Source organism: Micromonospora sp. NPDC049359 (genome assembly GCF_044466585.1).
GTDB lineage: Bacteria > Actinomycetota > Actinomycetes > Mycobacteriales > Micromonosporaceae > Micromonospora.
In genome coordinates this window covers 55,885-111,262 of record NZ_JBITMW010000007.1, presented here as the reverse complement: position 1 = coordinate 111,262, position 55,378 = coordinate 55,885, and the positions used below count along the sequence as shown (strand labels likewise).

General features: G+C 71.9%; 55 protein-coding genes (2 of these 55 running past the window's edge). 31 read left to right on the top strand and 24 right to left on the bottom strand.

Features of this window, described 5'->3' with window-relative positions:
- Nucleotides 1-81 carry the 3' portion of a phosphotransferase gene (locus ACIBTX_RS17800; protein WP_363661236.1) on the top strand. The gene continues 858 nt to the left of window position 1, outside the view, so 81 of the gene's 939 nt are visible here — the last part of the coding sequence; the start codon falls outside the window, past its left edge; it ends in the stop codon at nt 79-81.
- Between the two features lie 142 nt (nt 82-223).
- Complete coding sequence (gene rox / locus ACIBTX_RS17795) at nt 224-1,651, top strand: rifampin monooxygenase (RefSeq protein WP_357121455.1); 1,428 nt, start codon at nt 224-226, stop codon at nt 1,649-1,651.
- Between the two features lie 4 nt (nt 1,652-1,655).
- Here rox and ACIBTX_RS17790 read toward each other — a convergent pair whose 3' ends face one another.
- On the bottom strand, nt 1,656-2,303 hold the full coding sequence (locus ACIBTX_RS17790; protein WP_357122169.1) for a GGDEF domain-containing protein: 648 nt from the start codon (nt 2,301-2,303) through the stop codon (nt 1,656-1,658).
- Nucleotides 2,304-2,572: 269 nt separating this feature from the next.
- Between ACIBTX_RS17790 and ACIBTX_RS17785 the strand changes: the two genes are divergently transcribed.
- The 7 genes from ACIBTX_RS17785 to ACIBTX_RS17755 all read left to right on the top strand — a co-directional run bounded on the left by ACIBTX_RS17785 (nt 2,573) and on the right by ACIBTX_RS17755 (nt 8,346).
- Nucleotides 2,573-2,812: a DUF397 domain-containing protein gene (locus ACIBTX_RS17785; RefSeq protein WP_355050003.1), complete on the top strand. Its 240-nt coding sequence runs from the start codon at nt 2,573-2,575 to the stop codon at nt 2,810-2,812.
- Nucleotides 2,813-2,950: 138 nt separating this feature from the next.
- On the top strand, nt 2,951-3,838 hold the full coding sequence (locus ACIBTX_RS17780) for a helix-turn-helix transcriptional regulator (protein ID WP_357121459.1): 888 nt from the start codon (nt 2,951-2,953) through the stop codon (nt 3,836-3,838).
- Between the two features lie 105 nt (nt 3,839-3,943).
- Nucleotides 3,944-5,008, top strand: a complete 1,065-nt coding sequence (locus tag ACIBTX_RS17775) for a LacI family DNA-binding transcriptional regulator (protein WP_363661237.1) — start codon at nt 3,944-3,946, stop codon at nt 5,006-5,008.
- 2 nt (nt 5,009-5,010) lie between these two features.
- The gene (locus ACIBTX_RS17770) at nt 5,011-5,205 is read left to right on the top strand and encodes a hypothetical protein (RefSeq protein WP_357392765.1); all 195 of its coding nucleotides are present in this window, start codon (nt 5,011-5,013) and stop codon (nt 5,203-5,205) included.
- 93 nt (nt 5,206-5,298) lie between these two features.
- Nucleotides 5,299-6,753: a serine/threonine-protein kinase gene (locus ACIBTX_RS17765; RefSeq protein WP_357392766.1), complete on the top strand. Its 1,455-nt coding sequence runs from the start codon at nt 5,299-5,301 to the stop codon at nt 6,751-6,753.
- 14 nt (nt 6,754-6,767) lie between these two features.
- Complete coding sequence (locus ACIBTX_RS17760; protein ID WP_357121471.1) at nt 6,768-7,643, top strand: alpha/beta hydrolase; 876 nt, start codon at nt 6,768-6,770, stop codon at nt 7,641-7,643.
- 58 nt (nt 7,644-7,701) lie between these two features.
- Nucleotides 7,702-8,346 (top strand): histidine phosphatase family protein, encoded by a 645-nt coding sequence (locus ACIBTX_RS17755; protein ID WP_357121474.1) that lies wholly within the window; start codon nt 7,702-7,704, stop codon nt 8,344-8,346.
- A 26-nt stretch (nt 8,347-8,372) separates the two neighbouring features.
- Here ACIBTX_RS17755 and ACIBTX_RS17750 read toward each other — a convergent pair whose 3' ends face one another.
- From ACIBTX_RS17750 to ACIBTX_RS17740, 3 genes are read right to left on the bottom strand one after another with little or no spacing between them, the layout of a single operon-like run.
- Nucleotides 8,373-8,870 (bottom strand): DinB family protein, encoded by a 498-nt coding sequence (locus tag ACIBTX_RS17750; protein ID WP_357121477.1) that lies wholly within the window; start codon nt 8,868-8,870, stop codon nt 8,373-8,375.
- Between the two features lie 48 nt (nt 8,871-8,918).
- Complete coding sequence (locus tag ACIBTX_RS17745; protein WP_357172165.1) at nt 8,919-9,362, bottom strand: VOC family protein; 444 nt, start codon at nt 9,360-9,362, stop codon at nt 8,919-8,921.
- A 44-nt stretch (nt 9,363-9,406) separates the two neighbouring features.
- Nucleotides 9,407-10,087, bottom strand: coding sequence for a carbon-nitrogen hydrolase family protein (locus tag ACIBTX_RS17740; protein WP_357172264.1), 681 nt, complete (start codon nt 10,085-10,087; stop codon nt 9,407-9,409).
- 85 nt (nt 10,088-10,172) lie between these two features.
- Between ACIBTX_RS17740 and ACIBTX_RS17735 the strand changes: the two genes are divergently transcribed.
- The 3 genes from ACIBTX_RS17735 to ACIBTX_RS17725 all read left to right on the top strand — a co-directional run bounded on the left by ACIBTX_RS17735 (nt 10,173) and on the right by ACIBTX_RS17725 (nt 13,059).
- Nucleotides 10,173-10,964 (top strand): DedA family protein, encoded by a 792-nt coding sequence (locus ACIBTX_RS17735; protein WP_357172166.1) that lies wholly within the window; start codon nt 10,173-10,175, stop codon nt 10,962-10,964.
- Nucleotides 10,965-11,726: 762 nt separating this feature from the next.
- On the top strand, nt 11,727-12,311 hold the full coding sequence (locus ACIBTX_RS17730; protein ID WP_396832740.1) for a hypothetical protein: 585 nt from the start codon (nt 11,727-11,729) through the stop codon (nt 12,309-12,311).
- Nucleotides 12,312-12,639: 328 nt separating this feature from the next.
- Complete coding sequence (locus ACIBTX_RS17725) at nt 12,640-13,059, top strand: protein-tyrosine phosphatase family protein (protein ID WP_357121489.1); 420 nt, start codon at nt 12,640-12,642, stop codon at nt 13,057-13,059.
- A gap of 139 nt (nt 13,060-13,198) precedes the next feature.
- On the opposite strand, the gene ACIBTX_RS17720 is transcribed toward ACIBTX_RS17725, so the two are convergent.
- Entirely contained in the window at nt 13,199-15,484 is a 2,286-nt protein-coding gene (locus tag ACIBTX_RS17720; protein WP_357172168.1) for an excinuclease ABC subunit UvrA, read from the bottom strand.
- Between the two features lie 173 nt (nt 15,485-15,657).
- Here ACIBTX_RS17720 and ACIBTX_RS17715 point away from each other — a divergent pair, with 173 nt between their 5' ends.
- From ACIBTX_RS17715 to ACIBTX_RS17705, 3 genes are all read left to right on the top strand, one after another.
- On the top strand, nt 15,658-16,419 hold the full coding sequence (locus tag ACIBTX_RS17715) for a MerR family transcriptional regulator (protein WP_357122175.1): 762 nt from the start codon (nt 15,658-15,660) through the stop codon (nt 16,417-16,419).
- Nucleotides 16,420-16,429: 10 nt separating this feature from the next.
- On the top strand, nt 16,430-17,662 hold the full coding sequence (locus tag ACIBTX_RS17710) for a D-alanyl-D-alanine carboxypeptidase (protein ID WP_363661292.1): 1,233 nt from the start codon (nt 16,430-16,432) through the stop codon (nt 17,660-17,662).
- Nucleotides 17,663-17,753: 91 nt separating this feature from the next.
- The gene (locus ACIBTX_RS17705; protein ID WP_363661291.1) at nt 17,754-18,602 is read left to right on the top strand and encodes a peptidylprolyl isomerase; all 849 of its coding nucleotides are present in this window, start codon (nt 17,754-17,756) and stop codon (nt 18,600-18,602) included.
- A gap of 126 nt (nt 18,603-18,728) precedes the next feature.
- On the opposite strand, the gene ACIBTX_RS17700 is transcribed toward ACIBTX_RS17705, so the two are convergent.
- Nucleotides 18,729-19,751 carry a LacI family DNA-binding transcriptional regulator gene (locus ACIBTX_RS17700; RefSeq protein ID WP_363661290.1) on the bottom strand — a complete coding sequence of 341 codons (1,023 nt, stop codon included), beginning with the start codon at nt 19,749-19,751 and terminating at the stop codon, nt 18,729-18,731.
- A gap of 213 nt (nt 19,752-19,964) precedes the next feature.
- On the opposite strand from ACIBTX_RS17700, the gene ACIBTX_RS17695 reads away from it, so the two are divergent.
- Both ACIBTX_RS17695 and ACIBTX_RS17690 read left to right on the top strand, forming a co-directional pair.
- On the top strand, nt 19,965-20,984 hold the full coding sequence (locus ACIBTX_RS17695) for an acetylxylan esterase (RefSeq protein ID WP_363661293.1): 1,020 nt from the start codon (nt 19,965-19,967) through the stop codon (nt 20,982-20,984).
- A gap of 78 nt (nt 20,985-21,062) precedes the next feature.
- The gene (locus ACIBTX_RS17690; protein WP_363661289.1) at nt 21,063-21,935 is read left to right on the top strand and encodes a M15 family metallopeptidase; all 873 of its coding nucleotides are present in this window, start codon (nt 21,063-21,065) and stop codon (nt 21,933-21,935) included.
- Nucleotides 21,936-21,943: 8 nt separating this feature from the next.
- Here ACIBTX_RS17690 and ACIBTX_RS17685 read toward each other — a convergent pair whose 3' ends face one another.
- Entirely contained in the window at nt 21,944-23,131 is a 1,188-nt protein-coding gene (locus ACIBTX_RS17685) for a spore photoproduct lyase family protein (protein ID WP_357392775.1), read from the bottom strand.
- A gap of 202 nt (nt 23,132-23,333) precedes the next feature.
- Here ACIBTX_RS17685 and ACIBTX_RS17680 point away from each other — a divergent pair, with 202 nt between their 5' ends.
- From ACIBTX_RS17680 to ACIBTX_RS17670, 3 genes are all read left to right on the top strand, one after another.
- On the top strand, nt 23,334-24,614 hold the full coding sequence (locus ACIBTX_RS17680; RefSeq protein ID WP_396832739.1) for an RICIN domain-containing protein: 1,281 nt from the start codon (nt 23,334-23,336) through the stop codon (nt 24,612-24,614).
- A gap of 176 nt (nt 24,615-24,790) precedes the next feature.
- Nucleotides 24,791-24,955 carry a hypothetical protein gene (locus ACIBTX_RS17675; protein ID WP_396832738.1) on the top strand — a complete coding sequence of 55 codons (165 nt, stop codon included), beginning with the start codon at nt 24,791-24,793 and terminating at the stop codon, nt 24,953-24,955.
- A gap of 740 nt (nt 24,956-25,695) precedes the next feature.
- Nucleotides 25,696-26,895, top strand: a complete 1,200-nt coding sequence (locus ACIBTX_RS17670) for an RtcB family protein (protein WP_357392777.1) — start codon at nt 25,696-25,698, stop codon at nt 26,893-26,895.
- A 42-nt stretch (nt 26,896-26,937) separates the two neighbouring features.
- On the opposite strand, the gene ACIBTX_RS17665 is transcribed toward ACIBTX_RS17670, so the two are convergent.
- The 6 genes from ACIBTX_RS17665 to ACIBTX_RS17640 form a co-directional block, all read right to left on the bottom strand.
- Entirely contained in the window at nt 26,938-27,729 is a 792-nt protein-coding gene (locus tag ACIBTX_RS17665; RefSeq protein WP_357392778.1) for a maleylpyruvate isomerase family mycothiol-dependent enzyme, read from the bottom strand.
- A gap of 128 nt (nt 27,730-27,857) precedes the next feature.
- Nucleotides 27,858-29,351: a DHA2 family efflux MFS transporter permease subunit gene (locus tag ACIBTX_RS17660; RefSeq protein WP_357121518.1), complete on the bottom strand. Its 1,494-nt coding sequence runs from the start codon at nt 29,349-29,351 to the stop codon at nt 27,858-27,860.
- A 33-nt stretch (nt 29,352-29,384) separates the two neighbouring features.
- On the bottom strand, nt 29,385-30,020 hold the full coding sequence (locus ACIBTX_RS17655; RefSeq protein WP_357392779.1) for a TetR/AcrR family transcriptional regulator: 636 nt from the start codon (nt 30,018-30,020) through the stop codon (nt 29,385-29,387).
- A gap of 105 nt (nt 30,021-30,125) precedes the next feature.
- Complete coding sequence (locus ACIBTX_RS17650) at nt 30,126-31,031, bottom strand: Gmad2 immunoglobulin-like domain-containing protein (protein WP_396832737.1); 906 nt, start codon at nt 31,029-31,031, stop codon at nt 30,126-30,128.
- Complete coding sequence (locus ACIBTX_RS17645; protein ID WP_396832736.1) at nt 31,018-32,436, bottom strand: sensor histidine kinase; 1,419 nt, start codon at nt 32,434-32,436, stop codon at nt 31,018-31,020. The genes ACIBTX_RS17650 and ACIBTX_RS17645 overlap by 14 nt, the downstream gene beginning before the upstream one ends.
- A gap of 13 nt (nt 32,437-32,449) precedes the next feature.
- Nucleotides 32,450-33,130, bottom strand: coding sequence for a response regulator transcription factor (locus ACIBTX_RS17640; RefSeq protein WP_357121530.1), 681 nt, complete (start codon nt 33,128-33,130; stop codon nt 32,450-32,452).
- A gap of 159 nt (nt 33,131-33,289) precedes the next feature.
- Between ACIBTX_RS17640 and ACIBTX_RS17635 the strand changes: the two genes are divergently transcribed.
- Complete coding sequence (locus tag ACIBTX_RS17635) at nt 33,290-33,622, top strand: L-rhamnose mutarotase (RefSeq protein ID WP_357121533.1); 333 nt, start codon at nt 33,290-33,292, stop codon at nt 33,620-33,622.
- A 65-nt stretch (nt 33,623-33,687) separates the two neighbouring features.
- On the opposite strand, the gene ACIBTX_RS17630 is transcribed toward ACIBTX_RS17635, so the two are convergent.
- Nucleotides 33,688-34,605, bottom strand: a complete 918-nt coding sequence (locus ACIBTX_RS17630) for an NADP-dependent oxidoreductase (RefSeq protein WP_357121535.1) — start codon at nt 34,603-34,605, stop codon at nt 33,688-33,690.
- Between the two features lie 12 nt (nt 34,606-34,617).
- A complete protein-coding gene (locus tag ACIBTX_RS17625; RefSeq protein ID WP_357121539.1) occupies nt 34,618-35,256 on the bottom strand; it encodes an HD domain-containing protein in 639 nt (212 codons plus the stop codon).
- 256 nt (nt 35,257-35,512) lie between these two features.
- On the opposite strand from ACIBTX_RS17625, the gene ACIBTX_RS17620 reads away from it, so the two are divergent.
- Nucleotides 35,513-36,508: a GlxA family transcriptional regulator gene (locus ACIBTX_RS17620; RefSeq protein ID WP_363661287.1), complete on the top strand. Its 996-nt coding sequence runs from the start codon at nt 35,513-35,515 to the stop codon at nt 36,506-36,508.
- A gap of 48 nt (nt 36,509-36,556) precedes the next feature.
- On the opposite strand, the gene ACIBTX_RS17615 is transcribed toward ACIBTX_RS17620, so the two are convergent.
- Nucleotides 36,557-37,150 carry a hypothetical protein gene (locus ACIBTX_RS17615; RefSeq protein WP_363661286.1) on the bottom strand — a complete coding sequence of 198 codons (594 nt, stop codon included), beginning with the start codon at nt 37,148-37,150 and terminating at the stop codon, nt 36,557-36,559.
- A 256-nt stretch (nt 37,151-37,406) separates the two neighbouring features.
- Here ACIBTX_RS17615 and ACIBTX_RS17610 point away from each other — a divergent pair, with 256 nt between their 5' ends.
- Nucleotides 37,407-38,060, top strand: a complete 654-nt coding sequence (locus ACIBTX_RS17610) for a hypothetical protein (protein WP_363661285.1) — start codon at nt 37,407-37,409, stop codon at nt 38,058-38,060.
- A gap of 9 nt (nt 38,061-38,069) precedes the next feature.
- On the opposite strand, the gene ACIBTX_RS17605 is transcribed toward ACIBTX_RS17610, so the two are convergent.
- A complete protein-coding gene (locus tag ACIBTX_RS17605; protein WP_363661284.1) occupies nt 38,070-38,897 on the bottom strand; it encodes a DUF3152 domain-containing protein in 828 nt (275 codons plus the stop codon).
- A 140-nt stretch (nt 38,898-39,037) separates the two neighbouring features.
- Here ACIBTX_RS17605 and ACIBTX_RS17600 point away from each other — a divergent pair, with 140 nt between their 5' ends.
- Nucleotides 39,038-39,538, top strand: coding sequence for a SigE family RNA polymerase sigma factor (locus tag ACIBTX_RS17600; protein ID WP_357121554.1), 501 nt, complete (start codon nt 39,038-39,040; stop codon nt 39,536-39,538).
- A complete protein-coding gene (locus ACIBTX_RS17595; RefSeq protein ID WP_396832735.1) occupies nt 39,535-40,284 on the top strand; it encodes a hypothetical protein in 750 nt (249 codons plus the stop codon). The genes ACIBTX_RS17600 and ACIBTX_RS17595 overlap by 4 nt, the downstream gene beginning before the upstream one ends.
- 46 nt (nt 40,285-40,330) lie before the next feature.
- Here ACIBTX_RS17595 and ACIBTX_RS17590 read toward each other — a convergent pair whose 3' ends face one another.
- Nucleotides 40,331-40,732 (bottom strand): hypothetical protein, encoded by a 402-nt coding sequence (locus tag ACIBTX_RS17590; RefSeq protein ID WP_396832734.1) that lies wholly within the window; start codon nt 40,730-40,732, stop codon nt 40,331-40,333.
- Between the two features lie 196 nt (nt 40,733-40,928).
- Between ACIBTX_RS17590 and ACIBTX_RS17585 the strand changes: the two genes are divergently transcribed.
- A complete protein-coding gene (locus ACIBTX_RS17585; protein ID WP_396832733.1) occupies nt 40,929-41,138 on the top strand; it encodes a helix-turn-helix transcriptional regulator in 210 nt (69 codons plus the stop codon).
- A 45-nt stretch (nt 41,139-41,183) separates the two neighbouring features.
- Here ACIBTX_RS17585 and ACIBTX_RS17580 read toward each other — a convergent pair whose 3' ends face one another.
- Together ACIBTX_RS17580 and ACIBTX_RS17575 are read right to left on the bottom strand one after the other, a co-directional pair.
- On the bottom strand, nt 41,184-41,441 hold the full coding sequence (locus ACIBTX_RS17580) for a hypothetical protein (RefSeq protein ID WP_396832732.1): 258 nt from the start codon (nt 41,439-41,441) through the stop codon (nt 41,184-41,186).
- A 403-nt stretch (nt 41,442-41,844) separates the two neighbouring features.
- The gene (locus ACIBTX_RS17575; RefSeq protein ID WP_396832731.1) at nt 41,845-42,414 is read right to left on the bottom strand and encodes a hypothetical protein; all 570 of its coding nucleotides are present in this window, start codon (nt 42,412-42,414) and stop codon (nt 41,845-41,847) included.
- A gap of 1,095 nt (nt 42,415-43,509) precedes the next feature.
- Between ACIBTX_RS17575 and ACIBTX_RS17570 the strand changes: the two genes are divergently transcribed.
- Both ACIBTX_RS17570 and ACIBTX_RS17565 read left to right on the top strand, forming a co-directional pair.
- Nucleotides 43,510-43,764, top strand: a complete 255-nt coding sequence (locus tag ACIBTX_RS17570; protein WP_396832730.1) for a hypothetical protein — start codon at nt 43,510-43,512, stop codon at nt 43,762-43,764.
- Nucleotides 43,765-44,859: 1,095 nt separating this feature from the next.
- Nucleotides 44,860-45,051: a hypothetical protein gene (locus ACIBTX_RS17565; protein ID WP_396832729.1), complete on the top strand. Its 192-nt coding sequence runs from the start codon at nt 44,860-44,862 to the stop codon at nt 45,049-45,051.
- A 500-nt stretch (nt 45,052-45,551) separates the two neighbouring features.
- Here the strand turns inward: ACIBTX_RS17565 and ACIBTX_RS17560 are convergent, their stop codons facing one another.
- Nucleotides 45,552-48,395, bottom strand: coding sequence for an ATP-binding protein (locus tag ACIBTX_RS17560; protein ID WP_396832728.1), 2,844 nt, complete (start codon nt 48,393-48,395; stop codon nt 45,552-45,554).
- 204 nt (nt 48,396-48,599) lie between these two features.
- On the opposite strand from ACIBTX_RS17560, the gene ACIBTX_RS17555 reads away from it, so the two are divergent.
- Together ACIBTX_RS17555 and ACIBTX_RS17550 are read left to right on the top strand one after the other, a co-directional pair.
- Complete coding sequence (locus ACIBTX_RS17555) at nt 48,600-50,357, top strand: M28 family peptidase (protein WP_357392786.1); 1,758 nt, start codon at nt 48,600-48,602, stop codon at nt 50,355-50,357.
- A gap of 130 nt (nt 50,358-50,487) precedes the next feature.
- On the top strand, nt 50,488-50,994 hold the full coding sequence (locus ACIBTX_RS17550) for a hypothetical protein (RefSeq protein WP_355049970.1): 507 nt from the start codon (nt 50,488-50,490) through the stop codon (nt 50,992-50,994).
- Nucleotides 50,995-51,100: 106 nt separating this feature from the next.
- On the opposite strand, the gene ACIBTX_RS17545 is transcribed toward ACIBTX_RS17550, so the two are convergent.
- On the bottom strand, nt 51,101-51,799 hold the full coding sequence (locus ACIBTX_RS17545) for an SDR family oxidoreductase (RefSeq protein ID WP_357121569.1): 699 nt from the start codon (nt 51,797-51,799) through the stop codon (nt 51,101-51,103).
- A 191-nt stretch (nt 51,800-51,990) separates the two neighbouring features.
- Between ACIBTX_RS17545 and htpG the strand changes: the two genes are divergently transcribed.
- Nucleotides 51,991-53,907, top strand: coding sequence for a molecular chaperone HtpG (htpG, locus tag ACIBTX_RS17540; protein ID WP_357121572.1), 1,917 nt, complete (start codon nt 51,991-51,993; stop codon nt 53,905-53,907).
- Nucleotides 53,908-54,037: 130 nt separating this feature from the next.
- Here the strand turns inward: htpG and ACIBTX_RS17535 are convergent, their stop codons facing one another.
- Nucleotides 54,038-54,691: a response regulator transcription factor gene (locus ACIBTX_RS17535; protein WP_357172185.1), complete on the bottom strand. Its 654-nt coding sequence runs from the start codon at nt 54,689-54,691 to the stop codon at nt 54,038-54,040.
- On the bottom strand, nt 54,691-55,378 hold the 3' portion of the coding sequence (locus tag ACIBTX_RS17530; protein WP_357121578.1) for a histidine kinase. It continues 461 nt past the right edge of the window; only the last 688 of its 1,149 coding nucleotides appear in the window; its start codon lies beyond the right edge, outside the window; it ends in the stop codon at nt 54,691-54,693. The genes ACIBTX_RS17535 and ACIBTX_RS17530 overlap by 1 nt, the downstream gene beginning before the upstream one ends.

The following is a 55,378-nucleotide window of genomic DNA, read 5'->3' as shown; positions in this document are numbered from 1 at the left end:
ATCGTCCGTGGGCTCGTGTCGCCGGTCGGCCTGGTCACCCTCGCCGACGCCGCGCTGCGTGACCTCGACGAACGGCGCTGAGCGGCCCGGAAACGCGAAACGGCAGGGAGATCCAGCTCCCTGCCACCTCTAACGTATATCGCACCCGGGGTCTTGCGGCAAGACCCCCGTCGTGCCGCAGAATCGTCACCCGAAGCCCAAACCTGGGAAAATCGGGGGAATCGTGATCGATGTCATCATTGCCGGCGGCGGACCGACCGGTCTGATGCTCGCCGGTGAGTTGCGACTGCACGACGTACGCGTTGTCGTGCTGGAAAGGGATGCCGAGCCGACCCGCTTCGTCCGTTCCCTCGGCCTGCACGCGCGCAGCATCGAGATCATGGACCAGCGCGGACTGCTGGAGCGCTTCCTCGCCCTGGGTACGCGGCATCCGCTCGGGGGCTACTTCGCGGCGATCCCCAAGCCACCGCCGGGCGGCCTCGACAGTGCCCACGCGTACGTCCTCGGCATCCCGCAGACCACCACGGACCGCCTGCTGGCGGAGCACGCCGTGGAGGTCGGCGTCGAGGTCCGGCGCGGCAGCGAGGTGGTCGGGTTGCGCCAGGACGACGACGGGGTGACGGTGGAGCTGGCCGACGGGACGCGGTTGCGGTCGCGCTTCGTGGTCGGCTGCGACGGCGGCCGGAGCACGGTCCGTCGGCTGCTCGGCGTCGACTTCCCCGGTGAACCCAGCCGGGTCGACTCGCTGCTGGGCGAGATGGAGGTGGGGGTATCCCCGCAGACGGTGGCGGACGTGGTCGCCGAGGTGCGCAGGACCCACCTCCGCTTCGGTCTCGGGCCACTCGGAGACGGCGTGTACCGGGTCCTCGTGCCCGCCGAGGGAGTGGCCGAGGACCGCGATGTCCCGCCGACCATCGAGGAGTTCCAACAGCAACTGCGGGCGTACGCGGGCACCGACTTCGGCGTGCACTCGCCGCGCTGGCTGTCCCGCTTCGGTGACGCGACCCGGTTGGCCGAGCGTTACCGGGTCGGCCGGGTGCTGCTGGCCGGCGACGCCGCGCACATCCACCCACCGACCGGCGGGCAGGGCCTCAACCTCGGCATCCAGGACGCGGTCAACCTCGGTTGGAAACTGGCCGCCGAGGTCGCCGGCTGGGCGCCCGACGGGCTGCTGGACAGCTACCACGCCGAGCGGCACCCGGTGGCCGCCGACGTCCTCGTCAACACCCGTGCGCAGATGTTCCTGCTGTCACCGGATCCGGGGCCGCAGGCGGTACGCCACCTGTTGGCGGAGCTGATGGACTTCGAGGACGTGAACCGGTACCTGATCGAGAAGGTCACCGCGATCGGGGTCCGCTACGACTTCGGCGCGGGTCACGAGCTGCTGGGGCGGCACCTGCGGGACGTCCGGCTGACCCGGGGACGTCTCTACGAACTGATGCGCGCCGGCCGCGGGCTGCTGCTCGACGCGACCGGTCGCCTCTCGGCCGCCGGTTGGGCGGACCGGGTCGACCACGTCGTCGACGTCGGTGACGGGTTCGACGTACCCGGTGTGCTGCTGCGTCCGGACGGCCACGTGGCGTGGGTCGGTGACGATCAGACCGACCTGGTGGGTCAGCTGCGCCGGTGGTTCGGCGCGAGCGCCACCTGAGCCGCTACTCCACGAAGCGGGCGCTGTCGACGAGCTGTCGCGGCGCCCGCGGGCCGGAGAGGCTCTTCGCCTGGTACATGGCCGCGTCGGCGCGGCTGAGCGCGTCGGTGAGCTGGGCCGGACAGGTCACCGGGGCGAGCCCCACCGACGCGGTGACCCGGACACTGCACCCGGTCAGCCGGATCGGCGCGGCGACGGTCTCGCTGAGGCGTCGGGTGGCGTGCTCGATCCAGCGTCGGTCGACGGTCGGGCTGGCGAGCAGCCCCGCGAACTCGTCGCCGCCGAGGCGGGCGACGAGGTTGTCGCCCGCGAACCCGGCCAGTCGTTCCGCGACGCTGATCAGCACCTGGTCGCCGGCGGCGTGCCCGTACCGGTCGTTGATCTGCTTGAAGTCGTCGAGGTCGAGCACGATGGCGATCAGCGGCTCACCGTCGGCGTTGGTGAGCAGGGCGGCCGCGAGACGGTAGAAGGCGCGGCGGTTGGGCAGCCCGGTGAGCGGGTCGTGGCTGGCGGCGTGGCGTTCGGCGGCCAGCTCGGCCTGGAGGTGCTCGATCTCGGCCTCGGCGCGTACGGCGCGGCGACGCAGTTGCCAGGAGGAGAGCAGGGCACCCGCCGCACAGACGCCGGAGGCAACGCTCATCGGATCCGGCAGGAGACCTCCCATCGCCGCGACCGCCTCCCGCCTCCGGTCTGCGCGGCGCGCCTGCCGCGTCGGTGTCAGTTTTCCCTGGTCATCACCCCGCTCGGGGTAACGCAAAGTGAACGGATAAGCACCGATCACGTGCGTTATCATGCTCGCCATCCGGTGCAGATGCAATAGCAGATGCACGTGCATACGGCCCGACCCCGATACCGCACCCTCGCCGCGTCACCGCTCCTCCCACGGGCACCGGCGGGCTCGTGAGCAGAAAGACGCCTCTCATGCAGCAGCCACCCAATGGCGTTCCGATCCCTCAGTTGCCCCATCTGACCTGGCAGAAGAGCCGCCGTAGCAACCCGAGCGGCAACTGCGTCGAACTCGCCGAACTGCCGGGAGGGGCCGGCATCGCCGTCCGCAACTCGCGTCATCCGGAAGGGCCGGCGCTGATCTACACAGTGGACGAGATCGCCGCCTTCGTGCTCGGCGCCCGCGACGGGGACTTCGACCATCTGATCAACTGAAGGGCCGCGCCGGGCGGTCCCAGCGATGGGACTGAATCGCCGGTCCGGAGGAGTTCACCTCACTGTCGGTCCATGGCATGCTTACACGTCGGTCGGGCTCGGTGCCCGGCCACGTGGTCGGTATCCGGAGGTCCGCACGTGACGATGGTTCCCGCCGAGGGCGGCCCGACAACCGGGCCAACCGTGCTGCGCATGCTGCTCGGCGCCCAGCTTCGTCGGCTGCGGGAGTCCAGCGGGGTGACCCGGGAGGGCGCCGGGTGGGAGATCCGCTCCTCTGAGTCGAAGATCAGCCGGATGGAGCTGGGCCGGGTCGGCTTCAAGGAACGGGACGTCTCCGACCTGCTCACCCTCTACGGCGTCAGCGACGAGGGGGAGCGCGACGCGCTGCTCAAGCTCGCGCGGGACGCCAACAGTCCCGGTTGGTGGCACCGTTACGGCGACGTGCTGCCCAGTTGGTTCCAGTCCTACCTGGGCCTGGAGGCGGCGGCGGCGCTGATCCGCAGCTACGAGGTGCAGTTCGTCCCCGGCCTGTTGCAGACCCGGGAGTACGCCCGGGCGGTCGTGCTGCTCGGGCACGGCGGCGCCGGCGTCGCCGAGATCGACCGCCGGGTGGATCTGCGGATGCAGCGTCAGCAACTGCTGCTCCGGGACAAGCCGCCGCTGCTCTGGGCCGTGGTGGACGAGGCGGCGCTGCGCCGGCCGATCGGCGGTCCAGAGGTGATGCGGGGCCAGCTCACCGCGCTCATCGAGGCGACCAAGTCGCCCACCGTCCGACTTCAGGTCATCCCCTTCGCCGCAGGTGGTCACGCGGCGGCCGGTGGCGCCTTCACCATCCTGCGCTTCGGTGACCAGGAGCTGCCCGACATCGTCTACATCGAACAGTTGACCAGCGCCCTCTACCTGGACAAGCGCGACGACCTCGACTACTACGCCGTGGCCATGGAGCGGCTCTGCGTCGAGGCGGAGCCGCCGGAGCGTACGCCGGAGATCCTGGGCCGGCTGCTGGAGGAGACCTACCCGCGGTGACGGTGCCCTGAGGGGCGCGCGCGGGTTCATTCGCATTGACCGTTGCCGACGTGGCGGGCTAGTCTCTGTATCGATCCAGTCTGAATCGATACAGAGGGGCGTCGAGTGAAGCCGACACTGCAAGCCGTGGCGGACGCCGTCGGTGTCTCCCGCAGCACCGTGTCCAATGCCTACAGTCGCCCCGACCAGCTCTCGTCGGCCCTGCGCGAGCGCATCCTCGCCGCCGCGCGCCAGCTCGGCTACCCGGGACCCAACCCGACCGCCCGCTCCCTGCGCCGTGGCTTCGTCGGCTCGATCGGGGTGCTGTTCACGTCGCAGCTGTCGTACGCCTTCACCGACCCCTTCGCCGTCCGCTTCCTCGCCGGCGTGGGCGTCGCGGCCGAGCGACACGGCACCAGCATGCTGCTCGTGCCCCTGCCGCAGGCGCAGGCCGACGCCCGGCGGGCCGTGGAGAATGCCGCCGTCGACGGCTTCTGCGTGTACTGCGTGGCCGACGAGGAGTGGGCGCTGGACGTCATCCGGGCGCGCGGCCTGCCGTACGTCAGCACGGCCGTACGCGACGACGCCGCCGCCGACGAGCGGTTCGTCGGCATCGACGAGCGGGCCGCCGCGCGCGGCGTCGCCGCGCACGTGGCCGGTCTCGGCCACCGGCGGGTCGCCCTGCTCGTGGACTCCGTCCTGCCCGACGCGCCCGCCGGTCCGGTGACCCTGGCCGGGTTCGAGCACGCCCGGCACCCGACGACCCGTGGCCGGCTCGCCGGCTTCGCCGACGCGTTCGCCGAGGTCGGCGTCGCCTGGTCGGAGCTGATACTGCTCAACGCCCCCGGCAACAGCGGCCACGCCGCGTCGGCCGCCGTCGCCGGGCTGTTCGACCGGCCCGAGCCGCCCACGGCCGTGCTGGCCGGCGCCGACGTGCTCGCCCTCGGCGTGCTCGACGCCCTGGCCCGGCGACCGGGCGGCACCCACCCGCCGGTCTCGGTGACCGGGTTCGACGACGTCCCCGAGGCGGCGGCGGCCGGCCTCACCACCGTCCGGCAGCCGGCGCAGGAGAAGGGCCGGATCGCCGCCGAACTGCTGCTCGACCCACCCACGGACGCTGCCGCGGGTCACGTGCTGCTACCCACCGAACTCGTCGTCCGGGCCTCCACCGGACCTCATGTCAGGAGTTGACCATGGAATTCCCGACCGGATACGTCACCGCCCTGGACGCGATGAACCGCCACGTCACCTCGGCCCGACCGGACGCCCCGGTCGTCGTCGAGCGCGCCCGCCGGCCGCTGCTGGCCCCGACCCGGCAGTTGACCGCCGTCGCCCTGCGCCGGCTCGCCGACCGGATCCAGCCCCGGCCGGTGCCCCGCTGCTCCTGATCACCGCCCATTCCGGCACTCCGGGGACGAACGGTGCCGGTCCGGACACGTAGGGTGGTCGATCGCGCACTCGCCGGGCAGACTGGTCTGGCCATGTCACCCTTCACCCCCACCCTCCGCCTCCACGACCGCTACGTGCTGCACGAGCGGATCGGTCTCGGCGGCATGTCCGAGGTGTGGCGGGCCGATGACGACGTGCTCGGCCGGCCGGTGGCGATCAAGGTACTCGCCGGCCAGCTCGCCGCCGACCCGCACCTGCGGGCCACCATCCGGCGCGAGGCCCGCGCGGCCGCCCGGCTGACCCACCCGCACGTCACCCAGGTGTACGACTACGCCGAGGCGACCCTGGCCAGCGGCGTCGTCGTCCCGTACCTGGTGATGGAGCTGGTCGAGGGCCACAACCTCGCCGACCGGCTGCGCTCCGGCCCGCTGCCCTGGCCGGAGGCGGTCCGGGTGGCCGGGCACATCGCCGCCGCGCTGGCCGCCGCGCACCGCATCGGGGTGGTACACCGCGACGTGAAGCCGGCCAACGTCATGCTCACCGACACCGGGGCCAAGGTGCTCGACTTTGGCATCGCCGCGCTCGGTGGGCTCGACAGCCAGTCCGGCGAGCCGGTGATGGGCACACCCGCGTACTTCGCCCCGGAGCGCCTCGCCGCCGGTCCGCCCGACCCGGCCAGCGACGTGTACGCCCTCGGCGCGGTGCTCTACCGCATGCTCACCGGCGCGGCGCCGCTGCCCGTACAGAGCTGGGAGGACGCCATCGAGGTGCACCAGCGGGGCACGCCGGTGCCTCCGCTGCGAGTGCCCGGCCTACCCGCCGACATCGCCGAGCTGACCCTCGCCTGCCTCGCCGCCGACCCGGCCCGGCGGCCCAGCGCCGCACAGCTCGCCCGACGGTTCGGCGCCGGCCAGCCGGTCGAGCCCCCCACCGAGCTGCTCCGGATCGTCCCGGCCGCCCACCCGCCGACCCTGATCGACCGCTCGGCCGCCCGGCCAGCGCCGGTCGTGTCCGCGCCGGTCCGACGCCGTCCGCGCCGGCCCGTGGCGCTCGCCGTCGCGGCCGGCCTCGCCGTGCTGGTCGGCCTCGGCGCGCTGCTCACCCAGGGCATCGGCGCACCCGACACGTCCGGCCCCGGGCCGGTGGCCGGCCCGTCGTCGCCCTCCACCACGGCGCCCCCGCCCCGGACGCAGTCGCCGAAGCCGGCGACGTCGGCCTCCCCGTCGCCCCGCCCCAGCAGCGCCGTGCCGTCGTCCGTCGGGCAGGGGTTGCCGGTCAGCTTCCGGCAGGTCAGCGACGAGTTCGACCAGGTGCTCGCCGCGGCGGTGGCCCGTGGCGACGTCGACCGCAGAACCGCCGAGGACCTGCGCGACGACCTCGCCGACGTGAACCGACGGACCCGGGACCGCGAGCGGCGCATCGCCGACCTGCGGGACACCATCGCCGAACTGGTGGACCGTGACCGGTTGCCCCGGCAGACCGCCGTCCAGCTCGACGCGCTGCTGGCCCAGACCCGTGAGCTACCCGCCGATCGCGCCAACGACTAAGTAGTCTCACCGGCATGACGACGACGCAGACGCACCGCCTCGCCGTACCCGGCGCTGACCTGGTCTACGACGTCCGAGGTCCACTGCCTCCGACCGGCGGGCGTCGCGCGTTGCTTCTCATCGGCCAGCCGATGACGGCGGAGGGCTTCGGCGCGCTCGCCCCGCACCTGACGGACCGGACCGTCATCACGTACGACCCGCGCGGTCTCGGTCGCAGCACCCGTAGCGACGGCCGGTCCGACCAGACGCCACAGCAGCAGTCGGCCGATCTGCACCTGCTCATCGAGACCCTCGCCGCCGGTCCGGTGGACGTGTTCGCCAGTAGCGGTGGCGCGGTGACCGCGCTCGAACTCGTCGCGACCCACCCCGACGACGTCGTCACGCTGGTGGCGCACGAGCCGCCGATCAACGCGGTGCTCCCGGACGCCGCCGCAGCCGAGCGCGCTCGGAACGCCTTCTACGAGGCGTACCAGGCCAACGGATTCGGCGCCGGCATGGCCGCCTTCATCGCGATGACGTCGTGGCAGGGCGAGTTCACCGACGCCTACTTCGCCCAGCCCGCCCCCGACCCCGCGATGGTCGGCCTGCCGACCGAGGACGACGGCAGCCGCGACGATCCGCTGCTGTCCAACAGCTCATGGGCGATCACCGACTACCGCCCCGACGCGGCCGTCCTCACCGCCGCGTCGAGCCGCATCGTGATCGCGGTCGGCGCGGAGTCGTCGGGCACCTACACCGCGCGTACGGCCCTCGGCACGGCGGCGCTCCTCGGCCAGGAGGCCGTGGTGTTCCCGAGTCACCACGGCGGCTTCCTCGGCGACGAGCACGGATACGCGGGCAAGCCGGCGGAGTTCGCCGCGCGGCTGCGCGAGGTCCTGGACGCCGACTGACGCCATCGTCCGTCCGGACGGCTGATCTATCCGCGGACGTCGCTGGCATGATGGGCCGATGCGAACACGGCTGATCTTCGTGCGTCACGGTGAGTCGGTCCATCAGGTCGACGGGATCGTGGGCGGCCCGCACGGGTGCCGGGGGCTGACGTCGCTCGGCTACGACCAGGCCGACCGGCTGGCCAAGCGACTCGTGGACGACTACGCCGTCGAGGGGCCGGTGGCGGTGTACTCGTCGGTGCTGCGCCGCGCCGTCGAGACCGCGCAGCCCATCGCCGCGGCGTTCGGCGTCCGGCCGTTGGCCGACTGCGGCCTCTGCACCTGGCACACCCCGCCGTACGCCGACGGGCTGCCGGTCGCCCGCTTCCGGACCGAGCACGCGGTGCCCGGTGGGGGAGTTTTCCGCCCGTTCGAGGACGGCAACGAGAGCTGGGCCGAGTTGGTCGTCCGCGTCAGCCGCGCCGTCATGGAGATCGCGCACCGGCACCGGGGCGGCACCGTGGTCCTGGTCGGCCACAGCGAGACCGTGGAGGGCGCCTTCCACGCGCTCGCCGCGCAGCCGATCTTCCGGGCGTTCGATCTGGAGGTGCCCCCGGCGTCGATCAGCGAGTGGGTCACCGACCACGACACCGGCGGCTGGCCGCCGGCCCGCTGGACCCTGCGGCGCTTCGGGGACACCGTCCCGGGTCGGCTGGCGCTCTGACCCGTCCACGTCGGACGGTCGGCGCGTCAGTCGCGCAGGATCTGCTCGCGCAGGATCTCCGCGTGCCCGCAGTGCTGCGCCAACTCGCGCAGGACGTGCAGGTACATCCAGCGCAGTGGCAGCGGGCCGCGCCGGTTGCCGTGCAGCACGTCGTCCAGACCCAGCGAGGCCGTCGCGCGGCGCGACGCCTCGCACGCTTCGCGGTGGGCCTGCTGGATGCTGGCGATGGTGTCGCCGTCGTCGAGGATGAACGACTCGTCCGGCGTCGCCGGGATGCCGATCTCGGCACGCGACCGGCATGTGATCGCCTCGTCGAACCAGACCTTCTCCACGAAGGCCGCGTGCTTCACCAGACCCAGCAGTGTCGTTCGCGACGGCACCAGCGAGCGTCGTGCCTGCTCCTCGGTCAGCCCGTCCAGGGCCTCGTTGAGCGCGCGGCGATGCTCGTCGATGAACGCCTCGATCTGCGTCTGGGCTGGCTGGTCGACGACGTCGTCGGCGAAGGTGGGCGGGAAAACGGTCATGGACCGAAGCATGTCAAGGGCGTCGCCCGGGATCAACCACGGCACGGCTCACCCGCCGAACGAGACGAGCGCGCCGCGTTCGTCGAAGACCGCCGTACCCGCCCAGGCGATCTCCCACCGGTTGCCCTCCGGGTCGGCGATGTAGGCCGAGCGGCCACCCCACGAACGGTCGGTCGGCGCTGCCACGACCGACGCCCCCACCGCGACAGCCGCCTCGAAGGCCGCGTCGACCCCCGCGCGGTCGTCGACGTTGCAGGCCAGCGTCACGCCGGACCAGCCACCGGCCGGATCGGCGACACCCGGTGCCGCCTCGGCCGCCAGCTCGGGCAGCGGGTAGAGGGCGAGCAGAACGCCTCCGAGCAGGAACGCCGACCAGCCGTCGTCGCTGGCGGGCAGCTCCGGCCAGCCCAGGGATCGGTAGAAGGATCGCAGCCGGCCCAGGTCGCGGGCGCCCAGGGTGATCACGGACAGTCGAGGGGGAATCGCGCTCATCGCCCGATCCTGTCGTACCGGTACGACAGGAAACGCCGGTGTGCTCAGTGGATTGAGGTCGCGGCCCACTCGCCCGGTGTCGTGCCCACCCGCGCGGCCTCATCACCGTGCGGTGTCCAGATGGCCGAGCGGCCGGCCGCCTCGCGGTAACCGCCGCCGGTCGACCCGGCGAAGCTCGCCATCGCCACCCAGACCCGGTGCGTCGTGACGATCCGCTGCGCCCGCACGTCCGGCACAGCGGCGTCCCGGGCCGACTCCAGCACGCCCGCCGCGTACACGTCGATCCCCAGGGCCGCCGTCGCCTGCGCGTGCCCGGCGACACCGGTGTCCTTGCAGACCGCCAGCCCGATCCGCCATCCGTCCACGTCGAGCACGCCCGGTGCGTCGCCCGGCCGGAACCGCCGCGCCTCCACGCCGCCCAGCCACATCTTCCGGTACGCCACCGTCACCCCGTCACCGGTCACCGCCAGCACTCCGATGTGGTCTCCGGGCACCGGCGCGCCGGCCAACGCCACCGTGCCAACCTCGGCGCACGCGTCGACAAGTGGCGTCAACCGCCGGTCGTCCATCGGCACGACCGGCCCCTGCAACTCGTACCCCGTCAGGGACAGCTCCGGGAAGACCACCACCCGGGCGCGCGCCGCGCGGACCGCGTCGGCGTGCGCCCGCGCGTTCTCCCCGACATCCAGGGGTACGCACGGCGGCTGCGCCACCGCGAGCCGCAACGGAGCGCGGGCCGGCCCGTCCGTGGCTGCCTGCGAGGTCTCCGCCTCACGGTTGGCTCTCAGGATCGCTTCGTAACGTGTGGGCATGCTTCGAACGTCGCACGCCGTCCTCGCCACCGGAACCCCCGCCGCCGCGGCCGAACCGCCGCAGGGCGGGATCGTCGGGTACGTCAGCGATCTGGTGGAACGGCTCGGCGGGCCCGGCGCGGGTCTGGCGGTGGCGTTGGAGAACCTGTTTCCGCCGATCCCCAGCGAGGTCATCCTGCCGCTGGCCGGCTTCGTGGCCGCGCAGGGTCGGATCAGCCTGGTCGGCGCGATCTTCTGGACCACGCTGGGTTCGGTGCTGGGCGCGCTGGCGCTCTATCTGATCGGCGCGTCCCTGGGCCGCGACCGGATGCGTGCCATCGTGGCCCGACTACCGTTGGTGAAGCTCAGCGACGTCGACCGGACCGAGGCGTGGTTCCTGCGGCACGGCGTGAAGGCGGTGTTCTTCGGCCGGATGATCCCGATCTTCCGGAGCCTGATCTCCATCCCGGCCGGGGTGGAGCGGATGCCGGTGCGGACCTTCCTGCTCTACACGACGCTGGGCAGCCTGATCTGGAACACCACCTTCGTGCTCGCCGGCTATCTGCTCGGTGACAACTGGCACCTCGTCGAGGGCTACGTCGGCACCCTCCAGAACGTCGTGATCGTCGTCTGCGTCGCGGCCGTCGCCTGGTTCGTCGGCTCGCGGGTGCTCAAGGCCCGCCGCGCCGCCCGAAACCCCGAATCGGACCCGGCTCTGTCTCGCCGCGGTGCGCCCCCGGCGGGAACGCCGGATCCCGACGGTCGGGGCACCCTCTACCGGGGCGCCTCCTGGGCCTCGGACGAGCGCTAGCCCATCGCCGCCCGCACGATGTCTCCGGTCCGGTCCGGTCCGGTCCGGTCCGGTCCGGTGCGGTCCGGTGCGGTGCGGTGCGGACCCGGCAGCTTTCCGATTCCAGGGGGCGGCGACCACTCCTGCGGCGTTGATGCCGGTGAGTCATCTTGATGACTCACCGGCATCACAGCCCACAACCGCCATGCCCCGCCGCAGCCGCCCCGACGGACAGCGGAACAGCGGAAGGGGACGCCAGGTGGACAGGGTGGCGGCGGACCGGCCCATGGCCACGCTCACCTGCGGCTGCCGGTGGGCGTCGCCGTGGGCGGCCCGACGGCGAGCGCCGGGTGGTGCGCCTTGGGCGTGATGTCCGATTCCGGGTGGCGATGGGGTGTGACCGGGTGCATCCCCGGGCCGGAATCGTGGCCGACCCGGGGTCGTTACACACCCTGACGATCGCAGGACCACGGCCACCCCGCCCGGGGAATGGTCGGCCGGACCGGGTCGTTGCAGACCCCCGAACGACCGCAGGACGGCCCCGGGTCCGCTTCCGGATCCACGGCTGAGGGCCCGGGAATGACCCCGGACCGGCGGTCGTTACACACGGTCCCGGCGCCCACGAGCGACTTCCCTCGCCCGTCGGACGCCGCCCCGGCACCGCTCCGCTTGGTGCCGCACCCGAGACCCCCCGTTTGTGCAGCGCCGGACGAGGTGCGCACATCCGCGTCGCCGTTCCCTGTGGTGAGGCGGGTGTTTCCTACCCCCGAAGGAGCTACCCCCATGAACACGATCTTCCGTAAGAGCATGCTGTCCGTTGCCGGTCTCGCGTTCGCCGGTGGTGTCTTCGCCGGCCCGATCGCCCATGTCGCCGCCCCGAGCACCGACCCCCGGCCGGTCGCCGTGGTGCAGGCCGACAAGCCCGACGCGAGCAAGCTGATCCCGCACGGCACCCAGGGCGCGCAGTCGCACATCGACCTGAACGACGAGCAGACCGGCAACGCCAAGGCCATCATCGCGGCCACCAAGAAGGCGGGCCTGCCCGAGCGAGCCGCGGTCATCTCGATCGCGACGAGCCTGCAGGAGTCGAAGCTGGAGAACCTGGGTCACCTCGGCGACATGAACGACCACGACTCGCTGGGTCTGTTCCAGCAGCGCCCGTCGAGCGGTTGGGGCACGCCGGAGCAGATCACCGACCCGGAGTACTCGACGACGGCGTTCCTCAAGGGCCTGCGTCAGGTTGACGGCTGGCAGGACATGCCGCTGACCGAGGCCGCGCAGACCGTGCAGGTGTCGGCGTTCCCGGACGCGTACGCGCAGTGGGAGCAGCAGGCCGCCGACCTGGTCGGCCAGTACTGGAACAGCTGACGCACGACCGCATCGATGGCCGGCGCCCCCGGGGTGCCGGCCATCGGCATCCCCACCGCCGGCCCGACTAGTCGCCCGAACGACCTCGCCGGAGGGGGAACATCGGGCGGCGTCGGCTGGTTGTAGACCAGTGTCGGTGTGACTCAGTGTCCCCGGGCCTCACCTACATAGCCTTCGCGGAATACCGTTCGGCTGGAGCCGCGTCGCGCCACTCGCCGAGAGGCGACCTGCACACCGACACCGGCGCCGCCCCCGACCACGGTCGGGGGCGGCGCTTTCGTGTCCACCGGGCACGATGACCGGCCCGCGCTCGCGGCACAATGTGCCGATGGATGCCGCGCAGACCTGGTCCGAGCAGCCCGGGTTGCTCGTACTGCCCAGCGGGGCGGTGGTGCGGGGACGCCGCATCGCCGCGACCGCCCCGCCGGCCGACTTCGCGCTGCTGCTGGCGCCTGGACCGGAACCGGTCTGGCCATCCCGGCGGATCAGGTGGCCCGACTTCTGGGTGCCGCTCGATCGGGAGGACGCACTCGACGCGTTGCGCGAGGCGCTGCGGAGGGCCCGCGACGGCGAGCGCGTCGAGGTGGCCTGCCGGGGCGGGATCGGCCGCACCGGCACGGCGCTGGCCGCGCTGGCGATCCTCGACGACCTGCCGGCCGAGCGGGCGGTGTCCTGGGTCCGGGCGGGCTACCACCCGAAGGCGGTCGAGACACCCTGGCAGCGGCGGTGGCTGCGCCGCGTCGCCTGACCATCGGCGTCGCCGGCCACCCGACAGCGCCGGCCGCGCACCGGCCGCCGCTGGCCCGCTCACATCGCCGCCCGGGGCGCCCGGACCGCCCTCCGTGCGGCGTCAGGTCAAGTCGCCCGGCCCGGGTACCGCCGACCCGTCACCGCATCGTGGGCTTGTGGACGTACTCGCGCAGGTGGGTGGCGGTGAGAGTGTCGCCGTGGGCGACCAGGTCGGCCGGCGTGCCGGTGAAGACGATGCGACCGCCGTCGTGCCCGGCGCCCGGCCCGAGGTCGATGAGCCAGTCCGCGTGGGCCATCACGGCTTGGTGGTGCTCGATGACGATGACCGTGTTGCCCGCGTCGACCATGCGGTCCAACAGGGCCAACAGTTGGTCCACGTCGGCCAGGTGCAGGCCGGTGGTGGGCTCGTCGAGGACGTACGTGCTGGTCTTCTCCGCCAGGTGGATGGCGAGCTTGAGTCGTTGCCGCTCCCCGCCGGACAGGGTGGTCAGCGGCTGACCGAGGCTGAGGTAGCCCAACCCGACGTCGACCAGCCGGTCGAGGATCAGGTGGGCCGGCCCGCTGGGGAAGAACCCGTGTGCCTCGGTGACCGACATGGCCAGCACCTCGCTGATGTTCTTGCCGCGCAGTGTGTACGTGAGCACCTCGTCGGTGAACCGCCGCCCCGCGCAGCGCTCGCAGACGCTCGCCACGCCGGCCATCATCGCCAGGTCGGTGTAGATCAGCCCGATGCCCTTGCAGGCCGGGCAGGCGCCCTCGGAGTTCGCGCTGAACAACCCGGCCTTGACGCCGTTGGCCTTGGCGAAGGCGGTACGGATCGGGTCGAGCAGCCCGCTGTAGGTGGCCGGGTTGCTGCGTCGTGACCCGCGAATCGGGGACTGGTCGACGATCACCACACCGGACCGGCCGCGCAGCGAGCCGTGGATCAGCGAACTCTTGCCCGAGCCAGCCACGCCAGTGACCACGGTGAGGACGCCGAGCGGGATGTCCACGTCCACGTCGCGCAGGTTGTGCAGGTCGGCGCGGCGGATCCCGAGCTGGCCGGTCGGTCGGCGTACCTCGTCGCGCAGGGTCACGCGGTGGTCCAGGTGCCGGCCGGTGAGCGTGTCTGCGCGGCGCAGGCCGGGGACGTCGCCGGTGAAGCAGATCTGCCCGCCGGCCGTGCCCGCGCCGGGTCCCAGGTCGACGACGTGGTCGGCGATGGCGATCGTCTCCGGCTTGTGCTCCACCACCAGCACGGTGTTGCCCTTGTCACGCAGCCGCAGCAGCAGGTCGTTCATCCGGGCGATGTCGTGCGGGTGCAGGCCGACGGTGGGTTCGTCGAAGACGTACGTGACGTCGGAGAGGCTGGAGCCGAGGTGTCGGACCATCTTCACCCGCTGCGCCTCGCCGCCGGAGAGGGTCGCGGACTCCCGGTCCAGGCTGAGGTAGCCCAACCCGATCTCGACCAGTGAGTCGAGCAGGTCACGCAGGTTGCCGATCAGCGGGGCGACCCCCGGGTCGTCGATGGTCCGGACGAACGCGGCCAGGTCGCTGATCTGCATGGCGGAGCACTCGGCGATGCTGCGGCCGGCGATCCGTGACGACAGGGCGGCGGCGTTGAGCCGGGTGCCGGCGCAGGACGGGCAGGTGGTGAAGGTGACCGCACGGTCGACGAAGGCGCGGATGTGCGGCTGCATCGACTCGCGGTCCTTGGCCAGGAGGAGCCGCTTGACCTTGACCGCGAGCCCTTCGTACGTCCAGTTGTTGCTGCCTACCTTGATCTTCGTGGCTGGCTTGTGCAGGAAGTCCTCCCACTGCTGCGGGGTGAAGTCCTGGAGTTTGGCGTCGGGGTCGAACAGGCCGGAGCCGACGATGGTCTGCCAGTACCAGGAGCCGACGGCGAAGTTGGGCGCGGTGATCGCGCCGTCGTTGAGCGAGCGTTCGACGTCGACCAGCTCGTTGACGTCGAGGTCGGAGACCCGGCCGAGTCCTTCACAGGTGAGGCACATGCCCTCGGGCAGGTTGAAGCTGAACGCGCCCGCGCCACCGACTGACGGCTCGCCGAGCCGGCTGAAGAGGATCCGCAGCATGGCGTACGCGTCGGTGGCGGTGCCGACGGTGGAGCGGGAGTTGACGCCCATCCGTTCCTGGTCGACGACGATGGCGGCGCTGAGGTTGCGCAGCGAGTCGACGTCCGGCCGGTTGAGGTTCGGCATGAACGACTGGAGGAACGCGCTGTAGGTCTCGTTGATCATGCGCTGGGACTCGGCGGCAATGGTGCCGAAGACCAGCGACGACTTACCTGACCCGGAGACACCGGTGAAGACGGTCAACCGGCGCTTGGGGATGTCGACCGAGACGCTCGCGAGATTGTTCTCCCGCGCTCCGCGTACCTCGATCATGTCGTGGCTGTCGGCGGCGGACCTTGCTGGCTGCGACATGCGAACCCTTCACGAAGTGATGGCAGAACGACCCCGCCCTGCACGGGACGCATTAAATTGTCTCATTAATCCTCACATAGAGGGTTTGACGAACAATCGAGCGTGCGGCTGTTACTTAAGGACGGGAAAGTCTCAAATCACATGACAAGCGGTACGGTTGCCCGGTGGAGGCCATGCCGAAGGATCGCCTGCGAGCCGTGGACCTCGCCGCCACCGTCGGGATCTCGGTGCAGCAGGTGCGCAATTACGTCGAGGAGGGCGTCCTGCCGCCGGTGCGGCGAACCGCGAGCGGCTACCGGATCTTCACGACCGCGCACGCCCGCGCGCTGACCGTGGCCCGCCGGCTGGCCGAGGGGCACGGCTGGGGCCGTACCCGGGAGATCATGGCGGCGGTACACCGGGGCGACGTGCCGGCGGCCCTGGCGGCGCTCGACGGCGGCCATGCCGAACTGGACCGCGAACGCGCCGACATCCGCCGCGTGCTCGGTGCCTTCGAAACCGTGCTGGCCAACCCGCCGGCGACCCGGCCGGCCCAGCGCCGTGGTGTCCGCATCGGCGAGGTGGCGGCGCTGGTCGGCGTGCGGACCTCGCAACTGCGCCTGTGGGAGGCGCGCGACCTGGTGCGGCCGGGCCGCGCGCCCGGCACCAACTACCGGGTGTACGACGAGACCGAGCTGCGCGCCGCGCAGGTCGTCGCGCTCCTGCGTCGGGGCGCGTACCCGTTCGAGATCATCGAGGCGGTGCTGGGCGAGCTGCGCACCACCGGCAGCGCGCAGCGGGTACGCGCCGAGCTGGCCCGTCGTGAGCAGGACCTGCACGCCCGCAGCCTGCGGCGGTTGCGGGGCAGTGCCGCGTTGCACGACTACCTGGTGGAGCGGTCCGCCGCCGGATGGTCGAGCGGCCAACCGCTCCCGCCGAGCGATCTTGTTGGCTAGGGTCGGGCACATGAGAGCTGCTGCGCTGCTGGCGGTCACGGCGGCTGCCGTCCTGCCCGCTTCCGCGCCGGCTGTCGGCACGGCGGCGGCGGCCACGCGTACCGCTGCCGCCCCGCCGGCCGTGCGGTGTCCGCGGGCGTCGGCCCCGACGGTGTCCCGGCCGCCGCGCCCGTCGCCCCCGCCCACCGTGCCCGAGGCTCGGGTGGTCGGCGGCGTCGGACTGGCGACCAGCGGCCTGGTCGTGCCGGCCGGCGTGGACGCGCCACCGGCGATCACTGCCACGTCGTGGCTGGTCGCGGACCTCGACTCCGGCCAGGTGCTCGGCGGCTGCGGCCCGCACGAGTACGGCACCCCGGCCAGCGTCCAGAAGCTGTTGCTGACGGCCACGATGATGCCCCGACTCGACCCCGCCCAGACGGTGACCGTCACCGCGGCGGACATGAACATCGAGCCCGGCTCGTCCGCCGTCGGCCTGGTCGAGGGTGGCCGCTACACGATCGAGACGATCTGGCTGGGACTGCTGCTGAACTCCGGCAACGAGGCGGCGAACGCGCTGGCACGTCTCGGCGGTGGCCCGGACGGCGCGGCCGGGGGAGTGCGCGCCATGAACGAGCAGGCGCACCACCTCGGCGCGCTCCAGACACATGCCGTCACCCCGTCCGGGCTGGACGGCAAGGGCCAGTTCACCAGCGCGTACGACCTGGCGCTGATCGCCCGGTCCTGCTTCGCGCAGCCGACGTTCCGCCGGTACGCGCTCACCGACCTGGCGACGATCCCCGCGCAGCCGGCACAGCGGACGAAGGGGTTCCAGATCCAGAACGAGAACCAGCTCATCTACCGGTACCCGGGCGCGTTGGGCGGCAAGACGGGCTTCACCGACCTGGCGCGGCACACGTACGTCGGAGCGGCGCAACGCAACGGTCGCCGGCTGGTGGTGACGTTGCTGGGTGCCGAGCCGACGCCGAAGCGGGGCTGGGAGCAGGGCGCGGCCCTGTTGGACTGGGGTTTCTCGCTGCCCCGCGACGTCGGCGTCGGTCGCCTGGTCGAGCCGGGAGAGCTGACCGCCACGCCGTCGGCGACCCCGTCCGTGCTGGCCGCGCCCGGTCCGCCCCGCCCGGCGGCGGCCAGCGGTCCGGCGCACACCGGTTCCGGCTGGCTCTGGTCGGTTTCCGCGATCAGTGGCGCGGGAGTGCTGGTGCTGCTGGGCGGGCTGCTGTGGCACCGCCGCCGCCGGCTGCCCTGAGGGGTCGGCAACCGGCCGCAGCGATCGACAACCGGCTCCGGCATCCATAGACTCCGGTCTTTCTGGCAGCGCGAGTCCCAGGAGGATCCCTGTGTCGAGTGAACGCGAAACGCCCTCCGGCGCGGCGGCACCCCGCCCGTCGGTGCGTGCGCTGACCCGCCTCGCGGGCGTGACGGCGATCGCCGCGGCGCTGGTCGTCGGCGCTTCGGCCAGCGCGGTGGCCGCGCCGGGGGCGACCGTCGACGCGTCCGGCGTCGCCACCGTGGCACACGCCCCGGCGCCGCCCGCCGATGACCGCCCGCCGCGCACCACGCACGGCCCGTGCGCGTACACCGAGACGCCCGACGAGCCGGCCGCCCGACCCGTGCCGCTGCCACCCGACCCGCGCCGCACCCCGGACCGGGGCACCGTCCGCGTGACGCTCTCCACCAACCAGGGGCCGATCGGGTTGACCCTGGACCGGGCTGCCGCGCCGTGCACGGTGCAGAGCTTCCTGCACCTGGTCGGCAAGCGGTTCTACGACCGCACCCCGTGTCACCGGCTCACCGCGTACCCCACGCTCAGCGTGTTGCAGTGCGGCGACCCGTCCGGCACCGGCGAGGGCGGACCGGGCTACCGGTACCGCGACGAGCTGCCCACCGACCTGCCGCCCGCGCCCACCGACCCGACCGGCGTACGGCGGCTCTACGCGCGGGGCGTGCTCGCGATGGCCAACGCCGGTCCGGACACCAACGGCAGCCAGTTCTTCCTGGTGTACGCCGACTCGGCGCTGCGGCCCAACTACACGATCTTCGGGACGGTCGACGCGGCCGGGCTGGACACGCTGGACCGGGTCGCCGCCGGCGGCGTCGCGCCGACGGCCGAGGATCCCGCGCCGGTCGACGGCGCGCCCGCCCTGCCGGTGACCATCTGTCGGGCCGTACGCGCACACCACCACTGATCCGCTGGGCGCGGTGGGCGGCGAGGGCCGCTCACCGCGCCACCGGTTGCCGGAACTTCCGGGAGCCCGACCGGTAGCGGTGGAACCAGGTATCCGACCCGGTTCAGGCCGTTGGAACGACGTGGGTCACCCGGTCGACGGCGCGGTGGCGCTGTCCCGGACGACCAGTTCGGTGGCGAGCTCCACCCGGGGGGAGTCGATGCCCTCACCCTGGGCCAGCCGCAGCACCGTCCGCGCCGCGAGGCGGCCCATCTCCACCAGGGGCTGCCGGACGGTGGTCAGCGGCGGGGACGCCCAGCGGGCCTCCGGCAGGTCGTCGAATCCCACCACGCTGACGTCGTCGGGGACCCGCAGCCCTCGGCGGCGGATGGCCTCGTAGACGCCGAACGCCATCTGGTCGCTGGCCGCGAAGATGCCGGTCGGCGGATCGGCCAGGTCGAGCAGCGCCGTGCCGCCCGCGAAGCCGGAGGCGTGGTAGAAGTCGCCCGGGTAGATCAGCGCGTCGTCCACCGGCACTCCGGCGGCCTCCAGCCCGGCCCGGTAGCCGTCGAGGCGGGCCCGGCTGCACAGCAGATGTGTCGGTCCGGCCACGAATCCGATCCGGCGGTGGCCGACCGCCAGCAGGTGCTCGGTCGCGGCGAGCCCGCCCGCCCAGTTGGTCGCGCCGATGGTCGGCACGTCCATGGCCGGCACGCCGGCCGGGTCGACGACCACCACCGGCACGTTGAGGCGGCGCAGCTGTGCGTGCAGCGGCGGGCTCAGGTGCGACGTCACGAAGATGACCCCGTCGGTGGCCCGGGTGCGCAGGTTCTGCAACCACTGCCGGGCCGCGGTGGGCTGCCGGTGGATCGCGGAGACGACGGTGCCGACACCCGCGCCGTGCCCGACGTCCTCGACGCCCCGGATGATCTCCACGGCCCAGGGGCTGTCCAGGTCGTTGAAGACCAGGTCGACGAGGCCGGCGCGGCGGACGCTGCGGCTGCTGCGGCGCCGGTAGCCGTGGTGGCGCAACAGCTCCTCGACGCGTTCCCGGGTGTCGGGGGCCACATCGGACCGGCCGTTGAGCACCCGTGACACGGTCGGCACCGAGACGCCGGCCTCCCGTGCGATCGCGGTGATGGTCACCCTGCGTCCGTCGTCCGCGTCCACCCGTGTCTCCTTCACCGCTCCGGGAGGGGCCACCGCCCGCGTCGCCCGTCCCGTGTCCCGGAACGGCACGCCCGCTCCTCGGGTCATCTTGCCTCACCGAGGGGGTTGACGACACGCCAGGTCGGTCATAGCGTTCGGCAGAGTTGCGGAAATGTTCCGGTAATTTGTCGGATGCGTCTCGGCGTACCGTCCCACGTGACAGACAAGGACGCCATGTACACGGACCTGCCCGAGGAGCAGCTACGCGAGTACCGCGGCGTGGTGCGCGAGCCCGCCGACTTCGACGACTTCTGGGCGCGCACGCTCGCCCAGGCGCGCGACGCGGCGTGGCCGGTCCGGCTCGAACCCGTGGTGACCGGTCTGACCGCCATCGACGTGTACGACGTGACGTTCCCCGGCTTCGCCGGACAGCCCGTACGGGCCTGGCTCCGGGTTCCCCACGGCACCGGCACCGCCCTGCCGACCGTCGTGCAGTACGTGGGCTACGGCGGCGGGCGTGGGCACCCGCTGGAGAACCTGCTCTGGGCGACCGCCGGGTTCACCCATCTACAGATGGACACCCGGGGGCAGGGCTCCGGCTGGAGCCGGGGCGACACGACGGACCTGGGCGCGACCGGCGCGCAGGCGCCCGGCGTGGCGACGCGGGGCATCGCCGACCCACGCACGTACTACTACCGACGGTTGATCACCGACGCGGTACGGGCCGTGGACGCCGCCCGTACCCTGCCCATGGTCGACCCGACCCGACTGGCGGTGCTCGGGCACAGCCAGGGCGGGGCCATGGCGCTCGCGGCCGGCGCGTTGGCCCCCGGTGTGCGGGCGGTGGTGGCCCTCGTGCCGTTCCTGTGCGACATTCCCCGCGCCGTGGTGGTCACCGACGCCCACCCGTACCGGGAGATCCGTGACTACCTGGCGATCCACCGCGACGCCGAGGAGCGGACGCTGACGACCCTGTCGTACGTCGACGGCGTCAACTTCGCGCGGCGCTGCCGCCGGCCCACCCGCTACTCGGTGGCGTTGATGGACGACATCGTGCCGCCCTCGGGTGTCTACGCCGCCCACAACTCCCACGCGGGACCGACAGAGCTGTCGGTGTGGCGCTACAACGGCCACGAGGCCGGGGGTATCGACGACGACGAGGCGGCCCTGCGCTTCCTCGCCGCGCAGTTGGCCGAGACGCCCGAGGCGACGAGGGTCGGCGTCCACCCGGTTCCGCTGACGTCCGGCGACTGAGCGGGCCCGCTGGACCGGGCGCGGGACGCCCCGACCGATCCGCCGCGCGCCACCGACCGCCTTTGGTAAACAGGACCTGTGCGCAGGTCAGGACGGTTGGGTGGCGTCGCCGTACTCGCGCTCGCCGCGGCGCTCGGCGGCTGCTCCTCGCCGCCGCGCCCCACGCCGACGGTCGCCACCCCGGTCTCGGCGAGCCCTCGACCGACGCCTGACGGCCCTACCGCCCGCCCGAGCGCGACCCCGCCGGGCGCGGGCGAGTTGCCGAATTTTGTGGTGCTGACCGACGTCGACCCGCGCATCCACGCCGACATCCGGTACGCCACGGCGCACAACTTCGTGGGCCGGCCGATCACCGGCTACCGCGAACCGCTGTGCCTGCTCACCCGGCCGGCGGCCGAGGCGCTGCGTCGGGTCCAGGACGCCGCGCTCGCCGGGGGCCACAGCCTCAAGGTGTACGACTGCTACCGCCCGCAGCCGGCGGTGGACGACTTCGTCGCCTGGTCGAAGCGTCCCGGCGAGCAGCAGACCAAGGCCGAGTTCTACCCGGACCTGGCGAAGGACAGGCTCTTCGCCGACGGCTACATCGGTGCGCCGACCGCGCACAGCCGGGGCAGCACGATGGACCTCACCCTCGTCGACGAGCCCGCCGCCAGCCAACCTCCGTACCGGCCCGGCCAGTCGCTGGTGGCCTGCACCGCGCCCCGGGCGCAGCGCTTCGCGGACAACACCATCGACATGGGTACGGGCTTCGACTGCTTCGACGCCCGAGCGCACACCGACGACCCCCGGATCACCGGGACCGCCCGGGACAACCGGCGGTTGCTGCGACGGCTGATGACCGACGCCGGATTCGTGAACTACGACCGGGAGTGGTGGCACTACCGCCTGCGCGACGAGCCGTACCCGGACACGTTCTTCGCCGCGCCGGTCGCCCGTTCGTCGGTCGGCTGAGACCCGGCTCAGGTCCAGTAGAGGACGCGGCAGGCGGGTATCCGCGCGGTCAGCTCGTCGGTGAACCACCGTCGCAGCTCGGCCATCGTGTCCCGAGGGTAGACGTACTTCACCGCGCCGAACCTGCCGTGTTTGCGGCTGCGCGCCGCTACGTCCATCTCCAGCCGGGTACGCGGGTACCAGCCGAGCAGCACCTCCCGGCTGCCGGGCGTGAACCGGTGGGTGATCAGCTCGGCGGTCAGGTCCAGCTCCGGTACCCCGTCGACCGCCGCGCGGACCTGGTCCAGCAGGTCGCCGTACGCCTCGCGCCAGTCGGGCAGCGCGATGATGGGCGCGATGGTCAGCCCGACGGGATAACCGTCGAGCGCGAGCCGGCGCAGGGCGGCGAGCCGGTCCGGCACCCGGGCGGTGCCGCCCTCGAACCGCTGGCTGACCGGGGCGCAGTTGACGCTGAACCGGACCCGGGTACGGCCGCGGTGGGGCAGGCCGACGAAGCTGTCCACGTCGGCGTACTTGGTGGTCCAGCGCAACTGCACGGGGGCGTCCCAGTCGGCGAAGTGCCGCACCGCCCGTTGCCAACTGCCGGTCAGGTGCTCCAGCGCCAGGGGGTCGGTGTAGCAGGACGCCTCGAACGTGGTGCCCTCGTCGGCGCGACGCGCGTCGCGGCTGGTCACCGTGCCACGCCCGGCGTACGGCGTCAGTCCGGCGAGGATGTCGTCGAGGTCCGCGTACACCCGGGTCACCGGCGGGCCGGAGAGCGAGCCGGCCAGGTAGCAGTACTGGCAGTGCGCGGGGCAGCCCTCGGCGAGGTCGACGCGCCAGTCGGCGCTGGGCGCGATGGGTTGCAGGTCGCGCCGGGACGGCGGGCTCACCACGATCGCCATGGTCGCCTTGGCCCGCGCGTAGGTCTCGCGGTCGGTCTGCCCGCGTACTCCGCTGAGTCGATTGGATCGGAGCCGTTCCACCTCGATGCCGAGCGCCTGCACCCGGTCGACGATCCGCTGTCCGTGCGGGTGGTCCAGGGCGGCGGGGGTGGCCACCACCCGGCCCGGCGTCCACCGGCGCGCGGGTCGCGCCTCCGGGGCGAGGGCGGCCAGGTCGCGGATCGGCACCCGCTCGCCGCTGGCGTCGTGCGTCGCGGCGGGCACGTCCACAGCCAGCGGCCTGTCGACGTCGACGGCATCCGGGCTGGTCATCGGGCCGGAGTACCCGCTACCGCAGGAATCCCACCCGATCGACGCGGCCGGGCGATTGACGCCGCACGTCGGAAAAGCATAACCTTTCGTCTATCTGTAAACCTTGTGAACAGATTTACGACGACGCGGCGGCGCGCGTCCCCACCGAAGGGACGATCAGGTGATCGCAGAACTTTCCTCCCGTACCAGAAGGATCCTGTCGGTGTTCGTCGCGCTCGTCGTCGCCGTGACCGCCGGCGTCGGTCTCGGCGTCGCGCGCAGCGCGCAGGCTGCGCCGACGTTCAAGGTCCTGGCCTTCTACAACGGCACCTGGGACGACGCGCACATCGACTTCATCAAGGACGCGCGCGCCTGGTTCCCGCAGGCCGCCGCGCAGTACGGCTTCTCCTGGGAGGCCACCAACAACTGGAGCCTGCTGAACACGTCCAACCTGGCCCAGTACAAGGTCGTCATGTTCCTGGACGACGCGCCGCCCGCCGCCCAGCGCCCCGCCTTCCAGCAGTACATGCAGAACGGCGGGGCGTGGATGGGCTTCCACGTCAGCGCGTGGACCGACAACCCGTCGAGCTGGAGCTGGTACTACAACACGTTCCTCGGCTCCGGCTCGTTCCGGACCAACACCTGGCTGCCCACCCGGGTCACCATGCGCGTCGACAACCGCACCCACGCGGCCACCCGGAACCTGCCGGCGACGTTCTCGTCGTCGTTCAGCGAGTGGTACTCGTGGAGCAACGACCTGCGGCAGAACTCGAACATCGACATCCTGGCCTCGGTCGACCCGTCGAGCTTCCCGGTCGGGACCGACCCCAACCAGTCCTGGTACAGCGGCTACTACCCGCTGGTCTGGAGCAACCGGCAGTACAAGATGATCTACGCCAACTTCGGGCACAACAGGATGGACTACGGCACCAAGACCGGCCTGTCGTCCACCTTCGACAGCGCCCAGCAGAACAAGCTGCTGATCGACGGGCTGCACTGGCTCGCCGGCGTCGGCACGTCGCCGACCCCGACCCCGACGCCCACCCCGACCGGCAGCGCCGGCCCGATCTCCCCGACCGCCTGGCACACCGTCGTCAACCGGGGCAGCGGCAAGTGCGTGGACGCGCGGGCCGCCGGCACCGCGAACGGCACCGCGATCCAGCAGTACGCCTGCAACAACAGCACCGCCCAGCAGTACCAGTTCGTCCCGACCAGCGACGGCTACCTGCGGGTCAACAACCGCAACAACAGCGCGCAGGTGCTCGACGTGACCGACCGGTCGACCGCCGACTCGGCCCCCATCCAGCTCTGGTCCTACAGCGGCGGCGTCAACCAGCAGTGGCGCGCGGAGTCCGAGGGTGGCGGCTACTACCGCCTGGTCAACCGCAGCAGCGGCAAGTGCCTGGACGTGCCGGGCGCATCCACGGCGGACAGCGTCCAGCTCATCCAGTACACGTGCAACGGCACCGCGGCGCAGTCGTTCCGGCTGGTGTCCGCGTCGTAGGTCGGCCATAGCCTCGCGGCCATGGCGATTCCCGACAGTTCTTCGGCTCCGTCACCGCCACCCTCACCGGCGGTGCCGGAGCCGAAGACGACTGGTACCGCCGCAGGGGCGCGAGCGAGCACGAGGACGCCTCCATCGACCGGGCGGAGGCCCGCCTCACCGGGTGCCTGGACGCGTTGCCCGGTCGGGTCTTCGCCATCCGCCTGTTCCGGGTCGAGGTCGACGGGCACGCGTTCGGGCTGGTCGACTGGTCCGAGGAGTACGACGGCGACGACCACGCCGAGTTCCTCCCCGACGAGCTGGGGTTCGACCCGCCGTGGGACGGCTGCTACGACACCTGAACGGGCCTAGCGACGAGGGCCGGCCCGGTGGGCCGCTCGCTGTGTCGTGCCCCTGTCGAGCTGCCCCATAAATGGGGCGCGCTCCGCGCAGCCGGGCGCGCTCCGCGCAGCCGGGCGCGCTCCGCGCAGCCGGGCGCGGCGTCGCCGTGGCGGGCGCCCATCTGCTCGCCGGCCGCCGGCCGCCGGCCGCCGGCCGCCGGCCGCCGGTCGCCGGTCCGGGTGGCGGGCACCGGTCCGCTTGGCAGACGGTGGTCCGCTTGGCAGACGGTGGTTTGGGTGGCGGGGCCGGTCGCTCGGTGCCGCCCCACATCTGGGGCAGCTCGACAGGACCTGCGGGTGACAGGCCCGCCAGGCCCGCCAGGCCCGCCGGTGCCGCGCCCACGGAGATATCCATTGCGGACGTGCCGCCATCCTCCTACTGTCACCGGTGCAAGGTCGAGAGCAACCACGAGAGCAACCACGAGGGGAGTACGCCGTGTCGCGACGCGTCCGCACCGACGCCGCCCGGCGTCTGCTTCCTGCCGGCGGTTATCTCCTCACCACAGCCACGACCACTGCCTGCAACCCCTTGCGGGGCACCGGGCCGGGGTGGCGCGACTGACGCCGACGCGTAGCGCGTCCGCCGGCCGCCCATCCCCACCGGGATCGGGCGGCCTTCTCGTATCCCCGTACCGCCGCCGGACCACAGCCGCCCGGCGCATGATCGATATCGGTCACCCGCACGACAGAAGGAGACCATCATGGGATTCACCCCGCTCGCCGGGACCCGGGCGCCGGTCCGGGTCTGGACCGACCCGTACGCCATCGAGCCGCAGGCCGCGAAGCAGCTGCGCAACATCGGCGCGCTGCCCTGGGTGCAGGGTGTCGCCGTGATGCCGGACGTGCACTTCGGTAAGGGCGCGACGGTCGGTTCGGTGATCGCCATGCGACAGGCCGTCTCGCCGGCTGCGGTCGGCGTCGACATCGGCTGCGGCATGTCGGCGGTGCGCACCTCGCTGACCGCCGCCGACCTGCCGGACGACCTGGGCGGCCTGCGGTCCGCGATCGAGGCCACCATCCCGGTCGGCTTCGCGCAGCGGCCCGAGGCGGTCAACCCGCGTCGGGTCCGCGGGCTGGAGCAGGCCGGCTGGGACGACTTCTGGGGTCGCTTCGCCGGTCTGGACCCTCGGGTGGCGCAGCTCGAGACGCGGGCGCAGCGGCAGATCGGGACGCTCGGCGGCGGTAACCACTTCATCGAGGTCTGCCTGGAGCAGGGCGGCGACGACGAGGGCCGGGTCTGGCTGATGCTGCACTCCGGGTCGCGCAACATCGGCAAGGAACTGGCCGAGCGGCACATCGGGGTGGCCCGGCGGCTGCCGCACAACGCCGACCTGCCCGACCGGGACCTCGCCGTGTTCCTTGCCGGCACGCCGGAGATGGAGGCGTACCGGCGGGACCTGTGGTGGGCGCAGGAGTACGCCCGGCGCAACCGGGCCGTCATGCTGGCGCTGCTCTGCAATGTGGTGCGCGAGCAGTTCCCGCAGGTCGGCTACGACGAGCCCATCTCGTGCCACCACAACTACGTCTCCGAGGAGAGCTACGACGGCGTCGACGTGCTGGTCACCCGCAAGGGCGCGATCCGGGCCGGCCGGGGTGACCTGGGCATCATTCCCGGGTCGATGGGGACCGGGTCGTACATCGTGCGGGGCCGGGGTAACCCGGACGCGTACTGCTCCGCGTCGCACGGTGCCGGGCGGCGGATGTCGCGGGCGCAGGCGAAGCGGACGTTCAGCACCGCCGACCTGGCCGCGCAGACCGCGGGCGTGGAGTGCCGCAAGGATGCCGGGGTGGTCGACGAGATCCCCGGCGCGTACAAGGACATCACCGAGGTGATGGCCCAGCAGCACGACCTGGTGGAGGTGGTCGCGCACCTCAAGCAGGTCGTCTGCGTGAAGGGCTGAGGGGTACGCGCGGGCCGGGAGCACCGGCCCGCGCGGACCTCCTCAGAAGCCGACGAAGACCCGGCGCAGGTCGTCCAGGGTCACCGGCCCGCTCACCCGCACGCCATCCGGGGTGTAACGCTGCCCGAGCCGGCCGACCACCAGCCGCAGCCACGCCTCGGCCGGCAGGGACAGCTCACCGTCGGGCTGCTCCGGCGCGTCGGTGAGCGTGATCTGCTCGCCCAGCCGCAGCCCGAACGTCCGTTCCGGGTCCCGCAGCCGTACCAGCAGGGTCGCCTCCCGGCCGGCCAGCTCCTTGGGCCGGCTGGTCCAGCTCAGCATGCCGCCGATCTGATCGAGGAGCAGCGGCACCGCCTCCGGCGTCACCGCCGCGAACGAATTGAACGCCACCTCGGCGTCCCACTGGTGCAGGGCGAACTCGCTGAGCCGGAACCGGGCGGCGGTGGCGACGTCGACCGGGTCGGGCAGGAAGCCGAGGTTGATCCTCAGCGTCTCGCGGGTCTCGGCGTCCAGCGCCTCGTACGCCTCGACCAGACGCTCGTTGGACGCCAGGAAACCGGCGGCGTGCTCCTCGGGGGACATGGCGTCCCAGCGCTGCCACACGCCGCGGTTGAAGTCGCCGTCCGGGGCGGGCGTGCCCTCGATGGAGGCGTTCAGCCCCGCGAGGCCGATCTCGGCGCCGCTGCCCAGGTGGCTGAGCACCTGGGAGACCTGCCATTCGCTGGCCCCGGAGGGCTGGCGCAGGTCGTCGTCCTTCAGGTCGCGCACGAGCGCGGCAAGCTCCTCGTGGCCCGCCCGTAGCGCGTGGATGATCTGGTCGGCAGCCGTGGACATGTGTCTCCTCAACGGATCTTCGACGATGGTCGGGACGCTACCGGACGATTCGCCCCGGTCGGACGCACCCGGTGTGCGCCGCCCGGCCCGTACCCCATCGGGCGCGGGCCGGGCGGCGTCGTTCGGGCTCAGCCCATGTGCACGGCGTTGCCGGCCGGGATGTCCTCCTTGCGCACCTTCACCAGGACCAGCGTGACCAGCCCGGCGAGCACGATCAGGACCGCGCCCCAGGCGAACGCGACGCGGTACCCGTGCACCAGCGCCTCCACCTGCGTCGCCGGGTTCGGCGCCCGGCCGACCAGGTACGCGGTGACCGCGCTGGTGTAGAAGGTGTTCAGCAGCGCGGTGCCGAGTGAGCCACCGACCTGCTGGGTGGCGTTGAGCGTCGCGCTGGCCGCGCCGGCGTCGTGCTCCGGCACCCCGACCAGCGCGAGGCTGGACAGCGGGACGAAGGTGAAGCCGAGTCCCAGACCCAGGACGACCTGGGCGGGCAGCAGGTGGGTGAGGAACGACGTGTCGACGTCGATCTGGGTCAGCACCAGCATGCCCGCGGCGGCGAGCACCGCACCGGCGACCATCAGCGGCTTGGCGCCCAGTCGCGGCATGAGCTGGCTGGCGCCGCCCGCGGCGATCAGCACACCGGCGGTGACCGGCAGCGACGCGAGGCCGGCCTCCAGGGGCTTGTACTGCAGGACCACCTGGAAGTAGAAGGTCAGGAAGAGGAACGCCCCGAACAGGCCCGCGCCGATCAGCGTCGAGGTGAGGTACGCCCCGCCCCGGTTGCGGTCCAGGATGATCCGCAGCGGCAGCAGCGGGTGGTTGGTGCGCAGCTCGATCACCACGAAGGCGGCCAGCAGCACCACACCGGCGGCGATGAAGCCGAGCGTGGCGGTCGCGTCCCAACCGTCCTCGGCCGCCTTGGTGAAGCCGTAGACGAGGGAGACCAGACCGGCGGTGACGACGACCGCGCCGGGCACGTCGTAGCGGGTGTTGCCGTGCGCCCGGCTCTCCGGCACGAGCGGGAGGGCGAAGGCGATCGCGATGGCGGCGACCGGGATGTTGACCAGCAGGCACCAGCGCCAGTCGGCGTACTCGGTCAGCACCCCGCCGAGCAGCAGCCCGACCGCGGAGCCGCCACCGGCGATCGCGCCGTACACGGCGAACGCCTTGGCGCGCTCGGTGGCCTCGGTGAACAGCACTGTGAGCAGCGCCAGGGCGGCCGGCGCGAGCAGCGCGCCGAACGCGCCCTGCAACGCGCGGGCGGCGAAGAGCATCCCACCGGTGGTGGCGAGGCCGCCCAGCGCGGAGGCCAGCGCGAAGCCGGTCATGCCGACCAGGAAGGTGCGCTTACGCCCCCAGTAGTCGGCGATCCGGCCACCGAGCAGGAGCAGACCGCCGAAGGCCAGCGTGTAGGCGGTGATCACCCACTGCCGGTTCGCGTCGGTGATGCCCAGGTCGGCCTGGGCCTGGGGGAGCGCGATGTTCACGATGGTGGCGTCGAGGACGACCATCAGCTGCGAGACCGCGATGACCCCCAGGGCGATCCAGCGCCGCGGGTGCGGGGCGCCTGTCGACGTCCCGGCGCCGGGGGCGCCGGGGGCGGTCGAGGTGGTTCCGGGCATGGTGAAGCCTTCCGTGGTGCGGATGTTGATGGATCAGGCCTGGGACGGGCGGTCGTGCCGGTAGGTCAGGACCGGGATCAGCACCTGGTCGACGACCTGGGTGAGGAACGCGTCGTCGGCGGGCAGACCGTGCGCGACCAGTCGGGACATGAGGAGCGCGGGCGCAAGATCGTGGAACAGGTCCCGTTCGCCGGCCTCCGGGGGGATCTCCCCACGGGCGGCGGCGCGGACGAGGACGGCGGTGCTGGCCACCCGACCGGCGGGCAGCACCTGGTGGCGTACCAGACGCTCCAGCTCCGGACTCGTCCGCATGGCGAAGGTCAGCGCCTGCATCAGGTCGCAGTCGGCGACACAGATGGCGGCGGTGGCGCGGAGCAGCTCGAGCAGGTCACCCCGCAGTGAGCCGGTGTCGGGTGGGTTGAGCACGCCGACCTGGCGGTCGCTCAGGGCGGCGACGACCAGCTCGGCCTTGCCGTCCCACCGTCGGTAGATGGTGGCCTTGCTCACGTGGGCGCGGGCGGCCACGGCGTCGATGGTCATCCGGTCGTAGCCGACCTCGCGCAGCAGGTCGATCACCACGCTGAACAGGTCGGTGCTCGTGCACCGGGCGGACCGGGCGGCCGGCACGCCGACGCCCGCGCTCACCTGCTGACCCTCCAGCACTGGCACCCCCCGTGAAACGATGTCGTACTGACCCTAGTTCGCTCGGAGCCCTTCCTGCAGGCTTTTATGAGGTGCGTCGCATCGGGCGAGCGAAACGGTCACGTTTCGCGCTCAGCTGTCGGGCGGCGCGAGGAGCACCGGCACGGCCACGGTGTTGATCCGGGTGCCGTCCCGGGCCGACACCTCGTACACCTCGATCGTGCCGTGCTGCTCCCTGTTCGTACGCCAGTTCACCACCACCCGGTAGTCGCCCCGGCAGCCACTGCCGCAGCTCGCCGTGCCGAAGGCGGCGGCCACCTGGCGGCCGGCGTCGTCCAGCACTCGGACGCTCACCGTGGCCTCGAACACGTCCGCCGTGCCGCTGACGGTGAGCGGGGCGGTGACCCGCTCGCCGACGCTCGGCCCGGCGACCACGATCGGCGCGAGCAGGCCCGGATAGTCGGCCCGACCGACCGGTGCGCCCCCGGGAAAGCGGACCCGCCGGACGGTGGGGAACTGGGTGAGCGTCCACACCACCTGCGCCTCGCGCAGCCGCCGACGGTCCGCCGGGTCGTCGGCGGACGGGACGGGGCCGAGTGTCGCCACCCCGTCGACGATCCGGGTGACCTCGACGCCGGCCGGCAGCAGGGTCACCATCCCCGTGGCGGCCTCGGCCGGAGTCGGCCCGGCGGACAGCTCACTCAGGGCGAGCCGGGACGTCGCGACGGTGGCCGGTCGGGTGCGCCGGGTGGGCACGAGCCGCCCGGAGCGGACGTACCACAGCTCGATCGTCACCGGGTCCGGCCGGCGGGTCCCGGTGACCGCCGGCGTCGACGGACGCGGCGGGGTGCCGGTGGTCGGCGGCGCCGAAGCGGCCGGCGCGGTCGTGGCGGGCGCGACGGTCGGTGGGAAGGTGGTGGGCGGCGGCCCCGGCGGCGCCGTGCCCAGGACGCCGGAGCGGGGGGTGCCGCACCCGCTCAGGACGAGCGCGGCGACCAGCGCCAATCCTGCCGCACGGGACCCGTCACGGCCGCTCATCCCGCACCCCCTCCCGCGCGGCACCGTCGGGATCCCGCGCGGGCAGTTCCAGGCGGAACCGCGTGCCGACGCCCGGCGCGCTGCGCACACTCAGCACCCCGCCCAGCACCGCCGCGTGTTCCCGGGCGATCGCCAGACCGAGGCCGCTGCCCGGGGCCGAGCGCGCGGCGTCGACCTTGTGGAACCGGTCGAACACCAACGGCAGGTGCGCGACCGGGATGCCGGGCCCCTGGTCGGCCACCTCGAACACGACGCCTCGGCCCGCCGCGCGCACGCTCGCGGAGATCTCACCGCCGCCATGCTCGACCGCGTTGGCGACCAGGTTGGCCAGGACCCGCTCCAGGTGGCGAGGGTCGGTGCGCAGCGCCACGGGATCGCCGGTGACCAGCACCCGGTCCGACCAGCCGCGCGCCGCGACGATCGCGCGAAACAGCGCCAGCGCGTCCACCGGCTCGACGCTCGGGCGGTCCCGCCCGGCGTCCAGCCGCGAGATCTCCATCAGGTCCTCGATCAGGCGGCGCAGCCGGACCACGTCCCCGACCAGCAGCCGCGCGGCCGGCCGGGCGTCGTCCGGCAGCCGGTCCAGCTGCTCGCGCAGCAGCGAGGCCGCCGCCACCAGGGCGGTCACCGGGGTACGCAGCTCGTGCGCGACGTCGGCGGTGAACCGCCGCTCCCGGGCCTGCGCGGCGGACAGGGCGGCGATCTTCGCCTCCAGCGCCTCGGCCATCTCGTTGAACGACGCCGCCCACGCGCTGAACTCGTCCCGACCGCGTACCGGCAGACGGGTGGCGAGCAGCCCCTCGGTGAGCGCCCGGGCGGCGCGGCTGGCCCGGCCCACCGGCTCCAGGGTGCGGCGGGCCAGGAGGTTGCCCACCGCGGCGGCGACCAGGACGACGACCATCCAGCCGGCCAGCAGCGCGGCGTACACCTGGTTCAGGTCGGCCGCGACGTCGTCCTCCACGGTGATCACGTACAGCTCAGCGGTCGAACCGGGGACACGCCCGCCCACCACCAGCAGGCGGGGGCGCTGCGCCGACGTCGACCGCTGGTACGCGAGCTGCCCGTCCGCGACCGACGCCCGCAAGCGCGTGCCCAGGGCGGGGGCGTACCCGGGATGGGAGGGACGAATGACGCCGTCGACGAGGACCACATGCCGACCGCTGCCCTCGAAGCTGGTGAGCAGCTCGGCGTCGCGCTGTTCGGTCAACGGCGGGAACTGTCCGGCGAGCACGAGCTGGTAACGGGCGTCGGCGGCGGCCTGACGCAGCGACGCGTCCCACCAGGACTGCCGCAGCAGCAGCCCGGTCCCGCCGGCGAGCAGTCCGGCGGACACTCCGGCGACCAGCACGAACGCGATCGTCAGTCGGCGCCGCAGCCGGCCGGGCGGCACCGGGCGTACGGCCATCGCCGACCTCCCGTCAACCGGCGGACAGTTTGTAGCCCGCGCCGCGTACCGTGCGGATGCGCCGCGGGTGCGCCGGATCGTCCTCGACCTTCGCGCGCAGCCTCTGCACCGCCACGTCGACGAGCCGTGAGTCGCCCAGGAAGCGGTGGTTCCAGACCAGGTCCAGCAACAGTTCCCGGGTGAAGACCTGGCCGGGACGTCGGGCCAGCTCCAGCAGGAGCCGGAACTCGGTCGCGGTCAGCTCCACCTCCCGGCCGTCGCGGCGTACCACGAATGCGCCCGGGTCGATCTCCAGGTCGCCCACGGCGATGGTGCGCGACGGCGTCGGCGCGCTCACCCGCCGCAGCACCGAGCGGACCCGGGCCACCAGCTCCGGCAGGTCGAAGGGCTTGCGCAGGTAGTCGTCCGCGCCGCACTCCAGACCGACCACCACGTCGAGCGTGTCGGTGCGCGCGGTCAGCATGAGGATCGGCACCTGGCTCGTCCGCCGGATCTCCCGGCACACCTCCAGACCGTCCAGTTCGGGCAGCATGACGTCGAGCACGATCAGGTCGACCGGGTGCGCTCGCCAGGTCACGAGCGCCTGTCGTCCGTCGGTGGCGGTGTCGACCCGGAAGCCGGCGCGGCGCAGACCGAGGGCGGTGACCTCCCGAATGGAGACGTCGTCCTCGACCACCAGTACGCGGCCCTCCATCAGTCGAGGGTAGACCCGTGACCACTGTGCGTAACCCTGGCGGAACGGTCGTCATCGGCGGCCGGTCGGGTCCTCATCCCGGCGTCGTCACCGCTACGGTCAGGTGCCTCCGGGCATCCCCCTCACACGAAAGGGCACGACGTGCAACGTCATGGCTGCGTGATCCGACTCCGCCCCGAGCAGCGGGAGACCTACCTGCGGTTACACGCCGCCGTCTGGCCGAGCGTCGAGCAGACGCTGCGCGCGGCGAACTTCCGCAACTACACGATCTTCCTCCACGACGACCTGCTCTTCGGTTACTACGAGTACGTCGGCGACGACTACGAGGCCGACCTGCGGCTGATCGCCGCGGACCCGCAGACGCAGGAGTGGTGGAAGCTGACCGACCCGTGCCAGGAGTCGCTGGCCGAGCCCGGCTCGGGGGACTGGTGGGCCCCGATGCGCGAGGTCTGGCACCTGGCCGACGAGGCCCCGCAGGGCTCCGCAGGCTAGCCGTCTCACGGTCGGCGCCGGCCGGCTCCCGCCTCGACCTCGGCGGGCGCCGGCCCGGATCCCGGTCAGTCCGCGATCTTGATGATTGTCTTCCCCGCTGTGCGCTGGCGTCGGGCGAACGCCGAGGCCGTCTCGTCGAGCGGCCGTACCGCGCCCACGATGGGCCTGAGCCGTCCGGTGCGGACGCGTTCGGCGAGGTCGACCAGCCGGGCACGGTCCGGTTCGACGACGAAGAAGACGGCTCGCCCGTCCCTGGGCTGGACCTCGGGCGGCGCGGCGATGGTCACGACGGTGCCGCCGGGGCGGACCAGCTCGGTCGACCGTCGCAGGATGTCGCCACCGATGACGTCGAGCACCACGTCCACCTCGCCGACCTGTCGCAGGTCGTCGGCGTCCAGGTCGACGAACGCCTGCGCGCCGAGAGAGAGCACGACGGTCCGGTCGGCGGCGCGACCGGTGCCGATCACGCGGGCGCCCACCTCCCGCCCGAGTTGGACGGCGATCGAGCCGACACCTCCGGCGGCGCCGTGCACGAGGACGGTCTGGCCGGCCGTGAGGTGGGCGTGGTCGAACAGCCCCTGCCAGGCGGTCAGTCCGGAGATCGGTAGCGTCGCAGCCACCGGGTGGTCGACGTCGGCCGCCAGCGGGGCGAGGTTCCGCGCCTCCACCGCCGTGTACTCGGCGAGGGATCCGTCGCGGGCCCAGTCGGTCAGGCCGAACACCCGCTGACCCACGGTGAGGCCGGTGGTGCCGTAGCCGAGGTCGGCCACGACACCCGAGAGCTCGTGCCCGGGGATGGTGGGCGTCCGGTCACGGCCCGCGCGGTCGGTCCACGTCGTCGGCCAGTCGAGCTCGCCGGGTGTGAAGCCGGCGGCGTGGACGCGCACGATGACGTCGTTCTCCGCGGCGTGGGGGTACGGCATGTCGGTCAGGGTGAGTCCCTGCACCCCGGCGTCACGGTCGCGTACGGTGATGGCTTTCATGCTCGTTGCCTTTCAGCTCGGCCAGGGTGCGCCGACGATGCGCTCGACCGTCGTCACGCGCCGGAAGCCGGGAACGAAGTGTTCGAGATAATCGGAGTTGACGGTGCCGATCGTGGTTTCGGGTCGATTCTTCAGCCCGTCGACCGTGGTGCGCAGGAATTCGTTCTTGAAATCCCCGCGCGGATGGACGGCGAGGATTTCCGCCAACTGGTCGGTGTCCAGCCCGTCCAGGCCGAGGCCGAGAACGTCGGTCAGCACACCGAGGTAGGTGGTCGCGATCTCGGGACCCAACCGGTCGGGAATACCCGGCGTGGTGTGCAGGGCGATCGCCGTCCAGACGGTCTCGGCGGCGGTCGTGGGGAACCCCCGGTCCAACAGGAACCGGCGCGCATGGTCGGCGCCGTCGACCTCGAAGCGCTGCTGGAGGTCCGAGAACGGCGTCCCGAGCCCGGCGTCGTGGAACATGGCCGCCAGGTAGAGCAGTTCCGGGTCCGGTTCGACGCCCAGCCGTCGGGCGTGGATCAGGCCGAAGAGGAAGACCCGACGTGAATGGTGGTAGATGAGCGGCCCGGTCGTCTCCTGAATGTGCCGGGTCGCCTCGGCGACCGCCGTTGACCGCGGAATCTCGAATCCCGCGATGACCTCTGCCATTTACCTTTCACCTTCCCGACGAGGTGAGCCGAGTGCTGATGACCCCATGGTGCCCACCGGTCGTCGTGGCCCGCCGCCCTCGTCGAGCCAGGAACCCCTCATATCTGGACAGCGGCTGGTCGCCGAGACCTCGTTCGTTTCCGCTGGCGGCGTGCTACCAATGCATCGTGTCCACGCCGCCCGTCCGCCACCCCGGTAACCGTCGACACCCACCGCGCCGGGTGCGGCAAGGCGCGACGGCGCAGGGCCGGAGACCGTGAACGGCGGCCCGCATCGCGTCGCGATCTTCGTGTACGACGGGGTGACGCTGCTGGACGTCGCGGGTCCGGCCGAGGTGTTCAAGGAGGCGAACCGGTTCGGCGCCGCCTACCGGATCGTTCTGCTCTCGCCGACCGGTGCGGACGTCACGTCGAGCCTCGGCGTTCGGATGGCGGTCGACGGCGCGGTCTCCGCCGCGACGCCGGGCATCGACACGCTGCTGGTGGCCGGCTCCGACCGGTATCCCCGCGCCCGCGTCCCCGTCGACCTGGCGGACGCGGCCCGCCGGCCGGCCGTCGCGGCCGGACGGGTCGCGTCGATCTGCACCGGAGCGTTCGTCCTCGCCGCCGCCGGCCTCCTCGACGGTAAGCGCGCCACCACGCACTGGCAGGTCGCGCACGAGCTGGCCGCCTGGTGTCCCACCTGCCGCGTCGAACCCGACGCGATCTACGTGCGCGACGGCGCGACCTACACCTCGGCGGGCGTGACCGCCGGCATCGACCTGGCGCTCGCTCTCGTCGAGGAGGACCACGGGCCCGACCTGGCGCGCGACGTGGCCCGCGCTCTGGTGGTGTACATGCAGCGTGCCGGCGGTCAGTCCCAGTTCTCCGCGCCGTTGCAGGGGCCCGCGCCCCGGTCGCCGGCCCTGCGCAGGATCGCCGACGTGGTGACGGCGAACCCCCGCGCCGACCATTCGCTCACCGAACTCGCGAAACACCTCAACGTGAGCACTCGGCAGCTCACCCGGCTGTTCCATGACGAGTTGTCCACGACACCGGCCCGCTACGTCGAGAACATTCGATTCGACCTGGCGCGGGCGCTGCTGGACCAGAACCACACCGCGACGCAGGCCGCGACGCTCGCCGGGTTCCCCAGCTACGAGAGCATGCGGCGGGTCTTCGCCCGGAAGCTGTCGATCAGCCCCGCCGCGTACCAACGGCGGTTCCGTACGACCCGCCGCGTCGAGCCGGACGAAGTTCCGCCACCGCCCTGAGGCACGGCCGCCCGGGTCCGACCGTGCCGGGCCGGTGTACGGCGGCGGTCACCACTGGTGGGCGACGTCGAGCACGATCCGGCTGTGGGCGCCCGGACCGGCCAGCACGACGGCGCGGAACGGCAGCCGGGCCCGTACGCCGACGGCGAAGGTGGTGTAGCCCTCGAAGCTGCCGCCGAACACCACGTCGCGCAGCGTCGGGTAGCGCAGCAGGTTCGTGACGTGCGTGCCGACCGGGTACGGCACCGTGCCTAGGTGGTCGGCGTCGTACGCCGGGGCCCGCAGCGAAACCCGCAGCAGCGCGCCTCCGGCGGTGTACGGCGACAGCGCGAGCCCCTCGCCCTCGGTCCAGGTCTCGCCGTAGCCGATCGTGTACCCGTCGACCGGGCCGGCGAACTCGAACACCACCCGGTCGTAGCAGTCGTGCCGGCCCGTCCGGACGTCGACCAGGGGAGCGTCGCTCAGCGCGCCGGCCGACTTCTCCCCGCTGCCCCAGGTGATCCCGCAGTACGCCGCCTCGGTGGCGGCGCGCGCCGAGCCGGTGCCCGTCGCGCTGCTGGTGCCGGCCGCGCTGCTGCCCGCCGTGGCGAGCACTCCGGCGAGGACGACCGCTGTCGCGGTCAACGCGCTCCTGATCCTCATCGTGGTTCTCCATTCGGTGTCCCGGGGTCACGTCGCGGCGGCTCTGCCGGTGACCCTCAGTCGTCACCGTCGTCCCGCCCCGACACGGGCACCTCGCCGTCGGGTAACCGCCGCGTAACAGCCGACGCCCCGACCGCGATCGACGTCAGCCGCGTCGCGTTGCGTCCTGACGTGGCTCGGCGTGGCGTGGCGTGGCACCCCACGGCATCCCACCTTGCGATACGGTGCCTCGCATCGGCACATCGGAGGTGGATGGATGCCTGCCGTCGTCGTCCTCGCGTTGACCCTCGCCCTCGCGCCCGCGCCCACGCCGTCGGTCTCCGCCACACCCGGTCCGCTCGGCGAACTGGTCGGCGGTGTCGGCCGGATCGTCGGCGACCTGCTGGGCCGCGGCGGTACGCCCACACCGATCCCGACGCCGAGCGCCACCCGCGGCCCGACCTCCGGGCCGAGCCGACCACCGGCGACCGCGCCGTCCGGCCCGTCGAAGCCCGGCGCGACCCCCGGGCCCGCCGAGTCGTCGGCCGGTGCGCGGGCGACGGTCCCGCCCGATCGCCCCGACAAGCGGGCGGGCGCCGACGGACGCGACCCGGTCGTGCCCGTGCGGGGCGGCGACACCCCGGCGCCGATCGTCGCGCCGGCCATCGCCGACCCCGTCCGCGATGGCTGGCCGCCCGTGTCCTATCTGCTGGTGGCGGCGGTCCTGGTCGGGCTGGCGGTGCTGCTGCTGCGCCGCCGTGGCAGTGCCGGTCCCTCGGCCGTTCCGGCACCGACTTCCGACCCGACGTCACCTCCCGATCCCGACCCCGGGCCGGACAACGTCCGCCGCCTGCCGACCAGCCTCAACGCCATCTATGAGCTGGGTCGGCTGGACGAGCGACTTGAGCAGGAGCGCCGCCGCCGACCCTGAGCGGCGGTCTCAGTGCTTCGGGTACGCGCCCTCGCGCCGGGGGATCGCGTCGTCGTACGCCCCGGACGGGCCGTGGTAGCGGGTCGTGCCGTTCGGGTACGGCCACGCGTTGGCACGGCAACCGTGCAGGCCCAACGTCTGCTGCTGCATCACCGGCGCCGGCCGGCCCGATCCCGGGCAGCGTTCGTGGCCGAACCCGAGCCGGTGCCCCACCTCGTGGTTGACCATGTACTGCCGGTAGGTGGTCAGGCTCGCGCCGTAGTCCGGCACGCTCGACACCCAGCGCGCCACGTTCAGCACCACCTTGTCGCCGCTGCGGCAGGACGTGTAGCCGTCCGGCACGTCCTGGCAGAGAGTGTCGCGGGTGCCGGGGGTCGCCAGGTAGATGGTGAAGTCCGCCGGATCGCCGGCACCCACCCGCCGCAGCCGCCAGTCCCCGCCCGCCGTCCATCCGCGCGGGTCGTTCAACGTCGCGGTGATCGCGGTGGCGATGTCACCCGCCGCGAGACCATGGATGTCGCGTTCCACGGCGACCCGGTAGCGCAGCAGAGTGCCGCTCTCCGCGCCGCCACGCGTCGTCTCGGCCGCGGCCATCGTCCAGCGGTTCCCGCCGGTGGCGGGATAGCTGACCGGGTGGTTGGGCGTGCTACGGGTGCCGAGGATGCCGACGCCGGTTGGCCGGTGCGACGCCGCCGCGTGGTCATCGGGTCGCGGTCCGGTACCGGGGTCTCCGGCGGGCTGCCCGGCCGCTGGCCCTGTGCATCCGGTGAGCAGCGCCACCGCCAGCAGTGACGCCGCCGAGGCCAGATGCCACCGGCGGGTACCCTTCGTCGACATGTCTCTCCCCTCGCGCGTCGCCTGAAGGCGCGCACACAGGAGAAGACGGGTCATGGCGACAAAAAGTTGAAGTGATCCGGATCTCAACCTTCCGGCGGCCGCACCCGTCTGAGGTGATGTGGCACGGGGGAGGGTTCGCGGTGGCGCGGGGTGACGCGGAGTTCGTCGAGTTCGCGCGGGCGGCGTCCGCGCGGCTGGTGCACGCCGCGTTCCTGATGACCGGCGATCACCACCAGGCCGAGGACGCCGCACAGACCGCGCTGGTCCGCACGTACGCGTCGTGGTCGCGGATCCACGACGACGACGCCTACGGGTACGCGCGTCGCACGTTGGTCAATCACCTGGTGGACCGGTGGCGACGGCCGATGCGGGAGTACCCGACCGACGAGGTGCCGGAGCAGCGACGCGGTGACGTGGCCGACGACGTGGCGACCCGGCGCTGGTTGGTCGCCATCCTCGGCGTGCTGAGCCCTCGGGAACGGGCCATCGTCGTGCTGCGGTACTACTTCGACCTGCCGGAGGCGCAGGTGGCCCGAGAACTCGCCGTGTCCGTGGGCACCGTCAAGAGCACCAGCTCACGGGCCCTGGAGAAGTTGCGCACCGCCGCACCGCGCACCACCGACGAGGGGGCGCGCCGATGAGCGAGCTGGATCGGCTCCGGGACGCCATGCGGGCGACCGAACGCCCCGACGCCGTGATCGACCTGGCCCGGGTGATGCGTGACGGGCGACGGTTGCGGACCCGTCGGCGGGTCACCGGGGCGGCTGCGGCGACGCTCGCGGCCGGGCTGGTCGCCGTGACCGCGGTGACGGTCGACCCGAGCGGTTCGCGCGATCCCGCGCCGGCCGGGCCCGCGTCTCCGGCCGCCGTCGCCTCGCCCTCGGTCGGTGTCGCGCCGACGTCGGACGGGCCGACGCCACCGCCCACGCAGGCTCGTGGCGTGCCGAATCCCAAGCCCTTGGGTCAGGTGATCGACACCGGTATACGGCACGGCGTCGATCTCCGGGTGTACTACATCGTCGGGGTGACGATCCCCGGGGTGCCCAAGGTGACCATCGGCCTGGCCGCCGGTCGCCGCGCGCCGGACGGCACGGTGCGCACGGACATCCTGGTCAACGACGTCGAGGGCGCCGACCGCAGCCTGGGGTTCCACCAGATCGGGTACGACGAGAGCGCGTCGACCCCGGCGGTGCCCACCTTCGGCTACTTCGTCGGTCCGGCGGCCCGGATCACCGGCACCGTCGACGGTCGGCAGGTCGACGCCACGCTGGCGCGCTGGAGTCTCGACAAGCAGGTCGTGATCTTCTGGTTCGATCCGAGCACGCTCACCCCCGGCAGGCGGCTGGACGGCATCGTCGCCCACGACGGTGCCGGTCGACGGCTCTGATCCCCGGGACAGCGGTGACACGTGCCATTGCGCGACGGGAAACCGCTCAGTACCGCTGCGACCGGTTCCCGGCCACTCGGTACGCCTCGATCCGGTCGCGCGCCCACCGCAGCGCCGGGCACCCGTCCGGCCGGCAGCGCCCGCACGATCCGTGCAACCCGTGCTGTCTGATGACCTGCCGGGCCGCCAGCAGCACCCACACCGACCGGGGTAGCTCTCGCTCGATCATCGAGGCGTACCGGTCATGCCGTACCGGGCATCGCGATTGCCCGGCCATCCGCTGGCGCTTGACCTCCCCGATGGCCCACGCGAGCATTCCGCACCCGCCGTCACCGCACTGCGCACACCGCCCGGTCTCCCGGTGCGGGCTGGCCGGTTCCGCGTGTTGGTTGATCACGCGCATGGCTGTCCACAGCAGCAGCGCGGGCGTTACGGGTCCGTCGTCCATCGGCACGGCTCCACCTCCGAGAAATGGGCAGGTCCGGGCACCGATCTCCGATCAGGCACCCCGACCGCTCACCGAAAGGGACCAACCGGTTGCTGTCCGCACGATCCCTATAGTGACCGTGCCCTGTCATACACGACAGTGTCAAGTCTGACAGCTGTCATATATGACACTGACGGGTCCGCATAGCGTCCGGTCCATGGTCCGCAGGCTGTACGGCAGTTCCGAACTACAGGAACGCCTCCAGGTGTCCCGCGCTCGCGTCGTGCAGATCACCGGCCGGCCAGACTTCCCGGAGCCGTTCGACCGCCTGGCCGGGGGAGCGGTGTGGTTGGTGGAAGACGTGGAAGCGTGGATCACCGAGCACCGGCCCCACCAAGCGCGAGACGCGGACCCGGACGCACGCTGAAACGGCCCGGACCTGGCAGGTTCGGGCCGTTCTGTTGGTGCCCGCTCAGCGCTTGGCGATCTTCTCCAAGGCATCCGAAATGTACCGCGCGTGCGCGCCGATCCCGATGTGGTCCTGATCCGTTAAGGCTCCGCCGACACCATTGACCGCCTCGCGCAAGTCCCGGATCTCGTCACCCAGGGCGAGAAGCGCGTAGACCAGCGCCGCATGGCGGTGGGCCACTTTGTCGTCGGGTGTCGCGTCGTCGGAGTCGGCGACCGTGAGCATGTCGTAGGCGATCTGGCGGGCGGTTGGCTTTGCCACGTCGCGTCTCCTCGATTGATCGAACCGTCACGCGATCCTGACCGGCCGGACCGTTGCCGGCGGCGGCTCTGTCCGCTGGACGACAGAACGGGCGCGGCCAATCGACCGCGCCCGTTCCCTGTGACCGCTCCGGCAGGCTGAGACACGCTCTCGCGCCACCTTGGCGGCGTGCCGCTCCAGCCCGGCCAGCGCCTCTGCGGCGCTCTGGTGGGTCTGCCGGGCCGCCTCCACGACGCTCGTGGCCGGGATGGACGTCCCAGCGGTGAACAGCCGGCCAGCGCTCGGGGACTCCACGTCTGGCGCACCCGGTCGATCTCGGCGAGGTCGGTAACCGCCGACTCCAGCTCGGCCAGGACGAGATCCAGCCGCGTCAGCCCGGCGGCAGCCTGGCCGTGCAGGTAGCTCAACCACTCCGCCAGCGCTGCTCGATCTCAGCGGCTACCTGACGGCGGACCTGGCCGACCGCGTCCCGTGGGCCGTCCGCCGTGATCTGCGCGGCCTGCGCCTGTTCCTGTCGCTCCTTGATCGTCCGGGTCACCGCGGCGGCGTCGAGCGGGGTGCCGGCGGCGGCAGCGTCAGCGGCGAGCTCGGCCGGCTGGAGCGCACCCGGCGCGGACGGGAAAGCCACGGTGAGTGCATGCAGCTCCGCCCACTGGCCGGCCTTGCCTAACTCCCGCGCCTGCGCCTCACCTTCGGCGTTGTTGCACGGGCACTCGGCGGCGTTGGTCTCGACCGCTACCGGCACTTCCTCGGGCACCCGACCGTGCCCGTACAGCACGACGCCGCCCTTGCGGCCGATCCGGTGCACGGTGGGCGCGGTGGTGGTTACGCCGTACACCGAGACGCTGGACGACTCCGGGAAGCACACGCAGCCCGGCGGCACGTCGCCTGCCTGCACGGCGTAGACCATCAACGCGGCAAGGATCTGGTCAGCGCCTGCGGCGTGACTCTCGCCCGTGTCGACCACCCACACGCCCAATTATGGGGCGCGCTCCGGTCGGTCCGGTGCCCCGAGCGGCCCGGCATGTACATCGGCTCGGGCGGGATCGTGGGCTGCGGACGAGAGGGTGCGGCGCGGGGCATGTCGTGACCGAGCCCTCGCCTACCACGTTATGAGGAGTGAGCATCGATCGAGATCGGACGCCCTGAGACGCCGGTAAGCGCGGGCGTCACATATCCGCCTCTCGCTCGTTGCTACGCAAGGGACGGCAAGGCGCCGGGCCCCGCTGTGCAGTCCTTGAGCCGCAAGGAGGTGAGAACGATCGAAGGCTGGATGACCGCCGTGGTCACTGAGTTGGCGCGGGTGGTCCGGCACGCGCTGGGAAGCTGGGGCCGGACCACCCGACTCTGCGTCCTGACCATGGCTTTCGCCTTGGCCGTTGGCGTACTTCTAAAATAGACAATTTAGAAGCCGCGTCCTGCCAAACGACTGATGGTTGGGTTGGTGACGACAGATCCCGCCAGCATCATGCTGGCGGGATCTGCGCCGTCTGGGCGCGGGGGACTTCGGTGTCCTCGCGGACTTTATCCAGCCGAGCACCGCCGGGTCCCGTTCGGAGCGGTGGAACCCCAACACGGTGATGGTTGCCGAGAAGAAGGCCACCACCGCAACTAGGAGGTCTCGACAGCGCCACCACTAAGGGGCTGCGGCCGGTCGGTGCACGCGATGCCTATGACAAGTACATCCCCGAGCACACCTGCGCGGAGCACCGACGGCGAAAACGGCGATCCATCAGACAGCGTCCACATACCTATCCACAGCGGCGCTCCGGAAGCTGTCGCAGAGCTGTAGTACCCCCGTGCGACGCTTCGGCGCACGGTCGGGCGGGACGGTAGGGGAGGGAGATGCCGTTACAGTCCAACCGAGCGTGGGAGACGGGCCGCCGAACGCTTGAGGGTGGGGTCGCTGTCCGGTCCGCTAGCTACATTGCTCCATCGGAAGTAGCCGGCCTGGCTCGCCAGGTCAAGGCGGCGGACTCCCGGGGACTGGCATCCCCGGGGCCGCCTTGAACGGTCACGTCCGCTCATGTCCGAGGCAAGGACCATCTGAGAGGGAGAACGAGACCAAGTGACCACGGTAACGAGAGGTACCGGGCGGCACCAGCCCGGGGGACCTGGCAACCCGGAGAACGCCCTGCTCGCGGGGTTGTTGCTGGTGACGGCGCTGTCCATCGGGGCGCTGCTCTGCATCGTCTTGAGCAGCGCCGAGGAGATGGGCAACGTCGCCCCGGTGGCGATTCCTGCCATCAGCGGCATTGCCCTGGCCGCGATCGGCGCGATTGCGGTGGTGCTGCGCAAGCGGCCTCCCCGGGGCCGGCGGTAGCACGGGCGGCAGTGCGGGTTGTGCTCGGCAACCCGCACTGCCAGCCGTACGCCCACCACTTCATCAAGGCGGGCGACTCTTACCCGGGGAAGATTTCGTCAGGCGGTCGGGTACCGGTTTCAGCGACTTGGACCGGTTGCTCAACGCGCTGCACTTGGGCGCCCGGACAGGCGGACATGGACGGCCGGACGGTCCGGACAACTCCGGGCGGATCGTGGGCGGCCCGGGAAAGCGGGCGCGGGGGCGCGCGGGTGACCTCCCCGGGCGGCACGATCAGCCGGTCTGACTCCATGGCGGTCCAACCTTCGCCAATCCCTCGGTCTGCTGCGTCGAAAGTGCGGGGCGCGGTCGAAAGGACATCTCCTGAAGATCGGATGCGGTGGTCTCACTACCTCGGGCGGCCCCGGATGGACATCGGTTCCGGAGGGGCCGAGCGAGGGCATCTGCGACCAGGAGTCCGGGCGAAATGCGGGATGATCCATGGTGGATCTGCGATAGACCAACCCGATTTTCGTGTTCGGCGTCGCAGGCGGTGGGAAGAGTCGTCCCGGGTCACCTACCGTCGAGGGATCAACGCGTTCCGCGAGGTGGAGGCCGTGACCCGGTCCCGATCGAGGAGCGGTTGAGCCAGTCGCCCGAGCGCATGACGTGAGGGCGGGTGCGGGACCGTGGCGATGCGGTCACCCGGCGCGTGCCGATGCAGGCAGGCGCGGGTGACACGCTGAACAACCCTGTAGAGGCGTTGTCCAGCGTGGTTGCTCGATACGGTCTCGGTGGCCGGCTCGGGAGGCTCCATAGGGCAACCGCGAGTCGACTAGTCGGAGCAAGGTTTGATGCGCGGACCCCACGGCGCGAATGGTGGGTTCCGCCAGACCGCCCCGATACAGTGCTTCCACCAGAGACAAGACCCGCAGTTATGTGTCAAGGCGGGTACCCGGGGGGTCACAACCCCCGGGCCCGCCTTGACGGGTCACGTCTCACCACATGTCCCTAGGCGGACTAGCAGAAAGAGAGAAGGGACCCTTGAACTCCACGACTACGGTACATACGACATCTACCAATCTCCAGCAGAACGCGACGAGCAGCACAGAGAAGGTGCTGATCGCGGCCCTGACGATCATCACGGTGATCTCGATCGGGGCGGTGCTCTGGATCGCTCTGGCCTACGGCCAGCGGATCGACGCCATCGGCCAGGCGGCCGTCGGCGCGGTCAGTGCGGTGGGGGTTGCCGCGATCAGCGCCATCACGCTGGCGCTGCGTAAGCGGGCCACCCGGAACCGGCGCTAGCGCGACGAGTGCGGGCGCAAGGGCATCTTGCGCCCGGACTCCGCAAATTCATCGCTTAGGGGGACAGCTTCCGCATGGACCTGCTATCCGGCACGGGTGGACAGCCGGACGGTCCGGACAGCTCCGGGCGGTGAACAATGACGGACACACGGACAGGTTGGACAACCCCGGGGACGTGGCCATGTCCGAGCGCTGGACAACCCCGGACGGCGGACACGTGGACCACGCCGAGGGCGGACACTTCGACGCCGGTTATGGCCGGTCCGGCCAACCTAGGGCGGCTACCTAGGTCAGAGCGCCGATCGGCGTTGACCAGGAAAACACCGCGCCCCGACCTAGGTCGGGGCCTACCTGTGAGCCGCTAAACGCCTCTGAGGTCAATTCACTAAGAGCTGACTAGGTTCCCGTGGGGGGAGAGCCAGCCCGAGCAGGGCGGAGGTCAGGAGATTCTTAACCCGCTTTGCTTGCGCGGTGGCACAGGCCGAGCCGGTCGCTCGGTGTCAGACCAGCCGGCGTTCGATGGTCACGGTCGTTCCCTCGCCGGTCGAGACGAGCCGTACGTCGCCGTAGGCGTTCATCAGTAGCGCGCCACGCCCCCGGTCCATGGCCGGTCGACGGTCCCGCCAGGTGCCGAAGTCGCGTACCGAGATCCGGACCAGCGCGTCACCCACCTGGAGCCGGACCCGCACCTCGGGGCGGCTGGGTCGTTGCGCGTGTTCGACGGCGTTGTTCATCGCCTCGGAGGCGGCGAGCAGCAGATCTTCCGCCACGTCCCCGTCGACGTCGAGGTCGTCCAACGCCAGCCGGACGTCCCGTCGCATGGCCGCCGCGGAGGTGGGCACCGACGGGTACGTCCACTGCTCGTCCAGCCGGTCGCCGAGCCCGTCCTCGTCGGGCCTGGCGATCGCCGACGCGCGGGTCGGGTCGCCGGCGCGGTCCACGGGTGACGCGCCCCCTGCCGGTGCGGCCTCGACCGGTGCGGGCTGGTCACCTGAGGGTCCGGTCCGGGCCCTGGTCTCCGTGGCCGTGCCGACGGGTTGCGTCGATGTCGGGGTGCTGACGGCTGTCGGTGCGGGGCTGTCGTGGTCGGACGCGCCGCTGCGCGACCGGCGGATGGCGGTCCGGATCCGGGCGATCAGCTCGGCGGCGGCGAACGGCTTCACCAGGTAGTCGTCGGCGCCCAGGCTCAGACCTGCCACGCTGGCCTCCTCGCCCGCTCGCGCGGAGAGCACGAGCACCGGCAGCGACCGGGTCGCGGGGTCCGCGCGCAACCGGCGGACCAGGTCGAAGCCGTCCAGCACGGGCATCATCACGTCGGTGAGCACCAGGTCCGGTGGGTCCCGGTGGATCGCGTCGAGGGCCTGCCGGCCGTCGGTGACCGACCGCACCCGCCAGCCTTGCGCGGCGAGCAGCCGACTCAGGTACGCGCGCATGTCGCTGTTGTCGTCGGCGAGCAGGATCCGTGCGCCGGCCAGCTCGTCGGCGGCCGGACCGGGCGCCGTGGCGGGCTCGGCGACGTCTCCGGCCGGGTCGGTCAGCCAGCCCGTCGCCTCCTGGACGGCGGCGCGTGCCGCGTCGCCCCGCCCTTCGGGGGACGGACCGGTCGCCGCCGCGCGCCGTGCCGCCGACCAGGGCAGGGCCACGGTGAAGGTGGTGCCGACGCCCACCTGACTGGTCACCCGCACCTCGCCGCCCTCCAGCCGGGCCAGCTCGTTGACCAGGGCCAGGCCGATTCCGGTGCCCTCGTGGCTGCGCGACCGCGCGCCCTGCACCCGGTGGAAGCGTTCGAAGAGCTTCGGCAGCTCCGCCTCGGCGATCCCGATGCCGGTGTCGGCGACGGTCAGGCGTACCTCGTCGTGGTCGGCGTCCACGGCGACGCGGATGCCACCGATGAACGTGTACTTCAGGGCGTTGGACAGCAGGTTGGTGACGACGCGTTCCCAGTTGACCGGGTCGACGGTGACCGGGTGGGGCAGCGGCGGGCAGTCGACGTCGAGGGTCAGCCCGGCCCGCTCGACGGCGGCGCGGAAGACGCTGGCCAGTTCGGCGGTGAGCGCCGGCAGGTCTACCTCGTGGGCGTCGCTGCGAGCCCGGCCGGCCTCCAGGCTGGAGAAGGTGAGCAGGCTGTTGACCAGTGTCAACAGGCGGGTCGCGCTGCGCCAGGCGGTCTCGACCCGCTCCCGCTGCGGTGGCGTCAGGGGCGCGGCGGTGTCGGCGAGGGCGTCGGCCAACGGCCCGAGCATGAGGGTCAACGGGGTACGGAACTCGTGGCTGACGTTGGTGAAGAAGGTGGTCTTCACCCGGTCCAGCTCGGCCAGCGTCTCGGCCCGACGTCGCTCCCGCTCGTACTCCTGGGCGTTGCGCACCGCCGTCGAGACCTGCTGCGTCAACAGTTGGTAGAACGAGCGGTACGCCTCGTCCAGCGAGCGGTTGGGGCTGACGCCGACCAGCAGGACGCCGAGCGGCTGGTCGTCGGCACCCGCCGGCAGCGGCAGCGCGAGCGCGGCGCGGGCCGGATCGCCCCACGGACCGGCGGGCAGCGACAGCCGCTCGTCGAGGCCGGTCACGTCGGTGGGCCGCCCCGCCGCCGCGTCCGGTAGCCCCCAGGCGCGGGCCGTCGGGCCCGGGTCGGCCAGGTCGACGACGGTCGGCAGCGATCCGGTGATGGTCGCGTCGCGCGGGCCGCCGCCCGCGTGGGCGATCCGCCGCAGGGTTCCACCGTCGCGCAGGTAGATCGCGGCGAACGGTACGTCCAGTGGGTGGCCGCCGATCGCGTCGATCAGCCGCGCGCAGGTCGCGTCCACGTCGACGGTGCGCCCGTCGCCGCGCAGGGACAGGTCGCGCAGCAGCCGCAGTCGCCGTTCGCCGACGACCTGTTCGGTGACCTCGCTGCACACCGTCAGCACACCCACGGTGCGGCCGTCGTCGTCGCGGGCCGGGGCGTGCGAGACGCTGAAGTAGGCCTCCTCGCGGTAGCCGGCGCGCTCCAGCAGGAGCTGGAGGGCGGGTACCCAACTGGCCACCCCGGTCGCCATGGCCTGCTCGATCAGGGGGGCGAGGACGTCCCAGCCCTCGGCCAGGGTCACCCGCACGTCGTCGCCCAGCGCGCCGGGGTGCTTGTCGCCGATCAACGCCGAGTACGCGTCGTTGTAGAGCTGCGAGAGGCGGTCGCCCCAGAGCAGCAGCATCGGGTAGCGGGAGGAGAGCACCATCCGTACGGCGGAGCGCAGGCTCTGCGGCCAGTCGGAAACCGCGCCGAGCGGTGTGTCGGCCCAGTCCAGCTCCGCCATCAGCTGTCCGGTGGCCCCGCCGTCGTCGAACAGGTCGCTGCGGGGTCGTGTCACGCTCGACCCGGCCTCATCGCTAGCCCCCCGTTCCGGGCCCGACGACCCCTGCTGGCGTTACCTACCCATCCTGGCACCTCTACTCACCTGTGCCGACGCCGGTACCCACCGTCTAACGGGCGGGGGTTCGGGACGAACGTCCGATGTCACAGACATAGATATCTGTAAGTGTCTCGGTTATCTCTCCGACCCCGAGGAGCCCCCATGAGAGGTAGAACGCTGAGCGCGGGAATCGCGCTCGCCGTGTTCACCGGGATGACGGTGACGTTGGCCGCCCAGCCGGCGACCGCGTCACCCTCCGCCGCGACGACGGCGGGCCGGCCGATCGCCGCGTCCGCCGCCGTCCTGGCGGCGCCGGACATCTCCGTCACCAACGTCCAGGCGCACCTGACCCAGTTCAACTCCATCGCCAGCAGCAACGGCGGCAACCGGCGGGCCGGGTCTGCCGGCTACACCGCCTCGCTCAGCTACGTCAAGGGCAAGCTCCAGGCGGCCGGCTACACCGTCAGCGAGCAGTACTGCTCCAGCTGTACGTACCCGTCGAACAACCTCATCGCCGAGTGGCCCGGCGGCCCGGCCGACCAGGTGGTCATGTTCGGCGCCCACCTGGACAGCGTCTCGGCTGGTCCGGGCATCAACGACAACGGCTCCGGCTCGGCCACCCTGCTGGAGAACGCCCTGGTCCTCGCCGCGCAGAACCCGACCATGACGAAGAAGGTCCGGTTCGCCTGGTGGACCGACGAGGAGCAGGGGCTCAACGGCTCCCGCTTCTACGTCAACTCGCTCAACTCCACCCAGCGTGGCTACCTCAAGGGCTACTACAACTTCGACATGGTCGGCTCCACCAACGGCGGCTACTTCATCAACCGGGTCACCTCCACCACGGCGGCGCCGCTGAAGGCGTACTGGGACTCGCTGGGGCTGCAACCGGAGGAGAACGTCGAGGGCCAGGGCCGCTCCGACGACTACTACTTCCAGCAGGCCGGCATCCCGACCTCCGGGTACGCCGCGGGCGCGAGCGCCCGCAAGACCAGCAGCCAGGCGGCCAAGTGGGGCGGCACCGCCAACGCGGCGTACGACGCCTGCTACCACCGGTCCTGTGACACCACCGCCAACGTCAGCGCCACCGTGCTGAACCGGGCCGCGGACGGTGTCGCGTACGCGCTGTGGCAGCTCGCCGTGGGCACCGGCACCCCGACCAACGACTTCTCGGTCGCCGTCAGCCCCACCGCGCTCAGCGTCGCCCGGGGCGCCAGCACCAGCGCCACGGTCAGCACCGCGACCACCTCCGGCTCGGCCCAGACGGTCAGCCTCAGCGCGTCCGGCGCGCCCAGCGGGGTGAGCGTCTCGTTCAGCCCGTCGTCGGTGACCTCCGGCGGCTCGGCCACGGTGACGCTGACCGCGTCGTCCAGTGCCGCCACCGGCACCGTCACCCTCACGGTCACCGGCACCGGCTCGGTCACCCGGACCGCCAGCCTCACCCTCACGGTGACCGGTACCGGGGGCTGTGCCGGTGGGCAGGTGATCGGCAACGGTGGCTTCGAGAGCGGCAGTACGCCGTGGACCGCCTCCTCCGGCGTGATCACCAGTTCCAGCGGCCAGGCGGCCCGGACCGGGTCGTACAAGGCGTGGCTCGACGGGTACGGCAGCACCCACACCGACACCCTGTCCCAGTCGGTGACCGTGCCGGCGGGTTGCGCCAGCTACACGCTGTCGTTCTGGCTGCACATCGACACCGCCGAGACGACCGGTTCCACGGCGTACGACAAGCTCACCGTGCAGGTGGGCTCGACCACCCTGGCGACGTACTCGAACCTGAACGCCGCCTCGGGCTACACCCAGCGCACGTTCAACGTGGCCGGGTTCGCCGGGCAGACGGTGACCCTGAAGTTCACCGGCACCGAGGACTCGTCGTTGCAGACCAGCTTCGTGATCGACGACGTGACGCTGCAGGCCAGCTAGGGCGCGTCGGGTGGGGGCGTGCGTCGCGCTCCCACCCGACATCTGGTCACGTCCGTCTATCTCTGGTAGAAATCCTCCAAGGCCGGCCCCTGATTCGCAGAATTCCGCCCCTCACGCGAACGGGAGTGCCATGTCACCCACTCGATCCACCCTGCGCCGCCGCGTGCTCACGCTGCTCGTGGCCACCCTTGCGGCGGTCTGCGCCACGTTCGGCCTGGCCGCTCCGGCCTTCGCCATCAGCCATTCCAGCGCCACCTCGCAGCTACGCGCCGCCGGCATCTCCTGGACCTCCAGCGGCAACTGCAGCGACCGCAACGTGTCCACCTGCACCTCGTTCGACGGGGTCCGGCAGGCCACCATCGACGGCATCATCACCTTCAAGCGGGCCAGCGGCTGCGCGGTCACCATCACCGCGGGAACCGAGGTCGGGCACGCCGGGGGCACGTACAGCCACTGGAACGGCTACAAGCTCGACATCGCGCTGAGCACGTGCATCCAGAACTACATCTCCGCGAACTACGCCTATGTCGGCTACATCTCCGGCTTCGGGTACCAGTACCGGGCGCCGTCGGGCAACCTCTACACCAAGGAGGGGAGCCACTGGGACATCCTCTTCTACACCTGCGGTGGCTGCTGACCGCGAGTGTGACGGCGTACGCGGCGGGAGCTGACCGCGTACCCGATCAAGGGCCGCCGCCGGTGCATGCCGGCGGCGGCCCGTCGCGTTCCCGGTGGGGGGGCGGTCAGGGGAGCTGCGGGTAGAGTGCGGCGACGCCGCCCGCGAGCCCGGCCTGCACCTGCCGGCTGACGTCGTCGGTGACGATCTCGTACGCGTCGGCCTCGATGCCGTCGACGCCGATCCGGGCGATCTCCGCCGGGTCGGACTTGGGGCCGTCGATCGTCGCGGCCATGTCGGTGTCCATGTAGCCGACGTGCAGGCCGGCGACCCGCACGCCCCGCTCGGCGAGCTGGAGGCGCAGCGCGTTGGTCATCGCCCACTCGGCCGACTTCGCCGCGCCGTACGCCGCGTGCAGGGGGAAATTCACCCAGGAAAGCACGGACAGGACGTTGAGGATGGTTCCGCCACCGTTGCCGGCGATGACCGGCGCGAAGGACCGGATCATCGACAGGTTGCCGAGGTAGTGCGTCTCCAGCTCCAGGCGGATCAGGTCGAGGTCACCCTCAAGCAGGTCCGCCCGGCTGTCGATGCCGGCGTTGTTGACCAGCAGGTTCACGTCGCCGGCCAGCTTCGCCGCGGCGGCCACCGAGGCGGGGTCGGTGATGTCCAGCCGGACCGGCGTCACGCCGGGCAGGTCGACGCTGTCCGGGTTGCGCGCGCCGGCGTAGACCGTTGCTCCGCGGGCGACGAGCTCGGCGGCCAGGTGCCGGCCGAAGCCCCGGTTGGCGCCGGTGACGAGGGCGGTGCTTCCAGCGATCTTCATGGAGTGCTCCAGGGTTCGTGGCGGCTTGTCGACAGGAACGCTATCCGGCTGACTTCTGTCAGGCAAAGTCAGGTAGGTCACGCGACGGGCGGACGAGAATCGGGAATACGACCCGGAGGCGCACACACCCGCGCCGGTGACGGCTCGTATCCTTTGCGCGAACCTCCGTACGAGCCGAGAAGGGAGACGGTGTGAGCAACCAGGCCGAGACGTTGGAGTTCCAGGCCGAGGCGCGTCAGCTCCTGCAGCTGGTCGTCCACTCGATCTACTCGAACAAGGACGTCTTCCTGCGGGAACTCATCTCGAACGCGTCCGACGCACTGGACAAGCTGCGGCTGGCGACGCTCGTCGACAAGGACCTCGTCGCCGACACCGACGACCTGCACGTCGCCATCGAGGTCGACCGGGACGCGCGCACGCTGACCGTGCGGGACAACGGCATCGGGATGACCCGTGACGAGGTGGTCCGGCTGATCGGCACGATCGCCAAGTCCGGCACCGCCGAGCTGCTGCGCCAGCTCCGCGAATCCGCCGACGCCCGCGCCTCGCAGGAACTGATCGGGCAGTTCGGCGTCGGCTTCTACGCCGCGTTCATGGTCGCCGACCGGGTCACCCTGCTGACCCGCAAGGCCGGCGAGACCGGCGGCACCCGCTGGGAGTCCACCGGCGAGGGCACCTACTCGATCGAGTCCGTCGACGAGGCGCCGGCGGGCACCGCGGTGACCCTGCACCTCAAGCCCGCCGACACCGAGGACAACCTGCACGACTACACCGCCGAGTGGACGATCCGCGAGATCGTCAAGCGCTACTCCGACTTCATCGCGTGGCCGATCCGGATGAGCGTCGAGCGCTCGCGGGCTGAGGGCGAGCCGCCCACCAGCGAGGAGCAGACCCTCAACTCGATGAAGGCGCTGTGGGCGCGTCCCCGCGACGAGGTCGACGCCGCCGAGTACAACGAGTTCTACAAGCACGTCAGCCACGACTGGGCCGACCCGCTCGAGGTCGTGCACATGAAGGGCGAGGGCACCTTCGAGTACGAGGCGCTGCTGTTCCTGCCCAGCCACGCCCCGCTGGACATGTTCTCCCCGCAGGGCCGCCGCGGCGTGCAGCTCTACGTCAAGCGCGTGTTCATCATGGACGACTGCGAGGCGCTGGTCCCCACCTACCTGCGCTTCGTCAAGGGTGTCGTCGACGCCCACGACCTGTCGCTGAACATCTCCCGCGAGATCCTCCAGCAGGACCGGCAGATCCAGATCGTCCGCCGCCGCCTGGTCAAGAAGGTCCTCGCCACCGTCAAGGACCTCAAGGCCAACCACGCCGAGCGCTACCGCACCTTCTGGACCGAGTTCGGCGCGGTGGTCAAGGAAGGGCTGATCGACGACGCCGACAACCGCGACACCCTGCTGGAGATCCTGTCGGTCGCGTCCACCCACGACGCGGCGGAGCCCACCGACCTGGCCGGCTACGTGTCGCGGATGAAGGACGGCCAGACCGACATCTGGTACGCCACCGGCGACTCCCGGACCACCATCGAGAACTCCCCGCACCTGGAGGCGTTCCGCGCCAAGGGCCACGAGGTGCTGCTGCTCACCGACCCGGTCGACGAGGTGTGGGTCGAGCGCGTCGGCGAGTACGACGGCCGGCCGTTGCGCTCGATCGCCAAGGGCCAGGTCGACCTGGACACCGACGAGGAGAAGCAGCAGGCCGAGGCCGAGCGTGAGCAGCAGCGGCAGGAGTTCGCCGCGCTGGTCGACTGGCTGGGCACGACCCTGGCCGACAGCGTCCGGGAGGTCCGCCTGTCCTCGCGGCTGACCACCTCACCGGCCTGTGTGGTCGGTGACGCGCACGACCTCACGCCGACGCTGGAGAAGATGTACCGGGCGATGGGGCACGAGGTCCCCTCGACCAAGCGGATCCTGGAGATCAATCCGGGTCACCCGCTGGTCGCCGGGCTGCGCAAGGCCCACGAGCAGGGCGATTCCGGCCCGGCCCTGACCGAGACCGCCGAGCTGCTGTACGGCCTGGCGGTCCTCGCCGAGGGCGGCGAGCTGGCCGACCCGGCCCGGTTCACCCGTACCCTCGCCGACCGGCTGGCGCGCACCCTGTAAGCCTCCTCGCGAACTGTCTCGCCTCGTCGATCATGGAGTTGTGGTGGGTGACAAAGCGCTCATCACGGTGCCTGACAGGCACCATGACTCCATGATCGACGAGGTCGGCAGACCGTGACGTCGCCACCGGTCAGCGACCGGGGATCACCAGGCCGGATTCGTAGGCGATCATGACTGCCTGGGCGCGGTCGCGCAGACTCAGTTTGGCGAGCAGGTTGCCGACGTGAGTTTTCACCGTGTGCTCGCTCAGGTGGTGGTGGGCGGCGATCTCGGCGTTCGACAGACCGGCCGCGATCAGGCGCAGGACGTCCGTCTCGCGGGCGGTCAGGGCGGTCACCGCGGCGGCGAGCGCCGGGTCCGGGTGGCCGCGTCGGTGTAGTTCGCCGATCACCCGGGCGGTGACGCCGGGAGCGAGCAGCGCATCGCCGGCGGCGACCACCCGCACCGCGTTGACCAGGTCGGCTCGTGGGGCGTCCTTGAGCAGGAAGCCGCTGGCACCGGCACGCAGGGCCGCGTACAGGTAGTCGTCGGTGTCGAACATGGTCAGGGCGAGGACCCGGCTCGGGGTGAGTGAGCAGACGTGCCGGGTCGCGGCGACACCGTCGAGAACGGGCATCCGCATGTCCATCAGGACGACGTCGGGACGGTGGTCGAGGGTGGCCCGCACGGCGGCGGCGCCGTCGGGGGCCTCGGCGACCACCTCGATGTCCGGCTCCGCGCCGAGGATCGTGGCGAATCCGGCCCGGAACAGGTCCTGATCGTCGGCGAGCACCACACGCAGCATCAGACGGCCACGGGTGCGCAGAGCGGCAAGGTGGCGGTGACGGTGAAGCCGTGGCTTTCGGAGGCCGGGCCGGTGCGCAGGGTCCCGCCGCAGGTCCGGGCGCGCTCGCGCATGCCGACGATTCCGTATCCGGGCACCCCGACGCCGACAGCCCGGTTGCCGCGACCGTCATCGGTGATCGACACGGTCAGGGCGTCCGCGCTGTAGCTCAGCAGAATGCGGACCGATCGGGCCTCGGCGTGCCGGACCACATTGGTCAGGGACTCCTGCACGATCCGGTAGGCGGCGACCCCGACGTGCGCGGGCGGTTCGACCGGTGGACCGAGGGTGACCTCGGACTGAGATCCGGCGACGGATCCGCACGGCGGGGGTGAGATGGTGAGGACGGCGTCGAGTCCGGTGGCGCGGACGCGTTCGACGAGGACGGGCAGGTGGGCCAGGCCCGGCTGGTCGAGGGACTCATCGGCGGGTTCGTGCAGGCTGCCGACCGCGCGGCGGAGCTGGACGACCGCGTCCCTGCCGGTGGCCGCGATCGTGGCGAACGCCGCGTCGGCGCGGTCCGGGTGGGGGCGGACCAGCAGAGGTCCCGCCTCCGCTTGCACGATCATGACGCCGACCGCGTGGGTGAGGATGTCGTGCAGGTCCCGGGCGATGCGCGCGCGTTCGCGCAGCACGGCCGCCGCACGT

Excerpts from the sequence above, each read along its gene's own strand:
- ACIBTX_RS17785 (WP_355050003.1), top strand. The coding sequence starts at position 2,573 with ATGCAGCAGCCACCCAATGGCGTTCCGATCCCTCAGTTGCCCCATCTG.
- ACIBTX_RS17770 (WP_357392765.1), top strand. The coding sequence starts at position 5,011 with ATGGAATTCCCGACCGGATACGTCACCGCCCTGGACGCGATGAACCGC.
- ACIBTX_RS17765 (WP_357392766.1), top strand. The coding sequence starts at position 5,299 with ATGTCACCCTTCACCCCCACCCTCCGCCTCCACGACCGCTACGTGCTG.
- ACIBTX_RS17760 (WP_357121471.1), top strand. The coding sequence starts at position 6,768 with ATGACGACGACGCAGACGCACCGCCTCGCCGTACCCGGCGCTGACCTG.
- ACIBTX_RS17755 (WP_357121474.1), top strand. The coding sequence starts at position 7,702 with ATGCGAACACGGCTGATCTTCGTGCGTCACGGTGAGTCGGTCCATCAG.
- ACIBTX_RS17750 (WP_357121477.1), bottom strand. The coding sequence starts at position 8,870 with ATGACCGTTTTCCCGCCCACCTTCGCCGACGACGTCGTCGACCAGCCA.
- ACIBTX_RS17745 (WP_357172165.1), bottom strand. The coding sequence starts at position 9,362 with ATGAGCGCGATTCCCCCTCGACTGTCCGTGATCACCCTGGGCGCCCGC.
- ACIBTX_RS17735 (WP_357172166.1), top strand. The coding sequence starts at position 10,173 with ATGCTTCGAACGTCGCACGCCGTCCTCGCCACCGGAACCCCCGCCGCC.
- ACIBTX_RS17730 (WP_396832740.1), top strand. The coding sequence starts at position 11,727 with ATGAACACGATCTTCCGTAAGAGCATGCTGTCCGTTGCCGGTCTCGCG.
- ACIBTX_RS17725 (WP_357121489.1), top strand. The coding sequence starts at position 12,640 with ATGGATGCCGCGCAGACCTGGTCCGAGCAGCCCGGGTTGCTCGTACTG.
- ACIBTX_RS17720 (WP_357172168.1), bottom strand. The coding sequence starts at position 15,484 with ATGTCGCAGCCAGCAAGGTCCGCCGCCGACAGCCACGACATGATCGAG.
- ACIBTX_RS17715 (WP_357122175.1), top strand. The coding sequence starts at position 15,658 with ATGCCGAAGGATCGCCTGCGAGCCGTGGACCTCGCCGCCACCGTCGGG.
- ACIBTX_RS17710 (WP_363661292.1), top strand. The coding sequence starts at position 16,430 with ATGAGAGCTGCTGCGCTGCTGGCGGTCACGGCGGCTGCCGTCCTGCCC.
- ACIBTX_RS17695 (WP_363661293.1), top strand. The coding sequence starts at position 19,965 with ATGTACACGGACCTGCCCGAGGAGCAGCTACGCGAGTACCGCGGCGTG.
- ACIBTX_RS17685 (WP_357392775.1), bottom strand. The coding sequence starts at position 23,131 with ATGACCAGCCCGGATGCCGTCGACGTCGACAGGCCGCTGGCTGTGGAC.
- ACIBTX_RS17670 (WP_357392777.1), top strand. The coding sequence starts at position 25,696 with ATGGGATTCACCCCGCTCGCCGGGACCCGGGCGCCGGTCCGGGTCTGG.
- ACIBTX_RS17665 (WP_357392778.1), bottom strand. The coding sequence starts at position 27,729 with ATGTCCACGGCTGCCGACCAGATCATCCACGCGCTACGGGCGGGCCAC.
- ACIBTX_RS17660 (WP_357121518.1), bottom strand. The coding sequence starts at position 29,351 with ATGCCCGGAACCACCTCGACCGCCCCCGGCGCCCCCGGCGCCGGGACG.
- ACIBTX_RS17650 (WP_396832737.1), bottom strand. The coding sequence starts at position 31,031 with ATGAGCGGCCGTGACGGGTCCCGTGCGGCAGGATTGGCGCTGGTCGCC.
- ACIBTX_RS17645 (WP_396832736.1), bottom strand. The coding sequence starts at position 32,436 with ATGGCCGTACGCCCGGTGCCGCCCGGCCGGCTGCGGCGCCGACTGACG.
- ACIBTX_RS17640 (WP_357121530.1), bottom strand. The coding sequence starts at position 33,130 with ATGGAGGGCCGCGTACTGGTGGTCGAGGACGACGTCTCCATTCGGGAG.
- ACIBTX_RS17630 (WP_357121535.1), bottom strand. The coding sequence starts at position 34,605 with ATGAAAGCCATCACCGTACGCGACCGTGACGCCGGGGTGCAGGGACTC.
- ACIBTX_RS17625 (WP_357121539.1), bottom strand. The coding sequence starts at position 35,256 with ATGGCAGAGGTCATCGCGGGATTCGAGATTCCGCGGTCAACGGCGGTC.
- ACIBTX_RS17615 (WP_363661286.1), bottom strand. The coding sequence starts at position 37,150 with ATGAGGATCAGGAGCGCGTTGACCGCGACAGCGGTCGTCCTCGCCGGA.
- ACIBTX_RS17610 (WP_363661285.1), top strand. The coding sequence starts at position 37,407 with ATGCCTGCCGTCGTCGTCCTCGCGTTGACCCTCGCCCTCGCGCCCGCG.
- ACIBTX_RS17605 (WP_363661284.1), bottom strand. The coding sequence starts at position 38,897 with ATGTCGACGAAGGGTACCCGCCGGTGGCATCTGGCCTCGGCGGCGTCA.
- ACIBTX_RS17595 (WP_396832735.1), top strand. The coding sequence starts at position 39,535 with ATGAGCGAGCTGGATCGGCTCCGGGACGCCATGCGGGCGACCGAACGC.
- ACIBTX_RS17590 (WP_396832734.1), bottom strand. The coding sequence starts at position 40,732 with ATGGACGACGGACCCGTAACGCCCGCGCTGCTGCTGTGGACAGCCATG.
- ACIBTX_RS17585 (WP_396832733.1), top strand. The coding sequence starts at position 40,929 with ATGGTCCGCAGGCTGTACGGCAGTTCCGAACTACAGGAACGCCTCCAG.
- ACIBTX_RS17555 (WP_357392786.1), top strand. The coding sequence starts at position 48,600 with ATGAGAGGTAGAACGCTGAGCGCGGGAATCGCGCTCGCCGTGTTCACC.
- ACIBTX_RS17550 (WP_355049970.1), top strand. The coding sequence starts at position 50,488 with ATGTCACCCACTCGATCCACCCTGCGCCGCCGCGTGCTCACGCTGCTC.
- ACIBTX_RS17545 (WP_357121569.1), bottom strand. The coding sequence starts at position 51,799 with ATGAAGATCGCTGGAAGCACCGCCCTCGTCACCGGCGCCAACCGGGGC.
- ACIBTX_RS17535 (WP_357172185.1), bottom strand. The coding sequence starts at position 54,691 with ATGCTGCGTGTGGTGCTCGCCGACGATCAGGACCTGTTCCGGGCCGGA.